Annotated in this window: 39 protein-coding genes and 2 pseudogenes; 28 read left to right on the plus strand and 13 right to left on the minus strand. The window is 33.0% G+C overall.

The features are described 5' to 3' along the window. From RMO53_RS03360 to RMO53_RS03370, 3 genes and pseudogenes are all read left to right on the plus strand, one after another. Positions 1-450, plus strand: a pseudogene (locus RMO53_RS03360) (hypothetical protein); the annotation flags it as partial. 139 nt (positions 451-589) lie between these two features. Beyond that, positions 590-2,551: a KUP/HAK/KT family potassium transporter gene (locus RMO53_RS03365; protein WP_310378041.1), complete on the plus strand. Its 1,962-nt coding sequence runs from the start codon at positions 590-592 to the stop codon at positions 2,549-2,551. Positions 2,552-2,669: 118 nt separating this feature from the next. Then, positions 2,670-3,905, plus strand: a complete 1,236-nt coding sequence (locus RMO53_RS03370) for a methyltransferase domain-containing protein (RefSeq protein WP_310378042.1) — start codon at positions 2,670-2,672, stop codon at positions 3,903-3,905. A 114-nt stretch (positions 3,906-4,019) separates the two neighbouring features. Here RMO53_RS03370 and rho read toward each other — a convergent pair whose 3' ends face one another. After that, positions 4,020-5,741, minus strand: coding sequence for a transcription termination factor Rho (gene rho, locus RMO53_RS03375; protein ID WP_310378044.1), 1,722 nt, complete (start codon positions 5,739-5,741; stop codon positions 4,020-4,022). Between the two features lie 180 nt (positions 5,742-5,921). Here rho and RMO53_RS03380 point away from each other — a divergent pair, with 180 nt between their 5' ends. Next, positions 5,922-6,335, plus strand: a complete 414-nt coding sequence (locus RMO53_RS03380) for a DUF4293 family protein (RefSeq protein ID WP_310378046.1) — start codon at positions 5,922-5,924, stop codon at positions 6,333-6,335. A 136-nt stretch (positions 6,336-6,471) separates the two neighbouring features. Here the strand turns inward: RMO53_RS03380 and RMO53_RS03385 are convergent, their stop codons facing one another. Then, the gene (locus RMO53_RS03385) at positions 6,472-6,966 is read right to left on the minus strand and encodes a metallophosphoesterase family protein (RefSeq protein WP_310378048.1); all 495 of its coding nucleotides are present in this window, start codon (positions 6,964-6,966) and stop codon (positions 6,472-6,474) included. A gap of 206 nt (positions 6,967-7,172) precedes the next feature. Between RMO53_RS03385 and truA the strand changes: the two genes are divergently transcribed. The 8 genes from truA to RMO53_RS03425 all read left to right on the plus strand — a co-directional run bounded on the left by truA (position 7,173) and on the right by RMO53_RS03425 (position 14,420). Beyond that, entirely contained in the window at positions 7,173-7,940 is a 768-nt protein-coding gene (truA, locus tag RMO53_RS03390) for a tRNA pseudouridine(38-40) synthase TruA (protein WP_310378050.1), read from the plus strand. Positions 7,941-8,003: 63 nt separating this feature from the next. Then, a complete protein-coding gene (locus RMO53_RS03395) occupies positions 8,004-9,764 on the plus strand; it encodes an ABC transporter ATP-binding protein (RefSeq protein ID WP_310378052.1) in 1,761 nt (586 codons plus the stop codon). 37 nt (positions 9,765-9,801) lie between these two features. Continuing rightward, a complete protein-coding gene (locus RMO53_RS03400; RefSeq protein WP_310378054.1) occupies positions 9,802-10,452 on the plus strand; it encodes a DUF2238 domain-containing protein in 651 nt (216 codons plus the stop codon). Positions 10,453-10,721: 269 nt separating this feature from the next. Further along, positions 10,722-12,110 carry a dihydrolipoyl dehydrogenase gene (gene lpdA, locus RMO53_RS03405; RefSeq protein WP_310378056.1) on the plus strand — a complete coding sequence of 463 codons (1,389 nt, stop codon included), beginning with the start codon at positions 10,722-10,724 and terminating at the stop codon, positions 12,108-12,110. 49 nt (positions 12,111-12,159) lie between these two features. Then, complete coding sequence (locus tag RMO53_RS03410) at positions 12,160-12,543, plus strand: DoxX-like family protein (RefSeq protein ID WP_310378061.1); 384 nt, start codon at positions 12,160-12,162, stop codon at positions 12,541-12,543. Between the two features lie 4 nt (positions 12,544-12,547). Beyond that, positions 12,548-13,285: a DUF2071 domain-containing protein gene (locus RMO53_RS03415; protein ID WP_310378063.1), complete on the plus strand. Its 738-nt coding sequence runs from the start codon at positions 12,548-12,550 to the stop codon at positions 13,283-13,285. Beyond that, positions 13,276-14,025, plus strand: coding sequence for a methyltransferase domain-containing protein (locus tag RMO53_RS03420; protein ID WP_310378065.1), 750 nt, complete (start codon positions 13,276-13,278; stop codon positions 14,023-14,025). The genes RMO53_RS03415 and RMO53_RS03420 overlap by 10 nt, the downstream gene beginning before the upstream one ends. Beyond that, a complete protein-coding gene (locus RMO53_RS03425) occupies positions 14,025-14,420 on the plus strand; it encodes a hypothetical protein (protein ID WP_310378069.1) in 396 nt (131 codons plus the stop codon). Before RMO53_RS03420 ends, RMO53_RS03425 begins: the two co-directional genes overlap by 1 nt. Positions 14,421-14,526: 106 nt before the next feature. Here RMO53_RS03425 and RMO53_RS03430 read toward each other — a convergent pair whose 3' ends face one another. From RMO53_RS03430 to hutH, 3 genes are all read right to left on the minus strand, one after another. Then, positions 14,527-15,858 carry an inorganic phosphate transporter gene (locus tag RMO53_RS03430; protein ID WP_310378071.1) on the minus strand — a complete coding sequence of 444 codons (1,332 nt, stop codon included), beginning with the start codon at positions 15,856-15,858 and terminating at the stop codon, positions 14,527-14,529. Between the two features lie 81 nt (positions 15,859-15,939). Then, entirely contained in the window at positions 15,940-16,584 is a 645-nt protein-coding gene (locus RMO53_RS03435; protein WP_310378072.1) for a DUF47 family protein, read from the minus strand. Positions 16,585-16,655: 71 nt separating this feature from the next. Then, positions 16,656-18,149, minus strand: coding sequence for a histidine ammonia-lyase (gene hutH, locus RMO53_RS03440; protein ID WP_310378073.1), 1,494 nt, complete (start codon positions 18,147-18,149; stop codon positions 16,656-16,658). A 384-nt stretch (positions 18,150-18,533) separates the two neighbouring features. Here hutH and thrA point away from each other — a divergent pair, with 384 nt between their 5' ends. The 5 genes from thrA (at position 18,534) to RMO53_RS03465 (ending at position 25,391) form a co-directional block, all read left to right on the plus strand. Further along, positions 18,534-20,981 carry a bifunctional aspartate kinase/homoserine dehydrogenase I gene (gene thrA / locus RMO53_RS03445; protein ID WP_310378075.1) on the plus strand — a complete coding sequence of 816 codons (2,448 nt, stop codon included), beginning with the start codon at positions 18,534-18,536 and terminating at the stop codon, positions 20,979-20,981. 45 nt (positions 20,982-21,026) lie between these two features. Beyond that, on the plus strand, positions 21,027-21,947 hold the full coding sequence (locus RMO53_RS03450) for a homoserine kinase (protein ID WP_310378077.1): 921 nt from the start codon (positions 21,027-21,029) through the stop codon (positions 21,945-21,947). Positions 21,948-21,988: 41 nt separating this feature from the next. Then, on the plus strand, positions 21,989-23,278 hold the full coding sequence (thrC, locus tag RMO53_RS03455) for a threonine synthase (protein ID WP_310378080.1): 1,290 nt from the start codon (positions 21,989-21,991) through the stop codon (positions 23,276-23,278). Positions 23,279-23,433: 155 nt separating this feature from the next. Further along, positions 23,434-24,516, plus strand: coding sequence for a glycine cleavage system aminomethyltransferase GcvT (gene gcvT / locus RMO53_RS03460; protein WP_310378082.1), 1,083 nt, complete (start codon positions 23,434-23,436; stop codon positions 24,514-24,516). A gap of 164 nt (positions 24,517-24,680) precedes the next feature. Beyond that, on the plus strand, positions 24,681-25,391 hold the full coding sequence (locus RMO53_RS03465; protein WP_310378083.1) for a YebC/PmpR family DNA-binding transcriptional regulator: 711 nt from the start codon (positions 24,681-24,683) through the stop codon (positions 25,389-25,391). A gap of 158 nt (positions 25,392-25,549) precedes the next feature. Here the strand turns inward: RMO53_RS03465 and RMO53_RS03470 are convergent, their stop codons facing one another. Both RMO53_RS03470 and RMO53_RS03475 read right to left on the minus strand, forming a co-directional pair. Then, entirely contained in the window at positions 25,550-26,674 is a 1,125-nt protein-coding gene (locus tag RMO53_RS03470) for a cysteine desulfurase family protein (protein WP_310378084.1), read from the minus strand. Between the two features lie 17 nt (positions 26,675-26,691). After that, positions 26,692-27,612, minus strand: a complete 921-nt coding sequence (locus RMO53_RS03475) for an EamA family transporter (RefSeq protein WP_310378085.1) — start codon at positions 27,610-27,612, stop codon at positions 26,692-26,694. Positions 27,613-27,803: 191 nt separating this feature from the next. Here RMO53_RS03475 and RMO53_RS03480 point away from each other — a divergent pair, with 191 nt between their 5' ends. After that, positions 27,804-28,751, plus strand: coding sequence for a hypothetical protein (locus RMO53_RS03480; RefSeq protein ID WP_310378087.1), 948 nt, complete (start codon positions 27,804-27,806; stop codon positions 28,749-28,751). A gap of 8 nt (positions 28,752-28,759) precedes the next feature. On the opposite strand, the gene RMO53_RS03485 is transcribed toward RMO53_RS03480, so the two are convergent. Continuing rightward, positions 28,760-29,311 carry a Smr/MutS family protein gene (locus tag RMO53_RS03485; RefSeq protein ID WP_310378112.1) on the minus strand — a complete coding sequence of 184 codons (552 nt, stop codon included), beginning with the start codon at positions 29,309-29,311 and terminating at the stop codon, positions 28,760-28,762. Between the two features lie 156 nt (positions 29,312-29,467). Here RMO53_RS03485 and RMO53_RS03490 point away from each other — a divergent pair, with 156 nt between their 5' ends. After that, a complete protein-coding gene (locus RMO53_RS03490) occupies positions 29,468-29,719 on the plus strand; it encodes a DUF2752 domain-containing protein (protein ID WP_310378088.1) in 252 nt (83 codons plus the stop codon). A gap of 4 nt (positions 29,720-29,723) precedes the next feature. On the opposite strand, the gene RMO53_RS03495 is transcribed toward RMO53_RS03490, so the two are convergent. Then, complete coding sequence (locus tag RMO53_RS03495) at positions 29,724-30,233, minus strand: hypothetical protein (protein ID WP_310378090.1); 510 nt, start codon at positions 30,231-30,233, stop codon at positions 29,724-29,726. Between the two features lie 266 nt (positions 30,234-30,499). On the opposite strand from RMO53_RS03495, the gene RMO53_RS03500 reads away from it, so the two are divergent. The 5 genes from RMO53_RS03500 to RMO53_RS03520 all read left to right on the plus strand — a co-directional run bounded on the left by RMO53_RS03500 (position 30,500) and on the right by RMO53_RS03520 (position 36,357). Beyond that, the gene (locus RMO53_RS03500; protein WP_310378093.1) at positions 30,500-31,291 is read left to right on the plus strand and encodes a serine acetyltransferase; all 792 of its coding nucleotides are present in this window, start codon (positions 30,500-30,502) and stop codon (positions 31,289-31,291) included. 1 nt (position 31,292) lies between these two features. Further along, positions 31,293-32,180 (plus strand): cysteine synthase CysM, encoded by an 888-nt coding sequence (cysM, locus tag RMO53_RS03505; RefSeq protein WP_310378095.1) that lies wholly within the window; start codon positions 31,293-31,295, stop codon positions 32,178-32,180. 45 nt (positions 32,181-32,225) lie between these two features. Further along, entirely contained in the window at positions 32,226-32,912 is a 687-nt protein-coding gene (locus RMO53_RS03510) for an SGNH/GDSL hydrolase family protein (RefSeq protein WP_310378097.1), read from the plus strand. Positions 32,913-33,023: 111 nt separating this feature from the next. Beyond that, entirely contained in the window at positions 33,024-34,673 is a 1,650-nt protein-coding gene (locus RMO53_RS03515) for a DUF1800 family protein (RefSeq protein ID WP_310378099.1), read from the plus strand. Positions 34,674-34,722: 49 nt separating this feature from the next. Continuing rightward, positions 34,723-36,357, plus strand: a complete 1,635-nt coding sequence (locus tag RMO53_RS03520) for a DUF1501 domain-containing protein (protein ID WP_310378101.1) — start codon at positions 34,723-34,725, stop codon at positions 36,355-36,357. A gap of 396 nt (positions 36,358-36,753) precedes the next feature. Here the strand turns inward: RMO53_RS03520 and RMO53_RS03525 are convergent, their stop codons facing one another. Continuing rightward, positions 36,754-37,623 (minus strand): HAMP domain-containing sensor histidine kinase, encoded by an 870-nt coding sequence (locus tag RMO53_RS03525; protein WP_310378103.1) that lies wholly within the window; start codon positions 37,621-37,623, stop codon positions 36,754-36,756. Positions 37,624-38,024: 401 nt separating this feature from the next. Between RMO53_RS03525 and rlmD the strand changes: the two genes are divergently transcribed. Genes rlmD through RMO53_RS03545 form a run of 4 tightly spaced genes read left to right on the plus strand, consistent with a single transcriptional unit; the run spans position 38,025 to position 41,477 of the window. Then, positions 38,025-39,458 (plus strand): 23S rRNA (uracil(1939)-C(5))-methyltransferase RlmD, encoded by a 1,434-nt coding sequence (rlmD, locus tag RMO53_RS03530; RefSeq protein ID WP_310378104.1) that lies wholly within the window; start codon positions 38,025-38,027, stop codon positions 39,456-39,458. A gap of 9 nt (positions 39,459-39,467) precedes the next feature. Continuing rightward, entirely contained in the window at positions 39,468-39,983 is a 516-nt protein-coding gene (locus RMO53_RS03535; protein WP_310378105.1) for a DUF6452 family protein, read from the plus strand. After that, entirely contained in the window at positions 39,955-40,779 is an 825-nt protein-coding gene (locus RMO53_RS03540; RefSeq protein WP_310378106.1) for a DUF6048 family protein, read from the plus strand. Before RMO53_RS03535 ends, RMO53_RS03540 begins: the two co-directional genes overlap by 29 nt. Beyond that, on the plus strand, positions 40,776-41,477 hold the full coding sequence (locus RMO53_RS03545; RefSeq protein ID WP_310378107.1) for an aspartate/glutamate racemase family protein: 702 nt from the start codon (positions 40,776-40,778) through the stop codon (positions 41,475-41,477). The genes RMO53_RS03540 and RMO53_RS03545 overlap by 4 nt, the downstream gene beginning before the upstream one ends. Here RMO53_RS03545 and RMO53_RS03550 read toward each other — a convergent pair whose 3' ends face one another. The 3 genes and pseudogenes from RMO53_RS03550 to RMO53_RS03560 form a co-directional block, all read right to left on the minus strand. Continuing rightward, positions 41,478-41,714 carry a hypothetical protein gene (locus RMO53_RS03550; RefSeq protein WP_310378108.1) on the minus strand — a complete coding sequence of 79 codons (237 nt, stop codon included), beginning with the start codon at positions 41,712-41,714 and terminating at the stop codon, positions 41,478-41,480. Between the two features lie 205 nt (positions 41,715-41,919). Then, a complete protein-coding gene (locus RMO53_RS03555; RefSeq protein WP_310378110.1) occupies positions 41,920-42,444 on the minus strand; it encodes a DUF6584 family protein in 525 nt (174 codons plus the stop codon). A gap of 38 nt (positions 42,445-42,482) precedes the next feature. Then, positions 42,483-42,936, minus strand: a pseudogene (locus RMO53_RS03560) (hypothetical protein); the annotation flags it as partial.

A 42,936-nucleotide genomic window follows, 5' to 3' on the forward strand; every position in this document is an offset into this window, starting at 1 on the left:
ACGGAATCTAATAGAGGGAATTCTCAAAGAGAAAACACGCAACAACGAGTTGAACCTTCAAGAGAATATACAACCCAGAGAACGGAATCTAATAGAGGGAATTCTCAAAGAGAAAACACCCAACAACGAGTTGAGCCTTCAAGAGAATATACAACCCAGAGAACGGAATCTAATAGAGGGAATTCTCAAAGAGAAAACACGCAACAACGAGTTGAGCCTTCAAGAGAATATACAACCCAGAGAACGGAATCTAATAGAGGGAATTCTCAAAGAGAAAATACGCAACAACGAGTTGAACCTTCAAGAGAATATACAACCCAGAGAACGGAATCTAATAGAGGGAATTCTCAAAGAGAAAACACGCAACAACGAGCTGATAATCAGAGACAAAGTGCGCCACAAAGATCAGAATCTCAAAGAAGTAATTCAGCCTCAAGAGGCAATAAATAAGGAACTTAAATTTCAAAAAAAGTAATCTTTGAACACGGTTTAATCAGCCGTGTTTTTTTGTAACTTTTTTTTTAGATTAACGTTATTAATCTATTAAAAAATAGTAGATTTGGAAAGTTTTTTTTATTAAATATTATACATGAATAGTACGCACAAAGATTTACATAGTAAATTAACATTAGGAGGTTTATTAGTATCGTTAGGAATAATTTATGGAGATATTGGCACTTCTCCATTATATGTAATGAAAGCCATAATTGGGTCACATATTATAAATGCAGATATCGTTTTAGGAGGCATTTCTTGTGTTTTTTGGACACTAACATTACAAACTACCATAAAATATGTACTCATAACTTTAAGTGCAGATAATCATGGTGAAGGAGGAATTTTTGCCCTATATGCTTTAGTTAAAAAAACAAAAATAAAATGGTTGATTGTCCCCGCAATTATTGGCGGTAGTGCCTTACTAGCCGATGGAATTATTACGCCACCCATATCCGTATCATCAGCAGTTGAAGGGATTCGAACATTTTATCCCGAAATAAATACCGTACCAATTGTTATTGGAATTCTGTTTATACTTTTTACCATTCAACAATTTGGAACCAAATTAGTTGGCCGGTTTTTTTCACCCATGATGCTTATTTGGTTTGGGATGTTAGGAATACTTGGATTAATTCAAATCACTAAGCATGCCGAAGTTCTGAAAGCTTTTAATCCTATTTATGCTTATAATTTATTATCAATTCATCCCGAAGGCTTTTATGTTCTTGGTTTTGTGTTTTTATGTACAACAGGAGCCGAAGCATTGTATTCAGACATGGGACATTGTGGTAGAAAAAACATTAGAATCAGTTGGATTTTTGTAAAAATCACATTGTTATTAAATTACTTTGGTCAAGCTGCTTACCTCATTCATCATGAGGGAGAAACATTACAAAGTTTAGGTGGAGCAAACGGCAATCCTTTTTATTTAATTATGGCCGATTGGTTTCAACCCATTGGAATAATAATAGCTACTCTAGCAGCAGTAATAGCATCGCAAGCTTTAATAAGCGGTTCATTTACCTTGATAAATGAAGCAATGCGGTTAAATTTTTGGCCAAAAGTTAGAATTAAATACCCTACAGAATTAAAAGGGCAAATGTATATCCCTTCCATAAACTGGTTATTGTTTCTTGGTTGTGTTGGGATTGTACTTCACTTTAAAGAGTCAAAAAACATGGAGCATGCTTATGGATTAGCAATTATTTTATGCATGATAATGACTACCATTTTGCTTAATTTTTATTTAATTATGAAGCGCGTAAAATGGTATTATTACTCTCCATTGATCACAGTATATTTGATAATAGAATTTGGTTTTTTAGTGGCAAATGTCACAAAATTTTCAGATGGTGGATACGTTACTTTATTAATTGCTTTGATTTTAATATCAATAATGACCATTTGGCATTTTGCAAAAAAAATCAACAAAATTTATACTAAAATTGTGAAAATTGAAGAGTATAAAAAAGTACTTTTTGAATTAAGTTCAGATCTATCAATTCCAAAATATGCTACTCATTTAGTATACATGACAAATGCTGGTCGTATCGATGAAATTGAAGAAAAAGTTATGTACTCTATTTTACAAAAAAGACCTAAAAGAGCCGATATTTATTGGTTTGTCCATGTAAACATATTAACGGTACCTTACAAAACAGAATATCGAGTTACTGAAATGGTTAAAGATGATTTGTATCGTGTCGATTTTAATTTAGGTTTTAGAGAACCTACAAAAATAAATTTAATGTTTAAAGAAGTTATCAAAGATATGGTAACCAAAGGAGAAGTCGATATTACAAGTAGATATGAATCCTTAAACAAAAACAATATAATTGGAGATTTTAAATTTGTATTGTCCGAAAAATTCCTTTCAAACGATAGTGATTTAACTTTTTTTGAAAAAATAGTGATGAATTCTTATTTTTTAATTAAAAAATTAAGCCTGTCCGAAGAAAGTGCTTTTGGACTAGACAGCAGTTCGGTTAAAGTAGAAAAATTTCCAATGGTACTTCATGCACCAGAGAAAATAGGTTTAACCAGAGTTCAATAACCATTAAATACAATTTAGAATTCAAAAAACACTGCTATTAAACAGTGTTTTTTTATGCGGAAAATATAAAATTTACTTTCCATCATTTAGCACTATCTTTGCACCTCAATAATTTAAAATGAGATTACATAGAAATTTAGTTTATACCACCATAGATTCATTGAATGCTATTTTCAACGAAGGAGAATATGCAGATAAAGTGGTTGCTAGAGCATTAAAAAAAGACAAACGTTGGGGAAGTTCTGACCGTAAATTTGTTGCTGAAACTATATACGAAATTGTACGTTGGAAAAGATTATACTCAGAAATTGCCGAAGTAAAAGAACCTTTTGACAGAGATAATCTTTGGAGAATGTTCTCGGTTTGGGCCGTTTTGAGAGGTTATCCTATTCCTGATTGGAGACAACTTGAAGGCACACCAGAACGGAAAATAAAAGGACGTTTTGATGAACTTTCAAAAGTTAGAGCATTAAAAGAATCAATTCCGGACTGGATGGACGAATTGGGAGTTAAAGAATTAGGTGAGAACGTTTGGGCTACAGAAATTGCTGCACAAAACCAACCCGCAAAAGTAATCCTTAGAGTCAATACTCTAAAAACAACCAAAGAGCAATTAAGAGCCATCTTGATGGACTTGAACATTGAAACCGAATTTTTAAAAAATCAACCTGACGCTTTAGTTTTAAAAGAAAGAGCAAATGTATTTTTGACTGATGCATTTAAAGCTGGTTTTTTTGAAGTTCAAGATGCAAATTCGCAACTTGTTGCTCACTTTCTAGATGTAAAACCCGGAATGCGAGTAGTTGATACTTGTGCAGGTGCAGGTGGAAAAACTCTACACATTGCCGCTTTGATGGAAAACAAAGGACAATTGATTGCAATGGATTTGTATGAAAGTAAACTAAAACAATTAAAAATTAGAGCCAAAAGAGATGGCGCTTTTAACATAGAATATCGTATCATAGATTCTACAAAAATTATCAAAAAACTTCACGAAAAAGCCGATAGAGTTTTAATCGATGCACCGTGTAGCGGACTTGGAGTTCTTAAAAGAAACCCTGATGCCAAATGGAAATTACAACCCGAGTTTATTGACAATATTCGTAAAGTACAAGCCGAAGTTTTAGAAAGCTATTCTAAGATTGTAAAACCTGGCGGAAAATTAGTCTATGCTACTTGCTCTATTTTGCCTTCGGAAAATCAAGAACAAGTGAAAAAATTCTTAGCTACAGAAATTGGTAAACAATTCAATTTTATAAAAGACCAAAAAATATTGGCATCCGAATCTGGTTTTGACGGCTTTTACATGGCTTTAATGGAACGTAAAGAAAGTTCAGATAAGAAAAAAGAATAAAGTGAAGAGAATATAGAGTACACAAAAAACTCCGATAGGTTTATTCCATCGGAGTTTTTTTATTGTATTTTTTTGTCTTTATACTTAATTCTAAATACTTAATACTTCCTTAATTTAATCATTCATCGAAATCAAAAACTCCTCATTATTTTTTGTTTTTTTGAATCGATCGTTAATGAAATCCATAGCTTCTACAGGATTCATATCCGAAAGGTATTTTCGCATGATCCACATTCTTTGTAGTGTTTTTGGGTCTAATAACATATCATCACGTCGCGTACTGGATGAAGTTAAATCAATTGCTGGGAATATACGTTTGTTAGCAATTTTTCTGTCTAATTGCAATTCCATGTTTCCTGTTCCTTTAAATTCTTCAAAGATAACTTCGTCCATTTTAGAACCTGTTTCAGTCAATGCTGTTGCAATAATACTTAATGAACCTCCATTTTCTACATTCCGAGCAGCACCAAAAAATCGTTTTGGTTTCTGCAGCGCATTGGCATCAACACCTCCACTCAAAACCTTACCAGATGCTGGTTGAACTGTATTGTATGCTCTGGCTAAACGGGTAATCGAATCTAATAAAATCACCACATCATGGCCACATTCAACTAAACGTTTTGCTTTTTCGAGAACAATATTGGCAATTTTTACGTGCTCTTGAGGTTCTCTATCAAATGTTGAAGCAATTACTTCTCCACGAACACTGCGTTGCATGTCTGTAACTTCCTCTGGACGTTCGTCTATTAATAAAACTATTAAATAAACCTCAGGATGATTGGCTGCAATAGCATTTGCAATATCCTTGAGTAACATGGTTTTACCAGTTTTGGGTTGTGCCACAATCATACCACGTTGCCCTTTTCCTATTGGTGAAAACAAATCGATAATTCGGGTCGAAATGGTACTTTGTCTTTCGGCTAATTTGAATTTTTCAGATGGAAAAACTGGGGTCAAATGTTCGAAAGAAACTCTGTCCCGAACAACTTGGGGATCATGACCATTAATTTTTAAAACACGAACTAGAGGAAAGAATTTCTCTCCTTCTTTTGGAGGACGAACTACACCTTTTACCGTATCGCCCGTTTTAAGTCCAAACAATCTAATTTGCGAAGTTGAGAGATAAATATCATCTGGTGAGGCCAAATAATTATAATCTGATGAACGTAAAAAACCATAACCATCAGGCATCATTTCGAGCACGCCTTCGCTTTCTATAATTCCATCAAATTCAAAATCCGATGCTGCAAAATTACTTTTCTTGTTTTTAAAATTGGGGTTTTGATTGCCGTTTCCGTTCTGATTTCCATTACCGTTTTGGCTTACATTTTGTTTATGCTGTTGGTTGGAATTATTTTTTTTAGAAACAAGATTCACCTCTAAATTTTCAATTGTATCAACATCTGAATCTTCATTATTGTCAGCAACGATTCCTTTAGATTCTTCTTTTTCCTTTTGAAGCGCGACCTTCTTTTCGTAGGCGGATTTATTGAATTTAATTATTTTACCTACTTTCTTTTCTGGGGTTGTATCCTCGGGTGTTTCTGGTTCTTGTGAATTAATCTCTGGTTCAATTTCTTCGGTTTCAAAAAGGGTATTATTAGAATTTTTTTGAATCGCAACTTTTTTTGGAGCTATAATTCGAGCTCTTTTAGGCTTGTCTTCTTCACCTTTATCAGTTTCTGAATCTGAAACCATACTCGATGATTGAAGTTCTAAAATTTGTTTAATTAGTGCTTCTTTTTTTACACCAGCAAATTTTATTGTTTTAGCTGTTTTAGCAATTTCTTGAAGCTCGGATAGCTTCATTTCTTTTAATGCAGAAATATCAAACATGAATGTTCTATGATTTTAATTAATTTGGGAATAGTATAAAAATGTGTAGTGATTTTTTATTTTGAATCGACCGAAGAATGAAGTACTTACGGGTTTGTTATGCAATAATACGAATAAATTTTAATCATACAATAGTATTTATTAAAAAGAAAATATATTTTTGTCAAAGAAATTAAGACAATGCTTCAAAGAATTCAAACAATTTATTTATTTCTAGCCTTTGTGGCTACAGGAATTTTACCGTTTTTTATTCCTTTATGGACACTGACTGATGGTGCAGCTTTCTATTTCATGCAAAATCAAATCTATATAATTGTTTTAGGATTAAGTACAACGCTTACCTTATTGAGTATTGTTTCGTTTAAAAAAAGACAAAATCAATTTGTTATTGGCAGATTGAATATCATATTAAATTTAATTTTATTAGGATTGTTTGTATATCGTTCGCTAAATGTATCTGGAGAAACCCTAGCGGTTTCAGAGAAAGGTATTGGGATGTTTCTACCTGTCTTGGCTATCGTATTATTAGTTTTAGCTAATAAAGCCATCAAGAAAGATGAAGATCTTGTAAAATCTGTGGACAGATTGAGATAAACCTATAAACTTAGTTTATTAGTGCGAAGGAAACCCGAATATTAAAGTTCGGGTTTTTTTGTGGTATTTTTTAAACAGATTATGCCCGACAGGTTTTTGAAACCTGTCAGGTATAATACCCAAACATTTACTATTACTACCTCTTCCCTATTTCAATTATTTCCAAATCTTTTATTTTATCGCCATCAATCACAAAACGCAACATAGTACGCACTTGATGAAAACCGCTTTTGCCACAAGCGCCAGGATTCATATGCAAGAGATTGTTTTTCTTGTCGAACATTACTTTTAAAATATGAGAATGACCACAAATAAACAACTTTGGAGGATTTGCTGTCATTTCATCTCTTATATTTGGATTGTATTTCCCAGGATAACCTCCAATGTGGGTAATCCAAACATCGACACCTTCACACATAAATCGGTTGTGCAATGGGAATTCCATTCGAGCTTTATCGTCATCAATATTGCCATAAACACCACGCAATGGTTTTAAATTCTTAATGGTTTCCGTGACGATTAAATCCCCAATATCTCCTGCGTGCCAGACTTCGTCAGCTTGAATCACATATTTCAAAATCGTTTCGTCAATATGACTGTGCGTATCGGAAAGGAGTAATATTTTTTTCATAAGTAATTTTGACACAAAGGCACAAAAACACAAAGTTATTATTTAAGATTAAAGATTAACGATTTTTGATTTCAGATTTGAAAAAACTTTAAAACGCAAGTAGTCCTAAACGACAAACATTCTTTGTAAATTTGCGATTCAAAATGTATAAATTCGATTTCTTTCAGAATAATCTGAAATCTGAAATCTGAAATCTGAAATCTAAATTGAGATACTTCATAAAACTGGCCTACAACGGAACCAATTATCACGGATGGCAATACCAACCTAATGCTACAACTGTACAAGAAACTTTGGTCAAAGCATTATCAACAATTCTTAATACTGATATCGAATTAATGGGTGCTGGAAGAACAGACACTGGTGTTCATGCAAAGGAAATGTATGCTCATTTTGATTTTAACAAAAAAATCGATGTAGCAAATACAATACACAAACTCAATTCTTTTTTAGCAAAAGACATCGTTATTTATGATATAATTGCTGTTCACAATGAAGCTCATACTAGATTTGATGCAACAAAACGAACCTACGAATACCATATCAATACTTTTAAAGATGCTTTTTTACAGGAACAAAGCTGGTATTATCATCAAGAATTAGATGTAAATTTAATGAATCAAGCTGCCAAAATTTTACTAAAGCATACTGATTTTGAATGTTTTTCTAAAGTAAATACTGATGTAAACACCTTTGATTGTGAAATTTTTGAAGCTTTCTGGACTCGTGCCGAAGCAGTACAAGACACAGCTAAACAAGAAACCAATCAACTTATTTTCACGATTTCGGCTAATCGCTTTTTACGAAATATGGTAAGAGCTATTGTGGGAACATTAGTCTATGTAGGTTTACATAAAATAACATTAGAAGAATTTAATGCTATATTACTCAGTAAAAACAGAGACAAAGCGGGCTTTTCGGTTCCTGCACACGGGTTGTATTTAACCAAAATTGATTACGATTACATAAACTAATAGAAAATAGATTTTTAGAACTTTGCAATTTTAAATTAAGATTGCTTCGTACCTCGCAATGACATGAAAGCAAAAGCATTTGACACTCGATTATTCAAAAGAATATTACATTATACAAAACCGTATCAATTTCGTTTTAACGGTGTAGTAATTTTTGCTCTTTCTTTAGCTCTTTTTGCAGCCTTGCGCCCTTTAATTTTACAAGGAACGGTGGATAGTTACATAAAACCAAAAGACAATCATGGTTTATTGCTTTATGTTATACTCATGGGATGCGTTTTATTATTGGAAGTTTTTTCACAATTTTTCTTTGTTTATTGGGCAAACTGGCTTGGACAAGATATTGTAAAAGATATTCGTACCAAAATGTTCAAACATTTATTAAGTTTTAGAATGCGTTATTTTGACAATGTACCAGTAGGTCAATTGGTCACAAGATCCGTATCTGACATTGAGTCAATTGCCCGTATTTTTAGTCAAGGTTTGTTTATGATTATAAGTGATTTGATGAAAATGCTTGCCTGCTTAATTATAATGTTTTGGATGAATTGGCAACTTTCATTAATAGTAATAGTAGCCATGCCCATATTAGTTTTTATAACAAGAATATTTCAAAAGAAAATGCAAATAGCTTTTGAGGAGGTTCGAACTCAAATAGCCAATATGAATTCCTTTGTACAAGAACGTGTAACTGGAATGAAAATAGTGCAGTTGTTCAATCGAGAAAATATGGAATATGAAAAATTTAAAAACATCAACGATAAGCATAAAAAAGCATGGATAAGAACCATTTTGTACAACTCCATCTTCTTCCCTATTGCCGATATTATTTCGTCAATAACTCTTGGACTTATTGTATTGTATGGAGGATTTCAAATAATTAATGGCAATCCATTTACCACTTTGGGACAAGTCACTGCTTACACCATGTTTATAGGAATGCTTTTTAATCCTTTACGCCAAATTGCAGATAAATTCAACGAAATGCAACTGGGGATGATAGCTGCCAATCGCGTTTTTGATATTCTTGATACCAAAGATCAAATTCAAGATAATGGTACAATTGATGCGCCCATATTTAAAGGAAATATACAATTTAAAAATGTTCGTTTTGGATATATTCAAAATGAAGAAGTCATAAAAGGGATTGATTTAGAGGTTACTGCAGGCAAAACAATTGCAATTGTTGGATCAACCGGTGCAGGAAAATCTACCATTATTAATTTAATGAATCGCTTTTATGAAATAAATAACGGCACAATTTGTATTGACAATCACAATATAGAAAATTACACCTTGAGTTCGTTGCGACAGCAAATTGCAGTCGTTTTACAAGATGTATTTCTTTTTGCTGATACCATTTTTAATAATATAACTTTAAATAATCCAGATATATCTCGAGAACAAGTTTTGGCTGCAGCCAAAAAAATTGGAGTACATAAGTTCATTATGAGTTTGCCCGATAATTATGATTTTGATGTAAAAGAACGTGGTGTCATGTTGTCCTCTGGGCAACGCCAATTGATTGCGTTTTTACGCGCTTATGTCAGTAATCCAAGTATTTTGATTTTAGACGAAGCTACATCATCAATCGATTCCTATTCCGAAGAATTAATTCAAAAAGCTACAGAAACCATTACAAAAGGGAGAACCTCAATTGTAATTGCGCATCGTCTGGCAACCATCATTAATGCTGACAAAATTGTGGTAATGGATAAGGGATTAATCGTAGAACAAGGAACGCATCAAGAGTTAGTGTCCCAAGAAAGAGGTTATTACAAGAACTTGTATGATTCCCAGTTTTCTGTAGTAGAAAAAAATTGATTATGTTTGGAAAATTATTCACCAAATAAGAAAATCAATGACATTTACAACTGCAATTTCTAGAGAAAAAAAACGATTAAAAGAAAACAATTGGCTTAAAATATTTTTAGCTTTCTTTAGTATTAATTGGGTCAATTCCTATGTTGGCAATACCGACTCGGTGAATTGGTTATTAGAAAACACATTGGTTTTTATTTTTCTTATCTTTTTAATTTTCACCTACATCAAATACAAATTTAGTGATTTGAGTTACCTCTTAATCTGTGTTTATTTATGTTTACATGTTTATGGTTCGAAATACACTTATGCAGAAAACCCTTTTGGATACTGGCTTAAAGACGAATTAAATTTATCAAGAAATCATTATGATCGAATTGTACATTTCAGTTTTGGCTTTTTATTAGCGTATCCAATGCGTGAAATGTTTTTAAAATGGCTTAATTTTCCAAAATGGGTTGCATGGACTTTACCTTTAGAAATAACGCTTTCAATAAGTGCATTTTATGAACTCATAGAATGGGCAGTTGCCGATGTTTTTTTCAAAGCCCAAGGCGATGCCTATTTAGGAACACAAGGCGATATTTGGGACGCACAAAAAGATATTTTTCTAGCATTTACAGGAGCAATTCTTGCCACAACTATAGTTTCTTTGATAAAAAAAATAGGGAATCTTACAGAAATCGAATGATTTTTGTACAAAATTACAAAATGCAACTTTGCCCAAGAAAATTTTTCAATAAACAATAAAATCCCTAATTTTACCAACTGAAAATAATTTAGAAAACATCATAATGACACGAGCTTTTGCGACTGCATTTTGTACAAATAACGAATAAACACGCACAAAATGACACGAGCGTTAGCGACTGCATTTTTACCACAATAAAATAAAAACAAAAAAATGACACGAGCTTTTGCGACTGCATTTTGTACAAATAACGAATAAACACGCACAAAATGAAATACGATATAATAGTTTTAGGTTCTGGTCCTGGCGGATATGTTACAGCAATTAGAGCTTCACAATTAGGCTTCAAAGTAGCCGTAATCGAAAAAGAAAACCTAGGTGGAGTTTGCCTGAATTGGGGTTGTATTCCCACGAAAGCTTTACTAAAATCAGCACAGGTTTTTGATTACTTAAAACACGCTTCTGATTATGGATTGACTGTTTCATCCTTTGACAAAGATTTTCCCGCGGTTGTACAACGAAGCCGTTCAGTTGCTGACGGAATGAGTAAAGGCGTTCAATTCCTAATGAAAAAAAATAAAATCGATGTGATTGATGGTTTTGGAAAATTAAAACCAGGAAAAAAATTAGATGTAACTGCTGCCGACGGAAAAGTAACTGAATATTCTGCTGATCATATCATTGTTGCAACTGGTGCTCGTTCGCGAGAGTTGCCAAATTTGCCTCAAGATGGCGTAAAAGTAATTGGATACAGACAAGCAATGACATTAACTTCACAACCAAAATCGATGATTATTGTTGGCTCTGGAGCCATTGGCGTTGAGTTTGCCCATTTTTATAACTCTATGGGAACTGATGTAACCATCGTAGAATTTATGCCAAATGTAGTTCCGGTTGAAGATGAAGACATTTCAAAACAATTTGAAAAATCTTTGAAAAAAGCAGGAATAAAAATCATGACAAATTCTTCGGTAGAAAGAATAGATACATCTGGAAATGGAGTTAAAGCATTTGTTAAAACTGCCAAAGGAGAAGAAACACTAGAAGCCGAAATATTGCTTTCAGCGGTTGGGATCAAAACTAATATCGAAAACATTGGATTAGAAGAAGTAGGTATTGCAGTTGACAAAGACAAAATCTTGGTTAACGCTTACAACCAAACCAATATTCCTGGGTATTATGCCATTGGTGATGTTACACCAGGACAAGCATTGGCTCATGTAGCTTCAGCCGAGGGAATTAACTGTGTCGAAAAAATTGCTGGACTTCATGTTGACCCAATCGATTACGGTAATGTTCCCGGTTGTACGTATGCAACTCCTGAAATCGCTTCGGTAGGTTTAACCGAAAAACAAGCCAAAGAAAAAGGATACGAATTAAAAATTGGAAAATTCCCTTTTTCTGCCTCAGGAAAGGCAAAAGCTGCTGGAACTCCTGATGGTTTTGTAAAAGTAATTTTTGATGCAAAATATGGCGAATGGTTAGGTTGCCACATGATTGGCGCTGGTGTTACGGATATGATTGCCGAAGCAGTTGTAGCTAGAAAATTAGAAACAACAGGTCACGAAATCCTGAAATCGATTCACCCTCATCCAACCATGAGCGAAGCCGTTATGGAAGCGGTTGCTGATGCTTATGGAGAAGTGATACATTTGTAGGTACGAGGTTAGAAGTTACCTGAAAGCGTAGCGGACGACACAACCAACGATGACAAAGACAAGAATTTATAAAATATTGACCTATTGTATTGCGACAGTTTGGATTGCAAACGGACTTTTTTGTAAGGTTCTAAATCTTGTTCCTAGACACGAACAAATAGTTGCAAGAATATTAGGTGACAACTATTCCCGACCACTGACAATTATAATCGGACTATTAGAAATCATTATGGCTGTTTGGATTTTAAGTGGCTATAAGACAAAGTTAAATGCTATTGCACAAATAACGGTAGTTGCGACTATGAACACACTTGAATTTATACTTGTTCCAGACTTGTTGCTTTGGGGGAAATTAAATTCATTGTTTGCATCTATTTTTATTTCAGTTGTTTACTTCAACGAATTTTATCTTAATAGAAAACAACTCAAATAACCCGATGCTAACATTTTTAAAAGACCATCCATTTGCAGTTGAAGCGTATTTTGAAAGTTCGCTTGTTTTGACTTTTGCAGTTCCAAAAGAACAACTACAAAATCTTATTCCAGAATGTTTAGAGCTTGATACATTTCAAGACAAATGGGCTTTTGTTGCAGTTGCAATGGTTCAAACTAAAGACTTGCGACCAAAAGGTTTTCCGAAATTTATGGGCAACGACTTTTTCCTAATTGGTTATCGTGTTTTTGTTCGCTACACAAATAATGCAGGTAAAAGTTTACGTGGTTTGTATATTCTGAAATCAGAAACAGACAAAACAAAAATGGAATTCTTTGGAAACATATTTACACATTACAACTACAGCACAACAGATATAAACCAAATTGTACAACAAAACACTACAGCAATATCCTCGATTAAATCAAAGTTCAAAATCACAATAGACAAAACGGAAGAACAGATTTCTTTGCCAAAATATTCACCTTTTGCAGACTGGAAGGAAGCAAGAAGATTTGCTGGGCCTTTGCCCTTTACGTTTACTTATAACAAAGAAACCAAAGAAGTTTTAATCATTGAAGGAGTAAGACACAACTGGACACCAAATCCAGTAAAAGTGAATGATTATAATTTCGATTTTTTAATTACTATAAAACTTGAAAATCCAGTATTGGCAAATGCTTTCATAATTAAAAACATTCCATACTATTGGAAAAAAGGCAAAATTGAACAATGGAAATAAAGAGACGAAATTTTCAAGGAGTAATAAATATTTTAAGTTTCAACCGACACTTTTATGTTCTTGGGTTCATTACTTTGGCATTAATTATAGGGAGTAAATTTATTTTCAATTGGCATAACGGTTTGTTTTGGGTGGTTATTTTGGCATTCATTTATGGACTAACAATGCCGTTGTTTGTTTCTGCCTATGTTTATGATTTCTCTGGCTTTTATAATTTTAACTGGTTAAAGAAAATGAAACTAGATGATACAAAAGACAAATTCAATTTGAACATCAATGCAGGCTTTGACGAAACAAGTTTTATTATAGAAAGTATTTTGCCTAATTCTAAACTTCAAGTGTATGACTTCTACAACGCCAAACAGCATACAGAACCAGCAATTATCCGAGCTAGAAAAGTAAGTTTGTTTTATCCAAATACTCAACAAATCAATTCAAATTCAATTCCTTTAAATGACAATTCCGTTGACAACATCTTTTTACTATCAGCAATTCACGAAATTCGCAGACAAGATGAAAAAGTGCAATTTTTAAAAGAATGTCGCAGAGTTTGTAAGCCATACGGCAATGTGGTTATGGTGGAACATTTGAGAGATTTTCCAAACTTTTTAGCATTTACAATCGGCTTTACACATTTTTTCTCAAAAGAAACTTGGAAAAAGGCATTTGAAGAAGCCGGGTTTACATCATTTAAAGAAACAAAGTTTACACCTTTCATGTCAATCTTTAATTGCAACTAATGGAAATACATTTTAAAATAATTGGTGTTTTATTAATTGCTTTGGCATTGGTTCATATTGTCTTTCCAAAGTACTTCAACTGGGACAAAGAACTTAAATCTTTGAGTTTAATCAATCGACAAATGATGACAGTACATACATTTTTTATCGCATTGACTGTATTACTTATGGGTTTACTTTGCTTGACATCTTCGACCGAAATAATTGAAACAAATCTTGGCAAAAAATTATCACTTGGACTTGGTTTGTTTTGGACTGTACGACTTTTCATTCAGTTTTTTGGTTACTCGACTGACCTGTGGAAAGGAAAGAAATTTGAAACATTTATGCACATAATATTTTCGTTACTTTGGACATATTTAAGTATCATATTTTTGACAACATATTTTAATTGACAACAACAAGAAACATAGCGGACAGAAGAACGCCAGCAGGTAACACGGTTAAAAGTATTAAAATCCGTTTTGTGAAAGCAAAACGGATTTCTTATTCATTGTAATTTTACAAAAACAAACTCAGCAAATAATAAACAAATCCAGCCAATATTGCTGAAATTGGTATGGTCAAAACCCAAGCCCATAATAAACTCACGGTAACTCCCCATCGAACTGCCGAAACCCGTTTTGTTATTCCTACACCTATAATTGATCCTGTAATTGTATGAGTTGTAGAAACCGGTATTTTAAAATGTTCTGTCATGAATAAGGTTAAAGCTCCAGCAGATTCGGCAACAACACCTTCAAATGCATTTACTTTAGTGATTTTAGAGCCCATAGTTTTTACTATTTTCCAACCACCACTCAATGTTCCTAAAGCAATTACAGTATAACAGGTCAACGGAATCCATGCTGGCATGACTCCATCGATTCTTACACCATCTTTTTCTGAAGGCAATACTACATTCAAATCCAACCATCCTGTTGACATGTCAATATTTGGATTTGTTTTGATATAAACGGCTACTGCAGCTGCAATAATTCCCATGACTTTTTGAGAATCATTACCACCATGACCTAAACTAAATGCCGCTGAAGATAATAATTGCATTTTCTTTAAAATAGCTTCTGCAGTTGCTGTGGAAAATGAACTAAAAAAAAGATTAAAAACAGCTAAACTAAAAAATATAAATGCTACTAAAAACCATTTGATATTTGCAGGATAAGCTATGATAGACAGGATATTATTTTTAAATCGAGCGTCTTCGGGTTTTATATCATATTCTAAAATTGAAGAAAAAAACCATAAAGCTAAAAACATTAAAACTAAAGTTACAATTTTTGGATATATATTTTTCTTAGAAGAATACATCATCCACAATGAGATAAAATACGAAATTATCATTCCTAATAATGGGGCAAAAACAATAAATAAAATTACCATCATAACTCCTGAAGGCAATAACTCTCCCTCTTTTGCTGCTTTAAGCCAGTTGACAATTTTAAAACCAAAATGTTCTGGATCTGTAACCTCTCTAAACCCATGAGCAATTGCAGCACCTGCAAAACCTCCAATTAATGTGTGCGAAGATGATGATGGGATTCCTTTCCACCATGTAATTAAATTCCATATAATTGCCGCAATTACACCAGCAAGAATTACAATTAAATTTATACTACTCGTATGTGCAGTTTTAGCAACAGTATCTGCTACACCAAAACCAAAAACCCAATAGGCTAAAAAATTAAAAAAAGCAGCCCAAACTACTGCTTGAAAAGGAGTCAATACTTTTGTAGCAACAATCGTTGCAATCGAATTAGCAGCGTCATGAAAACCATTAATGTAGTCAAAAATCAAAGCCAATATTATAATGACAATAAGTAACGTAAATTCCATATTTTTAATTGAAAGATTGAAAAATTCAAGGCTTGAAGATTTAGATTATTCTATGCTTCAATCATTAAATCCCAGAAATTATTACGAATGTTTTACAGATATAGACTCTAAAACGCCTGCTACTCTTTTGCATTTATCAGTTGCAGTTTCTAGAACAGATAACACTTCTTTGTATTTAATAATACTCTTGGCATCTATTTCATTTTCAAAAAGATCAGCAACTGCTTTATCATAAACACTGTCTGATTTACTTTCTAATTTATTAATTTTAGCACAAGCATCTGTAATATTCTTAATCTTTTTTAAATCTCTCAATTCTCTGACTGCAATTTCAATATTTTGACACGCTTCAAGATTGATATCGGTTAATTTCCGAATCGATTTTGTAATTTTATCAACTTGATATAACCTCATTCTGCTAGAAGCACCATGAAGATTATCCGCCACATTATCTATTGAAGTTATTAATGAATAAATATCTTCTCTATCAAATGGAGTAATAAAATTTCTACTCAATTCCATATTGGTTTGACGTGTTAAGTCTTCGCCTTTTTGTTCTAATTCATCTATTTTTAAAAAAAGTTCGTCTCTTTCTTTCAAAGGAAGATTTACTGCTTCGTGCAAAATAGAAGCCAGTTGAACTAAATTACTTGATGCTTCTTCAAAAAGCGGGAAGAATTTCTTGTCTTTTGGAACCAAGAATTGAAAAATACTATTTATTGACATTTCATTTAAATTTAAGCCGACTAAATTACATAATTTATTTAAATCCAATATTAAGCTATTATTAACAAATTTTATTCGATTTGAAAACTATTCAAAAACAATACTGTTTTCTCAATGTCATAATGCAAAATTCGATCTTGGGTTACCAAAGGCACTTCTTCTCGATAGGCTTTTAAAAACATTTCAATGAAATTGCTCGATTTCAAAGGTCTTCTGTATTCAATAGCTTGAGAAGCATTCATTAATTCGATTGCTAAAATTCGCTCCAGATTATCCATAACTCGCAATGCTTTTGTAGCAGCATTTGCACCCATACTCACATGATCTTCTTGACCATTACTGGATACTATACTATCAATACTAGCAGGAGTTGCCAATTGTTTATTTTGACTAGCAATGCTTGCTGCGGTATATTGCGGAATCATCAAACCGGAGTTCAAACCTGGATTGTCTACTAAAAATGCGGGTAGATTGCGTAAACCTGATACTAATTGAAAAGTCCTTCTCTCGGAAATACTGCCCAGTTCAGCCAAAGCAATGGCTATAAAATCTAAAGCCAAAGCCAAAGGTTGTCCGTGAAAATTACCTCCAGAAATGATTTGGTCACTTTCGATAAAAATATTTGGATTATCTGTAACCGAATTAATTTCGGTTTTAAAAACTTTTGCCACATAATCAATAGCATCTTTTGAAGCGCCATGAACTTGTGGAATACATCTAAAAGAATACGGATCTTGTACGTGTGTTTTTAATTGTCCTATAATTTCACTTCCCGAAAGAAATTCCTTTACGCGATTAGCAGTTACAATTTGGCCTTTATGTGGTCTAATAAAATGGATTAACTCATTAAAAGGTTCAATCCTACCGTCAAATCCTTCAAGCGAAATAGCGCCAATTAAATCAGCCAAATAAGAAAACTTACTTGCTTTCATCAAAATATGTGCACCATAAGCACTCATAAATTGGGTTCCGTTTAATAAGGCCAAACCTTCTTTAGACTGCAATACAATAGGTTCCCAATTAAATTTTTTCAAAACTTCGCTCGAATGTAATTTTTTACCTTCAAAACGTACTTCACCTTCTCCTAAAAGTGGCAAAGACATATGAGCTAAAGGTGCTAAATCACCCGAAGCTCCAAGTGAACCTTGTGTATATATAATAGGAAGAATATCATTATTATAAAAATCTACTAAGCGTTCCACCGTTTGCAATTGAATTCCAGAATACCCATAACTCAACGATTGAATTTTAAGCAATAACATCAACTTCACAATTTCATTGGGTACTTCATCTCCTGTACCACAAGAGTGTGATTTTACTAGGTTTTCCTGAAGTTTTGATAAATTTTCATTAGAAATTTTTACATTACATAGTGAACCAAAGCCGGTATTTATTCCGTAAATGGGTTCTGAATGGGAAGCCATTTTTTTTTCTAAATAATCCCTGCATTTTTGAATATTTACTTTGGCTTCATCAGATAAAGCCAATGTTTTATTTTGAAAAATAATTTCTTGCAATGTTTCCAAAGAAAGTAGTTCTGTACTTATATAATGTATATTGTCCATTTAGTCTTATGCTTTTGAAAGTCCAAAATTGAATAAATCAATATTAAAAAGCAAGGTTTTAATCGTAAAAAATTTAATATTCTTTTTTTTGCAGTCCCTTTTTTAAAATATTCGCAAAAACAGTATAAAATGCTTTGTTTTTTTATAAAAAAATGTACTTTTGAAAAATCAAAATGAAAAATAACAGTAAAACATATCATTCTTCGATAACAACTCAAATCCGAGTTGCACTTTCTGTTACATTTACCACCACTACAACAACTACTACTACCCTTTAAGGGTATATCATTTTACATATAATCCAGTTTTTGTACTTTTTTCTAAATGAAGAGAGTTCTTAGGTACATAAAAACCATTTGTATTTTTTAAAATAAAACAAACAAAATGAAAGTATTAAAATTTGGCGGAACATCCGTAGCCAATGCACAAAATATAAAACTCGTATTAGATATCGTAATCAAAAAAGCACAGCATGAAAAACTTATTGTTGTGGTTTCGGCTTTTACAAAGGTCACCGATTTATTGGTTCTTGCAGCTCAAAAAGCAGCTTCAAATGACGAAAGTTATAAGGAAGTTGTTCTTGAAATCGAGAAAAAACACCTAGACGCTATTAAAGAACTTATTACTATAAGTGAACAAAGCAGCTTATTAAGCCATGTTAAAAGAATCATTAATCATCTCGAAACACTGCTTGATGGATGTTTCTTGCTTAGTGAATTATCTCCAAGAACCTCCGATACCATTTTAAGTTTTGGCGAACTATTATCATCCTATATTATTGCTGAAGCATTTTCTCAAAATCAAAAAAATAGTATGTATAAAGACAGTCGAGAACTTATAAAAACCAATAATCAATTTGGAAAAGCTGCCGTAAATTTTGAAATATCTAATCTATTAATTGTTGATTACTTTGCTTCGAATGCAGCTCAAATCGTAATTATGCCCGGTTTTATAGCTTCTACAATAGATGGAATTGGTACAACTCTTGGTCGCGGCGGATCCGATTATACCGCTGCAATTATTGCTGGAGCGATAGACGCATCCGAATTAGAAATTTGGACGGACGTAAACGGAATGTTTACAGCAAACCCAAAAATTGTAAAACAAGCCCAACCTATTGCATCAATTTCCTATCAAGAAGCAATGGAGTTGTCCCATTTTGGTGCCAAAGTATTATATCCACCAACAATCCAACCTGTTTTCAAAAAAAATATTCCAATTTGGATAAAAAACACTTTCGAACCTGAAGCTGATGGTACTATTATTTCAAATTCAGCAACAAACCACAGTAACCCTGTCAAAGGAATAAGTTCGATTGATAATATAACTTTAATAACACTCGAAGGATCTGGAATGATTGGCGTTGCAGGAGTTTCTAAACGGTTATTTGAGGTTTTATCACAAGAGAATATCAATATTATTTTCATTACTCAAGCATCATCAGAACATTCTATTTGCATCGGAATTCTAAATGCTGATGCCGAAATTGCTGAAATAGCCATCAACAAAGCTTTTGAAATTGAGATTTTACAAAATAAAATTGATCCGTGTATCGTAGAAAAAAACCTTTGTATTATAGCTTTGGTTGGCGAAAACATGAAAAATCACCAAGGTTTAAGCGGAAGAATGTTTAGCACTTTGGGGAAAAATAATGTAAACATTCGTGCCATTGCACAAGGTGCATCTGAGAGAAATATTTCGGCGGTTATCAACGAAAGAGATGTCAAAAAAGCACTGAATACTTTACACGAAAACTTTTTTGAAGAAAACACCAAGCAGCTAAACCTTTTTGTAATGGGTGTTGGAAATGTAGGTGAAAAATTTATTGAACAAATTCACAGCCAAAAGAAATTCCTGAAAGAAAATCTGAAAATAAATTTAAGAATTATTGCGTTGTCAAACTCAAGAAAAATGCATTTTGACGAAGAAGGAATTCCATTAAAAGATTGGCAAAATACTCTAGATAATGGTGAAACTGCCAATAAAGAAACCTTTCTTTCGAATGTAAAAGCACTCAATTTACGCAACAGTATTTTTGTAGATATTACAGCTAACGAAAGCGTTGCTATAACTTATGAAGATTATTTAAAGCAAAGTGTAGCCGTGGTTACTTGTAATAAAATTGCTTGTTCATCAGCTTACGATAATTATAAAAATCTAAAAAAATTATCACGACAGTTCAATGCACCGTTCTTGTTTGAAACAAATGTTGGCGCAGGATTACCCGTAATTGATACTGTTAAAAACTTAATCGCTTCGGGCGATAAAGTCAACAAAATTCAAGCCGTTTTATCCGGAAGTTTGAACTTTATTTTTAATAATTTTAGTGCATCATACAACTTTCATGATGTTGTAAAAGAAGCTGGAGTTCAAGGATTTACAGAGCCTGACCCTAAAATTGATTTAAGCGGAGTTGATGTGGCTCGAAAGATTTTAATTTTAATTCGCGAAAGCGGTTACAAAATGGAAATCGAAGATATTCAAAACAATTCATTCCTTCCAGCAGAATGTATGGATACCACAAACAATGATGATTTTTTCAAATCTTTAACTGCAAATGCAGCACATTTCGAAAACCTTTTGGCGCAAGCCAAAGCAAAAGACAGCCGATTGAAATTTGTTGCCACTTTCCAAAACGGAAAAGCAAGCGTGGGATTAGAATTTATTCCACGAGAAAGTCCGTTCTATAATCTAGAAGGGAAAGACAACATTGTACAGTTTTACACTGACAGATATATCGATCAGCCTTTATTAATAAAAGGTGCTGGCGCTGGTGCTGCGGTTACGGCATCGGGGATTTTTGCCGATGTGATTCGTATTGGAAATATATAATGTACAGACGCGATTAATCGCGTCTCTACCCAAAAAAAATAAAAAATGAACGAAATTAAACTATTTTGCCCTGCCACCATTGCCAATCTTTCCTGCGGATTTGATGTTCTAGGACTTTGCTTGACTACTGCTGGTGACGAAATGATAATTCGAAAATCCGATGTAAAAGGCGTTCGCATCACTAAAATTATAGGTGCTGATTTACCATTAGAAACCGAAAATAATGTGGCTGGTGTTGCCGCTTTGGCAATGTTGGAAGAAGTGGAAACCGATTTTGGGTTCGAAATCGAAATCTACAAAAACATCAAAGCCGGTAGCGGAATCGGAAGCAGTGCTGCCAGTTCGGCTGGAGCTGTATTTGGAATCAATGAATTATTAGGCAGACCATTTACCCGAAAAGAGTTAGTGAAATTTGCCATGCAAGGTGAAAAATTAGCTAGTGGAAATGCGCATGCTGATAACGTTGCTCCTTGCCTATTGGGTGGATTTACATTGGTAAGATGCTCTGATCCTTTGGATATTATCAAAATCGAAAGCCCATCCGAATTGTACGCAACAGTTGTTCATCCTCAAATAGAGTTGAAAACATCAGATGCGCGTTCGGTGTTGAAACAAACCGTTTCTCTAAAAAGTGCCATTATGCAATGGGGAAATGTAGGTGGATTAATTGCTGGATTATACACTAATGATTATGATTTAATTGGTCGTTCACTGCATGATGAAATCGTGGAACCGCTGCGAAGTGTGCTTATTCCAGGATTTGATTTAATCAAAAAAACCGCTTTAGACAATGGCGCTTTGGGTTCTGGAATTTCAGGCTCTGGACCATCTATTTTTGCTTTAAGCAAAGGGAAAGACACCGCGGAAAAAATCGCTAAAGCCATGAGCACCGTGTATGACGAAATCAATTTGCCATATGAAATTCACGTTTCGAAAGTGAATCCTGAAGGTGTGACTATAATTTAAATAAAAAATGAGATTGCTTCGTGCCTCGCAATGACAATAAAATGAAATACTACAGTTTAAACCATAATGCCCCAAAAGTTTCTTTCCAAGAAGCTGTAATTCAAGGATTAGCAACCGATAAAGGTTTGTATTTTCCAGAATCAATAACTCCATTATCTAAGGATTTTTTCGAGAATATCGAAAAGTTGAGCAACGAGAAAATCGCTTTCGAAGCTATCAAACAATTTGTAGGCGACGAAATCCCAGCCGAAACTTTAAAACAAATCATCACAGAAACCTTATGTTTTGATTTCCCAACCGTGAAAGTAGAAGAAGGAATTTACGCCTTGGAACTCTATCATGGACCAACAATGGCTTTCAAAGATGTTGGAGCTCGATTTATGTCGCGTTGCTTGGCGTATTTTAACAGAAATAAAAAGGATAACAAAAACACGGTTCTTGTAGCAACTTCTGGCGACACTGGTGGCGCAGTTGCTAGCGGTTTTCTGGGAGTTCAAGGTGTAGAAGTGATTATTTTATATCCTTCGGGGAAAGTGAGCGACATTCAAGAACGACAATTAACGACTTTAGGACAAAATATAAAAGCGCTCGAAGTTGATGGTGTGTTTGATGATTGTCAAGACATGGTCAAAAAAGCGTTTCTAGACGAAAGTTTGAAACATAAAAATTTGACTTCGGCAAACTCCATAAATATTGCACGCTGGTTGCCCCAAATGTTTTACTTTTTCTTTGCATACAAGCAACTGAAATTCCAAAATAAGGCATTAGTTTTTTCTTGCCCGAGTGGGAATTTCGGGAATATTTGCGCAGGAATTATGGCGAAAAAACTAGGCTTGCCAATCGAGCATTTTGTTGCTTCGACCAATATCAATGATACCGTTCCTCGTTTTTTAGAAAACGGAAATTACGAACCAAAACCTTCCAAGGCGACAATTTCGAATGCCATGGATGTTGGAAATCCAAGTAATTTTATCCGTATTCAGGAAATGTATAATAATGATTTAGCACAATTCAAAAAGGATTTTTCGTCCTTTACATTTTCTGATGATGAAACTTTAGGAGCGATGAAAGCTATTTATAAAACTAGCGGATATGTTGCTGAACCACATGGCGCAGTGGGTTATTTAGGATTGAAAAAAGAACTTGAAAATCACAACAACGCTATTGGGATTTTCTTAGAAACCGCACATCCTATCAAATTTTTGGATGTGGTGGAACCGGCTTTGAACATTCAACTTCCTATTCCAACACAAATAGAAAGTGTTTTGGATAAAGAAAAAGTGAGTGTAAAAATCAAAACTTACCAGGAATTGAAAGCGTTTTTGGGGTAACCTCATTAATAAATTATTTCGAAATTCCACAAAAGCAATTCTTAAAAGAGTTGCTTTTTTATTTCTAAATAACCAATTATGAATACTCACAAAACACTTTGCCACTCCATAAAAAATCAATAAATTAGCCACTTCAAAATTTATAAAAAAACATAATGAAAAATACTGCACTGACGCACATACACGAGGGTTTGGGAGCGAAAATGCTACCGTTTGCTGGTTACAATATGCCTATTCTTTATGAAGGAGTAAATGCCGAACACGAAACAGTTCGCAACGCTGTGGGTGTTTTTGATGTATCGCACATGGGCGAATTTTTACTTTCAGGACCAAATGCATTGGCATTGATTCAAAAAGTAACTTCGAACGATGCTTCATCACTAACTATTGGAAAAGCACAATATTCGTGTTTACCAAACAATGATGGTGGAATTGTAGATGATTTGATTGTTTATAAAATGAAAGACGAGCAGTATTTACTAGTCGTAAATGCATCCAATATTGATAAGGATTGGGATTGGATTTCATCACATAATGATTTAGGTGTAGAAATGAGAAACCTTTCGGATGATTATTCGCTATTGGCAATTCAAGGTCCAAAAGCGGTTGAAGCAATGCAATCCTTGTCTTCGATAGATTTATCGGCGATTCAATATTATCATTTTGAAGTTGCGGATTTTGCAGGAATTGAGCATGTAATTATTTCGGCTACAGGTTATACTGGTTCAGGAGGATTTGAGATTTATTGCAAAAATAGCGAGGTAGAAACCATTTGGAATAAAGTTTTTGAAGCTGGAAAACCGTTTGGAATAAAACCTATTGGATTAGCTGCACGTGATACGTTACGTCTGGAAATGGGTTTTTGTTTGTACGGAAACGACATCAACGATACCACTTCGCCACTAGAAGCTGGATTGGGTTGGATTACAAAATTTACTAAAGAGTTTACCAATTCTGAAAACCTGAAAAAACAAAAAGAAGCAGGTGTTTCAAAGAAACTCGTAGCTTTCGAAATGCAAGAACGTGCTGTGCCAAGACACGATTATGAAATTGTTGATGCTTCTGGAATCAACATCGGAGTTGTAACTTCTGGAACAATGTCGCCATCAATGAATGTCGGGATTGGGTTGGGTTATGTGACTCTAGAAAACAGTACTTTGGATAGTGAAATCTATATAAGAATTAGAAAAAATGACGTTACTGCCAAAGTGGTAAAATTACCTTTTTATAAGAAATAGACTCAATTCGTGTTTAAAATAAAATTTAAACACAGATTTCACATCCGAGCGTTAGCGAACTGACAAAGTAAATTAACCCAGAATAAATTTGTGAAAATTTGTGAAATCTGTGTGATTCAAAAATAAATATTGTGTTATTTTTGCACAGTTAAAAAAAATAAGAAATGGGAAGAGCGTTTGAGTTCCGAAAAGGTAGAAAAATGAAGCGTTGGTCGGCTATGGCCAAAGCCTTTACCAGAATAGGTAAAGATATTGTAATGGCTGTAAAAGAAGGCGGACCAAATCCAGAGGCAAACTCTAGATTGAGAGCTGTTATACAAAACTCAAAGGCAGCAAATATGCCCAAAGAGAATGTAGAACGTGCCATCAAGAAAGCAACAGATAAAGATACAGCAAACTACAAAGAAGTCTTGTTTGAAGGCTATGCACCGCATGGAATTGCGATTCTTGTAGAAACAGCAACCGATAATAATAATAGAACCGTAGCAAATATTAGAAGTTATTTTAATAAATGCAATGGTACAATGGGAACGCAAGGATCGGTTGAATTTATGTTTGACCATACTTGTAATTTCAGAATCCCAGCCAGTGGAATTGATCCCGAAGAATTAGAATTAGAACTAATTGATTTTGGTGCCGAAGAAGTTTTTGAGGACGAAGACGGTATTTTAATTTATGCTGCTTTTGGGAGTTTTGGTACCATACAAAAAGAATTAGAAAACAGAAAGTTAGAAATCCTTTCTTCTGGATTTGAAAGAATTCCTCAAATAACCAAAAAAATATCTGAATCCGAAATGGCAGATGTAGAGAAATTAATCGAAAAAATTGAAGAAGATGATGATGTGATGAACGTGTATCACTCTATGGAAGAGTAATCAAGTTGCGCAATTTTTTGTGTTAAAATAATTCTTATTGTCTCTGTTTTGTCATTCTGACGCAGGAAGAATCCCGTCTATGTTGCTCATGTTTGTTGAGATTCTTCCTGCGTCAGAATGACAAATTGAAATTAAAAAACTTTACTAAACCCTATATTTTAAATACTTTTCAAGGCTTCAACCAATAAATCTATATCTTGGTGAGTATTAAAATGGCTGAAAGAAATACGTAAACTTGGTTTATTTAAATCTTCGGTTGAAAGCATTTCTTTCAATACGTGCGAAACCGAAATACTTCCGGATTGACACGCACTTCCTCTTGAAACCGCAATGCCTTTCATGTCTAAATTAAATAAAAGCATTGCCGTTTTTTCCTCTGAAAATGGCAATAATACATTCAAAATAGTATAAAAACCGTCTTGGCTTCCATTGATACTAAATTCTGGAATTTCGAGTTCGAGTTGCGAAATTAAATATTTTTTTAATTCAGAAATATGAAGTCTGTCCTTTTCTAAATTAGAATACGAAAGGGACAAGGCTTTTGCCATTCCTGCAATTTGATGCACTGCTTCGGTTCCTGGACGAAGCCCTTTTTCTTGCTCACCACCATAAAGTAAGGGCTGCAAACCTGAATTTTTCCTAACAAATGCAAACCCAATCCCTTTTGGTCCATGAAACTTATGTGCACTTGCCACTAAAAAATTTACAGGCAAATTGGTTAAATCTATTTCGGTTTTGCCAATAGATTGTACTGTATCTGAATGAAATAATGCGTTATGTTGCTTACAAATTCGGCCTACTTTATCTAAATCTAAAACGGTTCCTATTTCGTTATTGACATGCATTAGACTTACTAATGTTTTCTTTTCGTGTGAAAGCAATTCTACTAAATGTGAAATATCTATTGCGCCATTTGATTTTACTTCAACATAATCGACCTGCACATTAAACTCTTTTTCTAAAACTTCAACAGTGTGTAAAACAGCATGATGCTCTATTTTACTTAAAATTATTCTTTGAATATTTAAATCTCTAACTGCACTTCTTAATATCCAGTTATTAGCTTCGGTTCCGCATGACGTAAAAATAATTTCTTGTGAAGCACAATTCAAATGTTTCGCTATAGTTTTTCTGGAAAGTTCTAATACACTTTTTGCATTTCGTCCAAAACCATGTGTTGATGATGGATTTCCATAATCTTCTGATAAAATTTTGGTTATTTCTTGAATAACTTCTGTCCTAAGTTGTGTGGTCGAAGCATTATCTAGATATACTTTTTTCATTACTCAAAATTATACATTTATTTAGAAACGATTGTTTTTAGACCAACAAGTTTATTTTTTTTCGAAAATATTATTTTTTCGTTGAAAATAACAATCGAAATCAATATAAGGAAATAGGAAATTATTTGCAACCAAGTTACTTGTTCTTTGTATAAAAAAATAGCCAAAAAGAAATTGATTATAGGATTTATATACATCATTATCCCCACAGTTGAGGAGTTAATCCCTTTCAAAGCATATAGATTTAAAAACAACGGAATTATTGTAAAAAAAACTACAATAAACCCCAAACAAATATAAAACAAAGGCTCCACAGGAATTGCTCCACTGTATTTTGGATAAAACGGTAAAAGTAGCACTGCTGTGAATAACAATTGAAGGTTTAGTGTCAGGAATTTATCAAGTTTATTATTATTTCGTTGGCTTATCAAAAACAAAGCATAAGTAATTGCCACAATTAAACTATAAAATATATCTCGAATATGATTTAATGATAATAAAAAACAAGCAAAAACACTAATTAATACCGCTATCCATTGTGGCTTACTTAATTTTTCTTTCAATATAAAAAAAGCAAGAACAGTAGTCAATATTGGACAAATTAAATACGCAATTGAAGCCGATTTTAAACTAACATGATTCATTACATAAATAAAAATAAACCAATTAAGCATTAAAAAAAAAGCACCACTAAATGTCAATAATGCAGTTTGTTTTTTTTGCATTAAATCCATGTTTTTATAGAGTTCCCAATCTTTACGGATTACTTCTCTCCTAAAAAGGATGTTTACAAAAAGCATAAGAACTACACTAAAAAATACTCTATAAAATAAAATATCTAATGAAGCGTAATTGTATATTGGCTTTAAAGCTAAACTAAAGAAACCCCAGATAAAAAAGGCAAGAAAAGCAGCTAAATAGAATTTGTTTAATCTCATTTTTAAATTTAAATAGATACAAAGATAATAAATTCAAATGGCTTTAAATTATTCTATAAATTGAATTAAATAGTGATATCGTCTGCTTTTTAAACATTTAATTACCAAAATGAAGTTAAATTTTACGTTTTTGAATAGGAATGCTTTTGGAACAAATTAAAAATTCTATTTTTGTTTAAAATAGTATAAAGATGAAACGATTTCTAGTCATATTAATAGGTTTAATTATTTTGAATGGTTGTGATGATGGCAATTTAAACCAAGAATCTATTGATTTTGAAGATGTAGCAACACAAAGTTGTAGCACAAATAACATTATCTATAAATTAAAAGAAAAGGAGGCTTTGCTAATTTTAATCCCAAATAGTGTTTTTCCGAGTGAACCAGACATTACAACAATAAATATCGACGCAAGTAATCAAGTTTTTTATAGATTTTATGATGGCAAAGTTACAGCCAGTTCGATATGTGATGCTGTTTCGCCAATAACTCCCGTTGCAATTAATCAATGGACAGCCACATCTGGCAAGATTCAAATCACAACTACCCTAATTAAATCAACAAATACTACCGAAAACAGTACCCGAATTACAGGATATAATCATAATATTGTTTTTAAAGACATTACTTTTCTTAAAAGTGACGGCACTTCACAGCTAAATCAAACAATGATTTTTGGCGATTATACTACTTCTGCAACGAGTTTACCCGTAGTTTTTGACAAAGTGTTAGAGAAATGTGTTACAAATACACCAAATCAAGTTTACGACTACAACAGCAGCGAATCATTAACACTTAATATTGATCCCGCTTTATTGAATACAACAGTCTTAAACACAATTAAAACTGGTTTAATTACTCCAACAACCAACAAGTTTACCTATCGTTTATTTTCAGGATTGCTTACGGCAAGTTATTTTTGCAATGCTACCACTCCAGCAACACCAATAATAAGTCAAGAATGGATTGCCCTTAGTGGAGTTGCCAATACAAGTGGCATCATCGAAGTACTTACAGTGAGCAATGGTCCAGGAAGTTTTAAACACACCATCACGCTAAAAAAAGTGACTTTAAAAAACGGAAATAATGATTTCTCTCTTGGCGATAATTACCTTTATGGTGAGTTATTGACAAATTAAAATTCGTTTTATTTAGAACTTTGTTTTATAAAAACTTCGGTTGCACCTTGACCGTATTTTTGATAATTACCTTCTTGAAAGGCTATATTATCATAACGTCCTAATAAAAAATCAAGCTCTGCTTTTAAAACTCCTTCTCCTACACCATGAATAAAAACGATTTTAGGAATACGATTTCTAATCGCAAATTCAATGTGCCTTTTAGCCGTTTCTGATTGCAACGTCAATATATCATAATTTGACATTCCTCGCTTATTAGAAACTAATTTTTCGATGTGTAAATCAAACTCAGGTGCCGAAATTTCGTGTTTTTCTTTGCGTTCTTTAGTAAAGCTTCTGGGTGTTGGAATGGTTTTTTCTTTGATAATCTTATCTACATTAATACTTTTTATAGAATCCATTAAATTACTGGAAATGTTTATTTTAAGTAATTGTTTGACAAAATATGTCATCACAAATCCTTCGTCGGTTTCTATGGTCACCTCATCGTTTTTAATAGACAACACAATTCCATTTAAATCATCGTCTAGTACAGCAACTTTATCGCCTTTTGCAAACATATTTATCATGTTAAAATTAATTAATACTGGTGCTTTTTCATTTTTTTCCAAAAGTAATCAACTATAAAATAGTTTATATAATAATAAAAATCTTTTTTATTCGTAAAATTGTAAAAAGAAAAACTGTTGAATTTAGAAAAATATATGTTTCCCTGTTTGAGCAAAACTCTCTTTGGAGTGGAATGTTTAGGCTGTGGAATGCAAAGAGCTTTCCTCCTACTTTTGCAAGGCGAATTTATTGCAGCCTTTAAAATGTACCCCGCAATTTACACTACGTTATTATTCCTAGTAATGGTTTGTATTCAACTATTGGACAAAAATAAAAATTATCGAAAATTAATAATCAACCTAGCCATCATAAATGGAATTTTTATGATAACTGGATATTTTTACAAACACTTCTTGTAAATAATTATTGTTTTGGTAATGGTGCTCCAACAGCAACACTACAAACATGACCTGCTTGCCCGTGTGGTGGATTCATTCCGGGCAACGTTGCAGTTGTTGGGGCTGAATTCGAATTTAAAATTGCTGGAGTTGCAGGTGTTTGCACTGTAGGTGTTTGCACTGTAGGTGTTGAAACTGGTGTCGCTGGTGCAGTACTTTTTATTGGCGAATTGAGTGGTGCGCCAACAGCAATATCACAGCGATGATTTGCTTGTCCGTGAGGAGGATTCATTCCAGGTAAAGTTTTAGCAGCAGCTGAATTTACAGTAGAATTTTGAGTTGTTACCGGTTGACTTACTACTGTATTCACATCTGCCGAAGGCATTAAAACTGAATTTTCAGTGCTTGACGGAGTACTTTCTGTTTGTGGATTAGTTCCAATACTAGCGCTATCTTGGGGATCCAATTCTTTTTTACATGAAAAAAACATTATGGTGGTTGAAACTAGCAAAATTGAAATATAATTGATTTTCATAACTTTATAATTTAAATTTATACAATTCAAATATACTTTTTTAAGTAACACTTACAACTTCATTTTATGTATCACACAAAATAATGTTTACTAAACGTGAATTTAACGCTATTTATAATATTTTTTTTGTGTTCAAAAAAATGAATAATTAACAAATTATAATCCTTCTGTTATAAAACAAAACAATTCTTTGTGATTTAATTTGCAACGTTTTCTAAAAAACATTTTACTTTTACCACATTAAATTTAAATTTAATTCTAAAATTGTGACGAAAAAACTTCTCATCCAAAATATCGCAGCATTAAAAAGCCATTCGAATATTAACTACGGTATCAAAACAAAAATTGAATCTTTTACCGAAAAATTATTTTACACCCTTTTTGATTCTAACGCTTCATTAGAGGAAAGTGTTGATGCTCTTGAAAAACAGTTCAAAGAAATTGCCCTATTGGCCTGTAAGAAAGCAGAGGGATTATGTGAAAGCCTTTGTGATCGATTTTTTGAAAAACTACCTTCTATTTTAGAAAAACTTACTCATGATGCGGAATATATATTAGAAAATGACCCAGCATCTAATGATATTGATGAAATCTACCTTGCGTATCCTGGTTTCTATGCGATTGCTATTTATAGATTAAGTCATGAATTATACCTTTTGGATCTAATGCTGTTTTCGAGGTTAATGAGCGAATATGCACATCGTATTACAGGAACTGATATTCATGCAGGTGCTGAAATTGCTTCACCATTTTTTATTGATCATGCCACAGGAATTGTAATTGGTGAGACTACAGTTATAGACAAACATGTAAAAATTTATCAAGGCGTTACTTTGGGTGCATTGAGCATCAGCAAAGAGATGAAAAACGAAAAAAGACACCCTACCGTTGAGAAAAATGTATGCATCTATGCCAATGCAACAATTTTAGGTGGCGAAACTATTATTGGAAAAAACAGTATTATTGGTGGAAACTCATGGATCACTAAAACCATTCCTTCCAATTCAATTGTTACAAATACTACTACAACCGAAGTTAAAGTAAAAGTAAAACACTAGCATGAAAGCCTATAAATTAGTAGATTTAATTGGAAATACTCCTCTAGTAGAAAGTGTTAATCTTTTGAGAAATAAGAATGTAAAACTTTTATTAAAGCTTGAAGGCAACAATCCAGGAGGAAGTGTCAAAGATCGCGCTGCATACAATATGATTGCATCTGCGGTAGAAAGAGGTGATTTAAAAAAAGGGGATAAACTGATTGAAGCTACCAGTGGCAATACTGGAATTGCCCTAGCTATGATCGCCCAATTATTTGGGATTGAAATTGAATTAGTGCTGCCGGAAGATTCTACTAAAGAGCGCACTCAAACGATGCTGGCTTATGGCGCAAAAGTGATTCAAACTCCTGCTTCTTTAGGAATTATTGGTTCTAGAGATTATGTAGATAAAAAAATGCTAGAAGGTGGTTATGTTATGCTGAATCAATTTGCAAACGAAGATAACTGGAAAGCACATTACAAAACTACAGGACCCGAAATATGGATTGATACTCAAGGAACCGTTACTCATTTTGTTTCGGCCATGGGAACTACAGGAACCATAATAGGAACTTCTACTTATTTAAAAGAGAAAAATCCTCAAATTCAAATCGTAGGAGCACAACCCAGTGACGGTTCTCAAATTCCGGGAATTAGGAAATGGCCACAAGAATATTTACCTAAAATTTTTGATGCTTCAAAAGTAGACACCATTATTGAAGTCAGCGAAAAAGAAGCACGTGAAATGACCAAAAGACTAGCATTAGAAGAAGGCATATTTGCTGGAATGAGTAGTGGTGGATCTGTTGCTGTGGCAATAAAACTAGCAAATCAACTTGAATCAGGTGTAATCGTAGCCATTATTTGCGACCGTGGAGATCGTTATTTGTCTTCGGATTTGTTTGATTGATACTACTATTTTTTTTAAGCTAAATTTAAAATCAATTATTGTTAGATGTGTACAATAAAATCAATATACTTCACACTCATTTTATCAATTTTTATGGTACAAAATGCAAAAACTCAAGATTGGGCAAATCTAAAAAAGTATCAAAACGAAAATGCAATTCTCAAATCATTAAAACCCGAGCCAAAAAGAATTGTTCTTATGGGTGATTCTATAACAGAATTCTGGTCAACTTTAAACCCTGATTTCTTTATTGGAAAACCCTTCGTAAATAGAGGTATTAGCGGACAAACAAGCCCTCAAATGCTGTTACGGTTTAGAACTGATGTAATTGCTTTAAAACCAAATATTGTGGTTATTCTAGCAGGAACAAATGATATTGCAGAAAATACAGGACCAATAACAGTAGAAATGATAGCCAAAACTATTTTTTCTATGGCTGAATTAGCCAAGGTAAACCATATCAAAGTGATTTTATGCTCTGTGTTACCTGCTTTTGATTTTCCATGGAAAAAAGGACTTCAACCCGCAGAAAAAATTGTGACTCTCAATAAAATGATAGAAAAATACGCTCATTCTAATCAAATTGTTTATTTAGATTATTATTCGGTAATGGTAAACGAGCACAAAGGATTAATCTCCAGATACTCAGATGACGGAGTTCATCCCAATAAAACAGGATATGAAGTTATGAATCCACTATTAGAGAAAGCCATTTTACTTACCCTAAAGTAACTTTCTTTTCAAGAATCCAATTTGTGTAGTTCATCGAAAAAAAAATTTATTTTAAAATTAAATTAAACTTTTTTATACATTCGAAGTCAAATAACCTTAAACAAGGAATTTATGGCTTCATTAAACCCAAATCTAAATGTGCTTGGAACCGTTTTTGCAAAACACTTATTACGAAGAGCCAGTTTTGTTTATTCGAAAACTATAATTGATCAATTTTCGGTTCTAACACCATCACAAGCACTAGATTTATTACTCGCAAATGCGCCTTTAGCATTACCACTACCTTATGACCCAACCCCAACGACAGCACCTGATGGTTTTTGGACGGAATCTACAAATATTCCCTCAAGTTTTAATAATCAAAACAGAAAACGTTCCGTCATAGCCGGTTGGTGGTGGTTTAATGCTGTCAACAGTCCCACATTGAAATTCAAATTATGTCACTTTCTTTCCACAAGATTTACGGTCGAAAAAAGTATTTGTGGCGCAGCAACTTATTTTTATGATCACATCCGATTGCTTTTGTTTTATTCCAATGGAAATTACAAATCTTTAGCAAAAAAAATGACTCTAGATAATTCTATGCTTATTTATTTGAATAATACCTCAAATAGCAAATCTGCACCAAATGAAAACTATGCTCGAGAATTTCTGGAATTATTCACCATTGGAAAAGGACCGCAAATTGCAGCAGGAAATTACACTAATTATACCGAGGCTGATATTGTTCAAGCAGCCAGAGTACTGACTGGTTTTAGAGTAAAAAATGATAGAACTGTTGTGGATGCAATAACAGGAATTCCAAAAGGATATAATGTGTATTCTTCCCACGACAACACTGGATTCAAAGTTTTTAGCTCGGCTTTTGGCAATACCTCAATTGCATCTGCAACAGATGCGATTGGTATGGATACAGAATTGAATTCGTTTGTTGATATGGTTTTTAATCAACAAGCTACTGCCAAAAATATTTGTAGAAAAATGTATATTTATTTTGTAAAAAGCACTATTTCTCCTGAAGTGGAAACTGACATTATAACACCATTGGCAAACGATTTATTCAACAATGGTTATGAAATAACACCCATTATCAGAAAACTATTAGAAAGCCAGCATTTTTATGATTTAGATGATTCAAATGCAACCGATGAAACTCTTGGTGGTATTATTAAATCACCTATTCAACAAATTTCTGAAATTGTAACTTACCTGAAAGCCACTATTCCGGACCCAACAACTAATTCGTACGAGTTCTATGTTAATTTTTGGGGTAACTTTGTTCATGATACTTTTTTATCTGGAGCCAACATGATCTTGTTTGATCCAGAAAACGTAGCGGGTCATCCTGCCTATTATCAATCGCCTAGCTTTGACAAAAATTGGATTTCATCCTCAACATTAATTTCAAAATACCGATTGGGCGAATCTCTTTTGGATGGATTTAACAGGATTCGTGGAAACGCAAATCTTAAGGCAAAAATCAACATTTCGGATGTGATCAAAAACGGTAATTTAATATCAAATGCTTCAGATGCTTACACATTAACATCGGAACTTTGTAACGCTCTTTTTGCTCAAGTTCCTGATGCCGATAGAATAAATTATTTTATGAACTCTTTTCTTTTACAAGGTCTTGAAGCTTATTATTGGTCCAGTGCTTGGGGTGTTTATTTATCCACTAATAATAATTCGGTGGTGGAACCCAGGTTGAAATTATTGGTTACAAAGATTTTGAGTGCTCCAGAATCACAAATTTTTTAATGCACTTTTCAAAACAAAAAATTATTTTTTATTCTAAAGCAGAAAAATCATGAAAAGAAGAAGCTTTTTAAAATTATCGTCAACAGCAAGCGTATTAAGCCTCTTGCCTACTGATGTCTTTGCGTTATTCAAATCCGCAGGCATGGAAACCTGTCCCAACATCAACGGTAAAAAAATTGTATTAATTCAATTAGCTGGAGCAAATGACGGTTTAAATACACTTGTACCCTTAAATCAATACGACAAATACGCCAGCTTGCGTCCAAACATCAAATTAAGTAATACAGGAATTAATGGTGTAATTAATTTAGATACTACTCTAAGTTTAGCTGACCAAGTTGGCTTACATCCTTCATTAATAGGTTTCAAAAGTTTGTACGACAGTGGTTTAATGCGGGTAATTCAAGGTGTGGGCTATCCTATCCAAGACAAATCACATTTCAAATCTACTGACTTATGGCTGTCAGGTGGTGATGGAACTCCAGCAAACAATGTCTCACAGAGTGGTTGGGTCGGCCGTTTTTTAGAAAATTATTATGCTGATTATCTCGAAGCTAATTTCCCTTTGGGAATTCAATTGGGAAGTAGCGAAAATTCTTTGGGTTTTCATGGCGAAGTCGAACATGGAATGTCATTAAACATAAACGGTCAAGATCCTTCGGGGTTTTACTCAGTAATAAATGGATTGGGCGGAGCAGCACCTAATACTATTCCAAATTCTGAATACGGTAATTTATTGCATTATATTTTAGACAATGATACTTCATCAAATACTTATGCCCAAACTATAACGGCTGCATTTAATAACGGCATTAATTCTTTGACCTATCCAAATACGAGTTTGGCAAACCAGCTAAAAACAGTCGCTCGGTTTATTTCTGGTGGTTTGCAAACCAAAGTATATTTAGTTAAAATAGGCGGATTTGACACACATGATATACAAGTTGCTTCAAATACAACGTCGCATTTAGGCAAACATGCTGATTTAATGACCGAAGTTTCCGAAGCCATAAAAACATTCATCACCGACTTGAATAGTCAAAATAAGGGAGACGATGTTGTTGCTGTTACCTTTTCGGAATTTGGAAGAAAAGCAGCCGAAAACGGAAATCTTGGAACCGATCACGGTGAAATTGCTCCTATGTTTGTTTTTGGAAGTTCGATTGCTCCTGGAATTTCAGGCACCAACATCAATCTTAACGAAGCGATTGCGGGAAATAATTATCAAATTCAAACCGTTCAACATGATTATCGACGTGTTTTTAGCACTATTCTACAAGATTGGTTTGGAGCTAATAATGATACTCTTGATTTGTCATTTTACAATTTCACTACCAACTCTGGTTATGCCAATAGTAAAATATCCAATCTTATTAAATCTCAAAATTCGGTGCCGCAAAGTTGTTATTCAAATAAATCATTAGGATTTGAAGATTTTGAAATTAAAAACGATCTTGTAGTTTATCCTAATCCAAGTTCAGAGATTATAAGTATTCATTCTCAAAATAATATCAACTCGATTACTGTTTATTCAATTGATGGCAGAAGTGTACTAACCTATGTAAATCCAATTACTAGTGCCGATTTTACGATAAAAGTTCATAATTTATCAGTGGGACTTTACACCTTAAAAATCAATACAGATAACGGTATTTTTACTAAAAAAATTATTATTAGAAGGTGAGCCTTTTGAGATACTTGAAATTAATGCTGAAAGCGAGTATTTGAAACGATTTTTATGTTTTCATATGATCGAATTCAAAAAATACTTCCTGATTTTTTTATAATCCTAATATGAATACTGTTAGTTTTTTTTATACTAAAAAAAATGTCAGTTGCTGGATTATTTTTGGCTCATCGGGAAAATGAGACGGAACTTCATGTGGGTTTATATTATGCATTACCTGCATATAAAGACTTGAAGAGTCGGAAATAGGTTTACTTCAAGCTTAAACAAAATTTGTTGATGCTGGATATACAAATATCGTTGCATAAGGAAATATTTCGAACTATTTCAAATATCTCAAAAAACTTGGTTTTAAGGAAGTTAAATCAAGTGAATGAACTAAGGAATTGTATTTTATACATTCTCAAAAACAATAGAAAAACTTGCTCCCTTATTAATTCCTTCACTTTCAGCCAATAAATTTCCATTGTATTTTTCGACTATTTTTTTACAGAGATACAACCCAATTCCTGTAGATGGCTCATTAGCAGTTCCCAGCTTACTTCTATTAGTGAATTTTTCAAAAAGCTCCTCTTTATACTCTGGGTTAAAGCCCAATCCAGAATCAGAAATGACAAAAATAATCTTTCCATTTTCTGCAAAAACTCGTACTTTTATTACACTATTTGGAAAAGAAAATTTGATAGCATTATCAATTAAATTCACTATGACGCGAATCAATAATTCTTCATCAATTATAATTCTAGCTTCAGATATTTCAATTTCTGTTTTAAGTTCAATTTTTTTAGCAGTTAATTTTTGCCCTACTTGTTCAAATACAAGATTGAAAATAGTTGACAATTGAATATTTTTAGTACTGTGAACTTTTTTTGAAATTTCATCTTCATCTTTCATCAGGTTGATTAACGTTTCAATAAATTCAAACTGTTGACGCGTAGATTGACAAATCAAATTTGCATATTCCTTTATCGAATTTGAAGCATTTTCTTCTAAAATAAGCTGGGCTAACGATTGAGAATTTCCTGCAAAGGACCTTAAATCGTGAGAAAGCAAATACACTAAATCCTGTTTATCATTAATGTAGTTTTCATTATCAATAATTGATCTCTGAATATTAGTCAATAACAATCCAGCTTCATCTTTAAAAAATATAGGTAATTCAGGTATAACTCTATTATTTCTATAGTTATTTAGTGCTTTTGAAGCTACTTCAATAGGTTTTATCAATTTTTTTAGCACAAATAAAGTAATTCCAGTAGCCATCAAAGTTAGAAGTAAGGTAAAAAATAAAATCGAATGAACGGAACCTGATTGATCTCCAAATAAAACAAAAAACAATAACCCAATTAAAGGAATATGAATACCAATAAACGTGACGAAAAGAAATTTGTATGCGTAACTATTTTGAAGAAAACTGACTTTTGATAATTTTCGATATAAATTCATAAAAAAAGTAATTTGTTTGTATAGTAAATATATACGTAAAAAATTTAATTCTGTATTTATAATTTAATTTTTTTTTATTTTAAATCCATTTAAAATAAGATATCCCTTACTGCTAATTTCAGTGTTAATTTCGAATCTTTTAGTATAGAAATAGATTCTTTTCAAAAATATTTGGCAATTTGAATTTATAAAACCATCCAAACGCTTATTTTTGCGCGATGGCAAAGAAAAATACAGACAAGATCGTTTTTGATCATATAAAAGTCCTTGATGCAGGTGCAAAAGGCGTTTCGGTAGCAAAAGCCCCAGACGGAAAAGTAATTTTTATCTCCAATGTTGTACCAGGCGATGTGGTCGATGTACAAACTTTCAAGAAGCGCAAAGCCTATTACGAAGGAAAAGCGGTAAAATTTCACGAATATTCAGAACACCGCATTGAACCTGTTTGCGAACACTTTGGAGTTTGTGGCGGTTGCAAATGGCAGAATATGAACTACAACCAGCAATTATTCTACAAACAGAATGAAGTATTAAATCACTTGCAACGCATCGGGAAAATAGAACTTCCCGAGTTTGAACCGATTTTGGGTTCAGAAAAACAATTTTTCTACAGAAACAAAATGGAATTTTCGTTTTCGAACAGTCGTTGGCTTACCGAAAAAGAAATCGAGTTAGAAGATAGAGACGCGATTAATCGCCTCTCTGCAGGCAATAGAAACGCCTTGGGCTTTCATATTCCAAAAATGTGGGACAAAATTTTGGACATCAACAACTGTCATTTACAAGAAGATCCGTCTAATGCAATTCGAAATGAAGTTCGGGCTTTCGCCAATGAAAATAACCTGACTTTTTTTAATCCAAGAAATCACGAAGGTCTGTTAAGAACCTTGATGATGCGAACCGCTTCGACAGGTGAAATTATGGTTTTGATTCAGTTTTTCGAAAATGACAAAGCCAGTAGAGAATTGATTTTAGACCATATTTACGAAAAATTTCCGCACATAACCTCGCTACAATATGTGGTTAACAACAAAGCGAACGACACTTTATACGATCAAAACATCAAATTATACAAAGGACGAGATTACATTCTTGAAGAAATGGAAGGGTTGAAATTCAGTATAAATGCCAAATCGTTTTACCAAACCAACTCCGGCCAAGCTTACGAATTATACAAAATAACACGAGATTTTGCAGGATTAACTGGCAATGAAATTGTATATGATTTATATACAGGAACTGGCACAATTGCGCAATTTGTTTCTAAAAAAGCCAAAAAAGTAATAGGAGTAGAAAGTGTTCCCGAAGCCATAATTGATGCCAAAGCAAATGCCGTTCGAAATAATATCACGAATTGTGAGTTTTATGTAGGTGACATGAAAGTAGTTTTTAACGAAAGCTTCATCGCACAACACGGTAAACCCGATGTAATTATTACTGACCCGCCACGAGACGGAATGCATGCAGCCGTTATTGAACAAATCATGAAAATAGCACCATCAAAAATTGTGTATGTAAGTTGCAACTCGGCTACACAAGCTCGAGATTTGGCATTATTGGACTACAACTATAAAGTAACTCGAGTACGACCTGTTGATATGTTTCCTCAAACACATCATGTCGAAAATGTTGTACTTTTGGAATTAAGATAATTTAGATTTATGAAAAAAATAGTCTTCCTATTAATAGTATTATCAATTTCCTTTTCAGGTTGCGAAAAGGATGATATTTGCGATGCAAATACTGCCACTACACCTCGAATTGTTATTAGATTTTATGATGCTTTAAACCCAAGTGTTCTAAAAAATGTGTCAAATCTAAAAGTTATTGGCGAAGGAATAGATGATGGAGTTGTATTTAGTTCTGGTACAACAACGAGCGCAAATACTATTTCTATTCCTTTAAAAACGACCCAAAATAATACCAGTTTTAAATTTATTTTGAATTTTGGAAATACGCTCTTTGTAAACGAGGATAATATCATATTTAATTACGCGCATGAAGATATTTTTGTTTCAAGAGCTTGTGGTTATAAAACCATTTTTAATTTAACCCCAACAAATCCATATACACTAACTGATGCTACAGTGCCCGATTTATTATGGATAAAATCTATTTCGGTTGTAAAAAATAACATAGAAAACGAAAATGAAACACACATTAAAATATTTTTTTAATTTTAGTTTTTTAATGTCTTTGTTTTTGGCTCAAGCCCAAAACACAACTTCATCCGAAAAAATAACTAAAACTTCCAAAACAGAAAAGAGTATACCTCAAACTCCAAAACAAGAAACCAATCAACTTGCAGAGGAGAAAAAAAATGATTCAATTCCTATAAAAACAGACCGATATGGTCTTCGCGTAGGGCTAGATTTGTATAAATTAACTCGTTCTCTATACGATAATGAATATAAAGGAATTGAGTTTGTAGGAGATTATCGGTTGACGAAAAAATATTTTTTGGCTGCCGAAATCGGAAACGAAAACAAGACCACTGATGATGATCGCTTAAATTTCACAACCAAGGGAACTTATCTAAAAGTAGGTTTTGATTACAATGCCTATCAAAACTGGTTGAATATGGAAAACATAATTTCTATTGGATTACGTTATGGCGCAAGTACTTTTAGTCAAGAATTAAACAGTTATAAAATTTACAATCCAAATCCCTATTTTGGAGAAGTGCCAGTAGTGATTTCTGGCGATATGTTCAACGGATTAACCGCCAGTTGGATTGAAGTAGTTGCAGGTGTAAAAGCAAAAGTTTTTAACAATGTATTTGTGGGTTTCAGTCTTCGGTTCAATCGATTAATTTCGAATAAACAACCCAATAATTTTGAAAATCTATACATTCCGGGATTTAATAGAACGTACAATGGTAATTTTGGAGCAGGAATAAACTACACGGTTACTTATTTTGTGCCTATTTATAAAAAGAAAGTAAAACTCAAAAATTCAGCTCCTAAAAAATGAAAACAATAGGAATCATAGGTGGAATGTCCTGGGAAAGTTCATCTGTTTTTTATAAAGCTATAAACCAGAAAATAAAAGTAAAACTTGGCGATTCACATTCCGCTAAATGTTTAATGTATTCTGTAGATTTTGCCGAAATTGCTCCCTTACAGCATACTGATAATTGGGACGAATTAACCATTATCATGATTGATGCTGCGAGAAAATTAGAAAAAGGCGGCGCAGATTTTGTTGTGCTTTGTACCAATACCATGCATAAACTAGCCAAAGAAATCGAAGATAACATTACTATTCCTTTTATTCATATTGCAGATGCAACTGCCCATGCCATCAAAGATTCTAATGTAAAAAAAGTAGGCCTTTTGGGAACCAAATTTACTATGGAACAGGATTTTTTTAAAACAAGAATTTTAGAAAAACACAACATAGAAACAATTATTCCAAATGAAAATCAACGGGAAATAGTTCACAATATAATCTATGAAGAATTAGTAAAAGGAATTATAAATCAAGAATCAAGAAAAAAATTCCTTGAAATAATCGAAGATTTAATACAACAAGGTGCCGAAGGAATTATATTGGGCTGTACAGAAATTAGCCTATTGATAACAAATGAATATACGAATCACCTCTTATTTGACACTACCGAAATATACGCAACCAAAGCTGTTGAATTAGCTGTCGAAGGATTAAATTAATTATTTAATCTCCTTTACTCCTCTTAAAAAGATCCATTTTATAAAAAGTTTCTCTCCGTCTTTAGTTTTTACAGCTTGAAACATAGGAGATAAAATTGTTCCAATTACAAATGCTGTCAAAGGAATCCATAAACCTTGCAAGGCAGTATATTTATCAATTAAAAATCGAAATCCTATAAATAAAATAGCAAAACAACCCAGTTGGTATAGAAATGCGCGTACTTGTAATTTTGTCATTTTTTTTAAGTTATTGGTTATGCGTTATGAGTTGGGTTTATAAAAATAGGTATTCTCGCTTGGCGAGGTTGGGGATTTGTAAGTCACAAACTTTCGATTAAGCACTGAAAATCAAAAGTACAAAACAAAATTTATCCCGAAGCTTCGGGATGCCAAAAACTCCCAATTTCTTAGAATTGCTGTTGGCAGATCGTTTTTCAACAATTTAATTTACAAACCATTCGTATACTTTTACAATTCCTAAAATTATTAAAAATGAAATAGAAATTAAAATTGCCAGTACAATTTTCTCAAATATTTTATCTTTAAAAGTTTGATTATTTTTTCTTGGAATTTTATACTTATAATTTTCTTTCTCAAAACTGGGAACATATTTTGAACGTTCAAAACTATCTTTTTCTAAATATTCAAGTTGACTTTTTGCGTACTCATTTAGTTCGTTTTTATTTCCTCTAAATTTTAAGTCCTGCAAAATTTTTGTACCTGAATTGTTTACAGATTTTTTATAAATATCAACGGATTTTTTTATATTTTCGTTATTCGGTTCAATTAAAATCCAATATTTTCCCGCAGCATCATAAAATCCACTTTCAAAATAAACACTAGCAAGTTTATCGTAAAGTTCTAAATTATTTGGATTTTCGTTAATTAAATTTCTTAACCTGTCACAAGCTTTATATTTCTTTCCTAATTTAATTTCAATGTCGATTTTAACTAATTTTTTCGTCATTTCTTATTCAGTTTTTTTCTCTAAAATGTCTGCCAAAACTAACAGCCATCCGTCTTTTGACCCGATCCCTCAAGGCGAACTGGCGAAGCAAACTTCATTCTTTTACTACCTTCGTACATTTCATATTTAACCAATCTTGCTTCGATACTGGCATTAAAAAGTTTGATTTTTCTTGAAGGTTTTAATCCTACAAATTTCAAAGCTTCGAGATTTCCTGTGATGAACCAAGCGTTTGTACCAGGATAATTTTTCTTCAACGTATCGCCAATATTCTTATAGAATTCTTCCATGTGAATGTCCAATCGCTCGTCATACGGCGGATTAAAAACCATGTGCAACTTACCTTCTGATGTTTTTTCGGTGTCAAAAAAGTTACGTTCCTCAATAGAAATGTATTCGTCAAGATTGGCATTTTTGATATTGTCTTTGGCTTTTTGAACCGCACTTGGCGCTTTGTCAAAACCTTTTATGGTGTAATGAAATTCTCGAATT

The sequence above is a fragment of the Flavobacterium sp. genome (assembly GCF_031409475.1).
Classification (GTDB): Bacteria; Bacteroidota; Bacteroidia; order Flavobacteriales; family Flavobacteriaceae; genus Flavobacterium.

Bases quoted from the DNA above. Each gene is read 5' to 3' on its own strand.
- RMO53_RS03365 (WP_310378041.1), top strand. From the start codon at position 590: ATGAATAGTACGCACAAAGATTTACATAGTAAATTAACATTAGGAGGT.
- RMO53_RS03370 (WP_310378042.1), top strand. From the start codon at position 2,670: ATGAGATTACATAGAAATTTAGTTTATACCACCATAGATTCATTGAAT.
- rho (WP_310378044.1), bottom strand. From the start codon at position 5,741: ATGTTTGATATTTCTGCATTAAAAGAAATGAAGCTATCCGAGCTTCAA.
- RMO53_RS03380 (WP_310378046.1), top strand. From the start codon at position 5,922: ATGCTTCAAAGAATTCAAACAATTTATTTATTTCTAGCCTTTGTGGCT.
- RMO53_RS03385 (WP_310378048.1), bottom strand. From the start codon at position 6,966: ATGAAAAAAATATTACTCCTTTCCGATACGCACAGTCATATTGACGAA.
- RMO53_RS03395 (WP_310378052.1), top strand. From the start codon at position 8,004: ATGAAAGCAAAAGCATTTGACACTCGATTATTCAAAAGAATATTACAT.
- RMO53_RS03400 (WP_310378054.1), top strand. From the start codon at position 9,802: ATGACATTTACAACTGCAATTTCTAGAGAAAAAAAACGATTAAAAGAA.
- lpdA (WP_310378056.1), top strand. From the start codon at position 10,722: ATGAAATACGATATAATAGTTTTAGGTTCTGGTCCTGGCGGATATGTT.
- RMO53_RS03410 (WP_310378061.1), top strand. From the start codon at position 12,160: ATGACAAAGACAAGAATTTATAAAATATTGACCTATTGTATTGCGACA.
- RMO53_RS03415 (WP_310378063.1), top strand. From the start codon at position 12,548: ATGCTAACATTTTTAAAAGACCATCCATTTGCAGTTGAAGCGTATTTT.
- RMO53_RS03420 (WP_310378065.1), top strand. From the start codon at position 13,276: ATGGAAATAAAGAGACGAAATTTTCAAGGAGTAATAAATATTTTAAGT.
- RMO53_RS03425 (WP_310378069.1), top strand. From the start codon at position 14,025: ATGGAAATACATTTTAAAATAATTGGTGTTTTATTAATTGCTTTGGCA.
- RMO53_RS03430 (WP_310378071.1), bottom strand. From the start codon at position 15,858: ATGGAATTTACGTTACTTATTGTCATTATAATATTGGCTTTGATTTTT.
- RMO53_RS03435 (WP_310378072.1), bottom strand. From the start codon at position 16,584: ATGTCAATAAATAGTATTTTTCAATTCTTGGTTCCAAAAGACAAGAAA.
- hutH (WP_310378073.1), bottom strand. From the start codon at position 18,149: ATGGACAATATACATTATATAAGTACAGAACTACTTTCTTTGGAAACA.
- thrA (WP_310378075.1), top strand. From the start codon at position 18,534: ATGAAAGTATTAAAATTTGGCGGAACATCCGTAGCCAATGCACAAAAT.
- RMO53_RS03450 (WP_310378077.1), top strand. From the start codon at position 21,027: ATGAACGAAATTAAACTATTTTGCCCTGCCACCATTGCCAATCTTTCC.
- thrC (WP_310378080.1), top strand. From the start codon at position 21,989: ATGAAATACTACAGTTTAAACCATAATGCCCCAAAAGTTTCTTTCCAA.
- gcvT (WP_310378082.1), top strand. From the start codon at position 23,434: ATGAAAAATACTGCACTGACGCACATACACGAGGGTTTGGGAGCGAAA.
- RMO53_RS03465 (WP_310378083.1), top strand. From the start codon at position 24,681: ATGGGAAGAGCGTTTGAGTTCCGAAAAGGTAGAAAAATGAAGCGTTGG.
- RMO53_RS03470 (WP_310378084.1), bottom strand. From the start codon at position 26,674: ATGAAAAAAGTATATCTAGATAATGCTTCGACCACACAACTTAGGACA.
- RMO53_RS03475 (WP_310378085.1), bottom strand. From the start codon at position 27,612: ATGAGATTAAACAAATTCTATTTAGCTGCTTTTCTTGCCTTTTTTATC.
- RMO53_RS03480 (WP_310378087.1), top strand. From the start codon at position 27,804: ATGAAACGATTTCTAGTCATATTAATAGGTTTAATTATTTTGAATGGT.
- RMO53_RS03485 (WP_310378112.1), bottom strand. From the start codon at position 29,311: ATGTTTGCAAAAGGCGATAAAGTTGCTGTACTAGACGATGATTTAAAT.
- RMO53_RS03495 (WP_310378090.1), bottom strand. From the start codon at position 30,233: ATGAAAATCAATTATATTTCAATTTTGCTAGTTTCAACCACCATAATG.
- cysM (WP_310378095.1), top strand. From the start codon at position 31,293: ATGAAAGCCTATAAATTAGTAGATTTAATTGGAAATACTCCTCTAGTA.
- RMO53_RS03510 (WP_310378097.1), top strand. From the start codon at position 32,226: ATGTGTACAATAAAATCAATATACTTCACACTCATTTTATCAATTTTT.
- RMO53_RS03515 (WP_310378099.1), top strand. From the start codon at position 33,024: ATGGCTTCATTAAACCCAAATCTAAATGTGCTTGGAACCGTTTTTGCA.
- RMO53_RS03520 (WP_310378101.1), top strand. From the start codon at position 34,723: ATGAAAAGAAGAAGCTTTTTAAAATTATCGTCAACAGCAAGCGTATTA.
- RMO53_RS03525 (WP_310378103.1), bottom strand. From the start codon at position 37,623: ATGGCTACTGGAATTACTTTATTTGTGCTAAAAAAATTGATAAAACCT.
- rlmD (WP_310378104.1), top strand. From the start codon at position 38,025: ATGGCAAAGAAAAATACAGACAAGATCGTTTTTGATCATATAAAAGTC.
- RMO53_RS03535 (WP_310378105.1), top strand. From the start codon at position 39,468: ATGAAAAAAATAGTCTTCCTATTAATAGTATTATCAATTTCCTTTTCA.
- RMO53_RS03540 (WP_310378106.1), top strand. From the start codon at position 39,955: ATGAAACACACATTAAAATATTTTTTTAATTTTAGTTTTTTAATGTCT.
- RMO53_RS03545 (WP_310378107.1), top strand. From the start codon at position 40,776: ATGAAAACAATAGGAATCATAGGTGGAATGTCCTGGGAAAGTTCATCT.
- RMO53_RS03550 (WP_310378108.1), bottom strand. From the start codon at position 41,714: ATGACAAAATTACAAGTACGCGCATTTCTATACCAACTGGGTTGTTTT.
- RMO53_RS03555 (WP_310378110.1), bottom strand. From the start codon at position 42,444: ATGACGAAAAAATTAGTTAAAATCGACATTGAAATTAAATTAGGAAAG.